Raw genomic sequence first — 55,798 nt, 5'->3', positions numbered from 1 at the left:
CATCCCCAGTATGATCGGGATATAGGCCAGAACCGGGATTTTCAGATCTCCGGCACGCGGTGTTAGCAAGGTGGCCATGATGATGCCAAGGATGATCAGCGACCAGAAAATCGCAGGGTGGTCGAAAATCAACTCTGCATTGCTGGCCGGGTGGGTCAAAAACAGGGCGATATAGGCCAGATGGCCTGCTGCAAACGCTCCGATACCTGCCATGAACGTATCATCGGTTTCTCGCGACAGCAGGGCGTCACCAATCGCACAAAGCGCCAACGCAAGGATTAGCAACCATGGGGCCGCGCTCAGCAGGGCAAGAAGCGCGAGCACCGCAACAGATGCGGTTTTTAGCAAGGTTCGCAAACTGCTGGCAGGTTGCACGGTCATCGGCAGGTAGGCCAATGCGCATAGAGCCGCCACCAAAATCAGGATCATTGTCATGTCTTGCCCCCGGAACGTGTCTTTCTTGGGTTTATCTCTCAGTGTCGCCCCGAAGATAAAAATTACTCAATAGTGACGTGGAGTTACCTTGATAAACCTGAAGATCGGTAAAGGGTGAATGGCACATGCGGATCGCTTCTGACAGTATGCGGACATGCTCAAGCGTTTCGTGATTCTTCTGACTTTTTCCGCGCAGGCAGTCTCTGCGCAAGCGCCACTGTCCGGGGCCGAGTTCGATGCCTATACGCAGGGAAAAACTCTGTTTTATGGGTTCGATGGCGTGACCTATGGGGTGGAGCGGTATTTGCCAAACCGCAGGGTGATCTGGTCATTTCTGGACGGCGACTGCAAGGAAGGTGTCTGGTACGAGCGCGAGGAACAGATTTGCTTTGTCTACGAAGACCGGCTGGACCCGCAATGCTGGGTGTTTACCAAGTCGGGGGGCGGCCTGATCGCTCAGTTCGAAGGCGATCCGAATGCGACAGAGCTGTACGAAGCCGATGACATAGGCGAAGAGATGGTCTGCTATGGGCCCGACGTCGGCGTCTGAGCGATAACATCGGGTGGCATGTGACAGATCCGGGCCATGAAAGGTGTATCTGGCCCGGATCGTCGGCAAACATCAAAATAAGGAACCCTGATCAGGTGCGTCTGGTTTGGCCTTCTTCGAGGGGGATTTTGTTGCCCCGCCGGTTTTGAGACGACCATCGGCAAACTCGATTTCCAGTACCGCATGTTTCGATGCCTGAGACTTGGTCGTGACGACATCACCCTCGGCCCGTACGACCGCATATCCACGGTCCAGCGTTGCCTTGTAGCTGAGCGTTTCCCGCAGGCGGTCTGTCGCGTCGAGTTGCTGGCGCAACCGATCCAGCCGCGTTGCCTGTGCCGTATTCAACCTCTCTGTCAGCCGGTTCAGAGAGTCTCGCCGGGTCTCAAGCTCTCGCTGGATCGGGCGCAATGAGAGGCGGGAAGACAGGTTATGCCAGCGGTCGCGGCGCGTTTCGACCAATCCGCGTAGGGTCGAAGGGCGCAGGTGTGCGGATGTATCCAGTAGTTTGACGCGGCGGTTTTGTACCCCGCGTATCAGGGCATTCGGTAAACGCTCCGAAACCTGATCAAGCCGTTGCCGGGGCGTGTCCAGCAGCGTTTCTGCTCTTGGCAACGCACGCGACAGGTCACGCAGGCGCTGTGACCGGCGTTGAACAGCGTCAGTTGCCGCGCGGGACAGGCGTGCGCCCTGTTCTCCGGTCCATGCCAGCAATTCCATGCGGACAGGAACCGCCAGTTCCGCCGCTGCGGTTGGGGTAGGTGCGCGGCGGTCGGAGACAAAGTCGATCAGCGTCGTATCCGTCTCATGCCCCACAGCCGAAATGAGCGGGATTTCTGAGGTGGCTGTCGCCCGGGCCACGACTTCTTCGTTGAAACCCCATAGGTCTTCGATCGAACCGCCGCCACGGGCAACGATGATCAGATCGGGACGGGGCAGGGCGCCCCCGGGTGTGAGTTTGTTGAACCCCTCGATAGCTCGCGCAACTTCGGGGGCACAGTTGGCACCCTGAACAGCGACCGGCCAGATCAGAACTTTTCGCGGGAAACGGTCCCGCAGGCGATGCAGGATGTCGCGGATCACCGCGCCTGAAGGTGAAGTCACCACACCGATGATCTGGGGAAGGTATGGCAGTTGTTTCTTACGCTCGGGCGCGAACAGGCCTTCGGCCTCCAGCTGTTTCTTGCGTTTTTCCAGCAGAGCCATCAGCGCGCCCTGTCCGGCGACGGCAACCTCGTCGACGTTGAGGTTGTATTTCGACTGTGCGCCAAAGGCGGTGAGGCGACCGGTGACGACAACCTCAAGCCCCTCTTCGGGAACAACTGACAGTCCGGCAATCTGGCCTTTCCATGTGGTGCAGGCCAGAACGCTGCGGTCATCTTTGACGTCGTAGTACAGATGCCCGGACCGGGCTTTGAACACGCGGCCGACCTCGCCGCGTACACGGATTCGCCCAAACGAACCTTCGAGGGTCTTTTTTACTTCGCCCGAGATTTCCGAGACGGTATATTCAGGGGTGTTTTGACCCGGAATGGGGTCATCAAGCAGGTCGGACATTTCAGCGCCTTGTTTCGTCAGCCCTCCCAGCTTAGAACGCCGCGCAGGCGAGGCCAAGCAGATCGGAGACGACCCCAATGAATATCCTCATTCTCGGCAGCGGCGGACGCGAGCACAGTCTGGCCTGGGCGGTGATGCAGAACCCCAAATGTGACCGTCTTATCGTGGCACCGGGAAATGCCGGAATAGCTCAGATCGCGGACTGCGCGGCGCTGGATATCGAAAACGGCGGAGCGGTCGTTAGCTTTGCTGAAGAAAATGCGATTGATTTCGTGATTGTCGGCCCCGAGGCCCCGCTGGCAACAGGCGTCGCCGACCGGCTGCGCGAAGCGGGCGTGCTGGTCTTTGGCCCCTCGGCAGAAGCAGCACGGCTGGAGGCCTCGAAAAGTTTCACCAAGGAAATTTGTGACGCATCAGGTGCCCCGACTGCAGCTTATGCGCGCTTCACCGAAGCCGAGCCGGCAAAGGCCTATATTCGCGAGCAGGGCGCACCGATTGTGGTCAAGGCGGATGGTCTTGCCGCCGGCAAAGGCGTGATCGTCGCCATGGATGAACAAACTGCAGTGGACGCCATTGATGACATGTTTGGCGGCGCTTTCGGAGGCGCTGGTGCCGAGGTTGTCATCGAGGAATTCATGGAGGGTGAAGAGGCCTCACTATTCGTTTTGTGTGACGGCGAGGATATCCTGTCGATCGGTACAGCGCAGGACCACAAGCGCGTTGGAGAAGGCGACACCGGTTTGAATACTGGTGGAATGGGTGCCTATTCCCCTGCGCCTGTTCTGAGCGCTGAGATCGAAGCCAAAGCAATGGATCAGATCGTGCGTCCGACCATCGCAGAAATGAAACGTCGTGGAACACCGTTTCAGGGCGTCCTGTACGCAGGGCTGATGATCAAAGACGGACAGCCGAAACTGGTAGAATACAATGTCCGCTTTGGGGATCCGGAATGCCAGGTCCTTATGATGCGTCTGGGGGCGCAGGTGATGGACCTGATGCAGGCTGCTGCGGAAGGTCGTCTGAGCGAGACACAGGTGAATTGGGCAGACGACCATGCCATGACGATCGTGGTGGCGGCAAAGGGATACCCGGGCTCATACGAAAAAGGGACCGTTATCAACGGTCTGGATGCAATGCCTGAAGACAGCAGCAACATGGTGTTCCACGCCGGAACGAAATCTGCCGAGGGCCAGATTCTGGCCTCTGGCGGGCGCGTTCTGAACGTTACAGCGCGTGGAGATACCCTGCAGGAAGCGCGGGATCGGGCTTATGCGATGGTCGATGGGATTGACTGGCCACAAGGGTTCTTCCGTCGCGATATCGGTTGGCGAGCTCTCTGATCTGAGCGCTCCCGCGCCCTGACCTTGCATCAAAGATGCAAGATCAAGGGCCTTGGGCTTAGCAATCCGCTATTGCGGGTTGCTTCAGCGCCCTGACGAACAGCTCAGGACCTGCTTCATGGCCGAGGATGAAAATGGTGCGAGGGTTCTCTGCACCCAACCCTTGTCGAAGCGGACACCGACGATGTTGCGCCAGTCGGAGTCGACAACGACAAGCTCTGGCCCCGCATCACAGTTTCGCAAACCGCCGGTGATGAAGTCTTCGCCAATGCGGTGATTGGTGAGACCCGTCAGGGACGTGACCTCATGCAGATCACCGTCAGCGTAGCGCCAGATGCGAAGGGTTTTGGCCAGGTGCGGGCGGTCTATATAGGCAATCTCAACATGACCATCCCCGTCCAAGTCGGCGGCCCCGATCGGAGCAAGCCAGCGGAACCGGGTGCCGATATGGGGGGTGGCGGCGATCTTATTCCCGTATGAGTCATAGACTGCAAGTTGTGCGCCAGTGTGGACGCTGGATTCGACGACGATAACCTCAGCTAAGCCATCAAAGTTCACATCAGCGATGCGCGGTTCGAGGTCTTCGAAGACGCGATCAAGCGGCAATTTTATGGTTATAACCGAGCGTTTGTAGACTGGCTGGATCAAGAGCCCTTGTGGTGCTGAATTTGTCACCGTGATTTCAAGCGCGCCATACTCGATGTCGTCGCCTAGAACCGCGTGCGCATAGCGTGTAGTTGGCTCGATAAAACGGGCTGAGGTTATTGAGGTTATGGTGTCAGCGGCGGTGGCGAAGCTCGCCCCCGCCAGACACAGATAAAACACCAATAAAGCGCCGCGGACCTGCCGTAGCCTCAGGTGTACGGGCAGGCGCGGCACTTTGGAATGCATCAGATCTGCTTTTCAGGCATCTGTACGACGAGGCCGTCCAGCGCGTCAGTGACCTTGATCTGGCAGGTCAGGCGCGAGCGGGCCGGGTCGGGCTCATAGGCAAAGTCCAGCATGTCTTCTTCCATGTCGTCCTTGGCCGGGATTTTTTCGACCCAGTCGGGGTGGATGTAGACATGGCAGGTCGAGCACGCGCAGGCGCCGCCGCAATCGGCCTCGATGCCGGGGATGTTATTGTCACGGGCACCTTCCATAACGGTCAGGCCGTTGGCGACGTCGACTGTATGTTCGGTACCGCCATGCTCGACATAGGTGATCTTTGCCATTGCGTGCGTCTTCCTCTTTCGCTTGTCGCATTCTTCCTTAGTGAAGGCATTTAGGTCTTTCCAGCCTCATTTGCGACTCGGCATGCCGCGAGTGGACTTTATTGATGCATATTTGCCTTTGTTCATATGCTGATCGCTGGGTTCACGCGGTATCAACGCATGACAAGTCGGGTCGCGCGGGTCTGCTGACCAACCAGTTTGTTTCTATTTGAAGTGTACGTAACGCCGTCGCACAGAGATCTTTGAATGGCCTATGAATACTACGGGTCAGATGCAGCAGGCGCAGTTAGTACCCCATGTGGTCGCGGAAGAGATTGGGAATATCTCAGACAGGCTGGACCTTCTGGTACAAAGGGGTGTGGCGCGAACACCGATCTGCAGCAACTAATCCAGTCGCAACGGTCCCCCGCCCGACGTCAGATTTTCCATGTCCTGCTCGCAGGGAACCCGCGTGGCCTCTACGTATCGGATCAGCAGGTTGAACCATGACACCAGCAAGATGATCTCGCTGGTTTGCTCACGGCCGAAATGCGCGAGCAGCGCGCGCAGCGTTTCATCCCTGGTTCTAAGGTTTTCGGTGATTTCCTCGGCCGCAGCACATACGAGGTTGCCTATCTCATCAAGCCCATCAACCTTCCCGTCCACATGCAGGGCGTCGATTTCAACCTTGCTCATTCCAAGCTGCCTCGCAAAGCCGAGGTTATGGCGGTATTCGTAATAAAGGCCGTATTTTATGGCGATACGCAGATACATGTATTCGCGCAGCGTTGGGTCTATGGTTCCCTGATTGAAAAGCGCGTTAATCAGATCAGTGATGTGTTCGAAACACTGGGGAACATTCGCGAACATTCTCAGATTGTTCAGCGGTGGCAGTTTTTCCAGCCGCTGCAGCACTTCTGAAGGAAGGTCCGCGTCTTTTGGGAGCGGAACCGAGACACTGTCGATTCTGGGTTCAATGGGGCCGGTCATCTGGTGCTCCTGACGGTAAAACGCTGAGGTCAGGCACATTTTAACGCAGATCATCAAGGATCAGGCAACATTGGTGAGACATCGCCGTGATCCGGCAACCCCTACAGTTCCCTGATGCGGGCGTGCTGAGAGGTCGTGACGCACGGAATGATCTATCGCTTGAACAAAACCCCCTGCGATTGTTTGTCCCGATGATCGCCACGCAGATCGGCGTGGAGTGCACGGCCGGCCTGTACTCCGGGGCGGGCGCTTACTGTTTCCAGCCAGCGGGTGAAATGCGGTTTGTCCTCTAGCACCTGCTGCTGGCCCTCCCAAAGGCTGGCCCAGCCCCAGATCGACATGTCGGCAATCGAATAGAAATCTCCGGCGACATATTCGTTTTCGGCCAGTCGGCGATCCAGCACCCCATAGAGTCGGGCAACCTCGGAACGGTAGCGGTCTTTGGGGTAGGGCAGGTCCTGTGGCGGATCCAGCTGAGGTGCGTATTTCAGAAAATGATGTGCCTGACCGGCCATCGGGCCAACGCCGCCCATCTGCCACATCAGCCATTCCTCGACCGCGATGCGGTCGCGTTCGGTCTTGCCGTAAAAACGCCCTGTCTTGCGGGCGAGATACATCAGAATTGCGCCGCTTTCGAACACCGAAACCGGTGCCCCGTCAGGGCCATCCGGATCAACAATGGCGGGCATTCGGTTGTTTGGTGCGATTTTAAGAAAGTCGGGGTCGAACTGATCGCCCTTGCCGATGTTGATCAGATGCGTGGTGTAGGCAAGCTCCATCTCTTCCAATGCGATGGATACTTTCCAGCCATTCGGCGTGGGCCAGAAATACAGATCGATCATGGTGTCTCCTCAGATTGAAAGGATCATGCGGTTTTCTCTGCAATCGGCAAGGGGGAGTTACGAAAGCGTGACAGGGTTGCGGCCGGGCTTGACTGCTAAGGACGCCCGGCGTATTTGCGTCGCAGAAGCTTCGTGGCGATTTGTTACCGGATTGCGGGCCACGCTAAACAACACCGCTAAAAGGTCAGGATGAAAGACCCCTTTCGCTTGGCCGCGTCTGGGGTTTTTTGTTTGCCTCTGCCGGAGGCTGAAAGGAATGAGATGAGCGAGAACTGGAACAAACGCACCCAAGCCGTCCATGGAGGCGTTCGCCGCAGCCAGTACAACGAGGTGAGCGAGGCGATTTTCCTGACGCAGGGTTTTGTCTACGACAATGCTGAACAGGCCGAGGCACGGTTTCTGGAATGTGGCCCGGACGAGTTCATCTATGCCCGTTACGGCAACCCCACTGTTTCAATGTTCGAACAACGCATTGCCGCGCTGGAAGGCGGAGAGGATGCGTTCGCCACGGCATCTGGTATGGCGGCGGTCAATGGTGCACTGACTTCCATGCTGAAGGCGGGCGATCATGTTGTTTCGGCCAAGGCCTTGTTCGGTTCTTGCCTTTATATTCTCGAAAACATCCTGGCCCGCTATGGGGTTGAGGTCACCTTTGTAGATGGCACTGATCTTGAGCAGTGGCAGGCAGCCATTCGTCCGGATACCAAAGCTGTTTTCTTCGAGTCGATGTCGAACCCCACTTTGGAAGTGATTGATATCGCAGCCGTATCCAAGTTGGCGCATGCGGTTGGTGCAACAGTTGTTGTGGACAATGTATTCTCGACGCCCGTGTTCTCCCGCGCGATTGAGCAGGGCGCAGATGTGGTGGTTTATTCCGCAACCAAGCATATTGATGGTCAGGGACGAGCGCTGGGCGGTGTCATTATCGGAACTAAGGAGTTTATCCGCGGAACTGTTGAGCCGTATCTGAAGCATACAGGTGGCGCGCTGAGCCCGTTTAATGCATGGATCATGCTCAAGGGGCTGGAAACCATCGCATTGCGTGTCAACGCCCAGGCTGAGACCGCGCAGCAGATCGCCGAAGCATTGGAAGGCCATCCCGCGCTGGAGCGTACCCTGTACCCGGGGCTCAAGACGCATGCGCAAAATGCTCTGGTCCAGTCGCAGTTGGGCGGTAAGGGCGGCACGGTTTTGTCGCTGGATATCAAGGGCGGAAAATCTGCGGCCTTTGCGTTCCTGAATGCGATGAACATTCCGGTGATTTCGAACAACCTGGGGGATGCCAAATCAATCGCGACGCATCCTGCCACAACCACGCATCAGCGGCTGAGTGATGAGCAGAAAGACGAACTGGGGATCACACCCGGTCTGATCCGTCTTTCGATTGGTCTGGAAGATGCTGGGGATCTTCTGGCTGATATCCAACAAGCGCTGGAAGCTTCTCAGCACTAAATGACAACCCTGCAGCGCTTACCCGCTGCAGGGGGAATTTGCCTCAGGCGCGTCCGTAAAAACCGATCCGCTCGGCTTCGGTAAAGGTGACGCCGGGGTTTTCGTAATAGGAAAAGACAGCGATCACGCGGGCTTTGTCGCCACCAACCGGGGTTACCCGGTGGGCGGTGTTCTTTCCCTTAAACACGTTCAACGTGCCCGGGCTAAGCGTTATGACCTTGCTTTGATCGTCACCACCGCTCAGCAGTTGTGCAACACCGTCATAGTTTGGGTCAGTATCACTGCGCAAATCTGTGCGGTACTCAAAGCCTCCGCCCTGATCCGGGGCTTGCAGCAACATCGTCGTGGTAAATTCCGAGCGGTCGAAATGCCAGTTCAGTGCTTGCCCTTCCTGATACGACATGACGTTCACACGCGCCAGCGGGTCGTCCATCACATGCAGGGCGGGTTTCCCCATCGTCGCGGCCAGAAACTGCGCAAATTCGGGCCATTCATACAAACGCAACAAGGCGGAACCGTCGATCTGATCTGCGCAAAGCGTCCGGTTGGAAGTTTGAAATTCCTGCAGGGCAGGATGGCCCTCGGGCAGATCGGCGATCTTTTTGAAATAGATATTGTGACGACGCTCATGCAGAAACGCTTCGCTCTCGAACCGGGGTGCCATATCGGAAACGGCCTGCGCCGCGATCTGTCTGCGCATCAAGCCGTCAAGATTGAACATACCATCTTGCTCAAGGTCATTGCGGCAGTTTTCGACAAGATTGTTCCACTCAGCACTACCTGGGCGGTCGATGGGAAATCGGTCGAGGTCGAGAATATCGCGCATTGTTATCCCCTTGTTGACAGCGATGCTTATGTTTTCAGAAATGCTAGAATCTGAGCGCGTTCGATACTGTTCCGTTTGCGACAAGGTTAAGTTGCCAGACTTTGGGTATCCACCGATCCTGTCCTTGACTGTTAGTTACGTGGCGCATTCGCTCGGAAAGTGACGATTTTGCTCTACTCTTTATTGATCCGGCCTGCTAATCCGCGCGTACAAGGCTAGACTGGAAAAACAACTGCAGTCGTATATATTCCGGCGACCAACCGAGGAACCGCAGCCTATGAATATTCACTCGCGCGACATTGACGAGACACCTGATCGTGACGAAGCAGCCGCTGCACTTAAGGTGCTGCGCCAATGGGCGCAGTCTGCATCTGCCGCTGAGATCAGTCAGCTTGATCCGGCCGTGTCGCGTCTGGTGCCCGGCTTGGCGCCGGTGAACTATCCTTCGCTATCGCGTGAATATCCCGAGGGCTTTCAAATCTCCGAAGCTTACCGGGATACACTGCCGGACCTGCAGAATGGTCCGTCCAGCTTGATCCGTGGGGCCAAGCAGCAGATTCAGCATGTCGGTATTTCCAACTTCCGACTGCCGATCCGTTTTCACCGTAAGCATGGTGAAGATCTGACGCTTGAGACCTCGATTACCGGCACTGTGAGTCTGGAGGCTGAGAAGAAGGGCATCAACATGTCCCGGATCATGCGTTCATTCTACAAACATGCCGAACGCACTTTCAGCTTTGAGGTTATGGAAGCGGCGCTGAGCGACTACATGACTGATCTGGACAGTTTTGATGCTCGGATTCAGATGCGCTTTTCCTATCCTGACCGGGTGAAAAGCCTGCGATCCGGGCTGGAAGGCTATCAGTATTACGATATCGCGCTGGAACTGGTTGAACAGAACGGTGTGCGCCAGAAGATCATGCATCTGGACTATGTTTATTCGTCAACCTGCCCATGTTCGTTGGAACTTAGTGAGCATGCACGTTCGATGCGCGGCCAATTGGCGACGCCGCATTCGCAGCGATCGGTTGCACGTATATCGGTTGTGGTAGATTGCGACGCTGATTGTCTATGGTTTGAAGACCTGATCGCATTGTGCCGTCGTGCCGTACCAACCGAAACTCAGGTCATGGTCAAGCGTGAGGACGAGCAGGCCTTTGCCGAGCTGAACGCCGCCAATCCGATCTTTGTCGAAGATGCCGCGCGTCTTTTCTGTGCCGAACTGCTAGCCGATCATCATGTCGGGGATTTCCGGGTAATCGCAAGCCATCAGGAAAGTCTGCATAGCCACGACGCTGTTTCGATCCTGACAGAGGGTCCAACTTTTGCCTCTGCAAGTCTGGACCCAAGGCTGTTCACCACCCTGTTCCATGTTGGGTGATTGCGCGTACCAGCGGATCAATTGGGCACCATATCTCCAAATCGGCGCTTTATTGCCGCATTGCAGCGAATAATGCTGCAATTGCGATGTGCTTCGGGTTAGGCTGCTGCTGAATGCAGCTGCGGCATGCCAGCGCCTGATATGGTGTGCTGCCCCGAAAGGAAGCCGAGACGTGCGACGCCTTGGACTGCAATACCAAAGTCACCGCCCGAGAAATCGGAGCGGGCAGGGCGCCTCACACTCTTTTCCTGGCTGCATGGCATTCACAGGAGAAATAAGTAATGAACCCGATTACCCAGCAGCTTGAGTTTCAAGCCGCAGCCTTTCGGTTGGCCGGATATGCAATGGCCAACCAGATGAAAATCATGCAGATCATGGCTCACTCGGCCTTTGAAATCCCGATGGCTCCGATTAATGCCCTGCACGAAGCAGCTTCGGCACCGACGCCTGCGCCAAAGCGTGCCAAGCCAGCAGCAAGGAAAGCGGTTAAACCGGTTGCCACTGCCAATCCCGCGAAACCAGTCGTACCCAAGGCGAAAGCTGCTGAGGTCACTGTTACGGAAGCAGGAACGATCGCTAAGCCGCAACCTAAACCGCGCGTACGGACGAAACCGCCAGCAAAACCACGCGCAACGGGCGGACGTGCTGCAGCAAGGCCCGCTGCCAGAGCAAACACAGCATCCAAAGCTGCTTCGGTCCAAGAGAAACCCGCTGCCAACGCGCCGAAACCTGCGGTGGTTCAGGCAACGAGCGCTCCGAAACCCGAGGTCACGCCAAAGCCTGTCACAGAAACACCTGCGGTCGAGCCAAAACCAAAGGTCGCCAAACCAGCCGCTAGAACGCGCAGAACCCCAACTACCACACCCAAACAAGCCGCAAAGGCGCCTGCCGTGGCGACAACGTCTACGGTCAAGACTGCTACCCGAAAGACCCGTGCGCCTTCAAAACCGCCGGTGATGCCGGGGACATCTGACAAAAGCGACGAGTAATCCCCGATCATCTGCTTGACATGATCGGGAAGGCGGGCCAACGCTGCCCGTCATGATGGACCTTCGCCCGGTTGGATATGTGATTGGCCTGCTGGTCGCCATTCTTGGGGCGACCATGCTGCTACCTATGCTCGCGGACCTGATCGAGGGCCGTGGCGAATGGCATGTATTCTTTGAAAGTGCGGTTATTACCCTGCTGACAGGTACTGTGCTTGCCATCAGTTGTTCCAACGGCGTGGGCGAAGGTCTGACGATCCGTCAGACCTTTTTGCTGACCTCGGGCGTTTGGGTGGCATTGCCAGTGTTCGGCTCGATCCCTTTCATATTCGGCGAAACTGAGCTGAGGTTCGTTGACGCCTATTTTGAGGCAATGTCGGGTCTGACCACAACCGGCTCAACCGTCATTTCCGGGCTGGATAGCCTACCGCGCGGATTGTTGTTGTGGCGCGGAATCCTGCAGTGGTTGGGCGGTATCGGGATCATCGTTGTCGCCATGGTTTTTCTGCCCGAGCTTCGGGTGGGTGGAATGCAGATCTTCCGCTCGGAAGGGTTCGAAACCATGGGGAAAATCCTGCCACGTGCGCAGGAGATCGCTGGTCAGATATCGATGATCTACGTTTTTCTGACCTTTGTTTGCGTGCTGGTTTATGCCGGTCTGGGGATGAGCTTTTTCGATGCACTGGTGCACGCGTTCACAACCGTTTCGACGGGTGGGTTTTCCAATTACGATGCCTCGTTCGGGACTTTTTCTGGCCCCGCTGAATACGCTGCTTCGATCTTTATGATCCTGGCTGCATTGCCTTTTGTTCGCTATGTGCAATTCGCTAATGGCAACACCAACTCCCTCTGGCAGGACAGCCAGATACGTGCCTTTCTGGCGACGATTGTCGTTCTCGTCGTGATCATGTCAGTGTTCCTGACATCGGTCTTCCCGCACCATTGGGAACAGGCTTTCCGAGAATCCTTGTTCAATATCACCTCGATCATCTCGGGGACCGGATATGCCAGTGTCGATTATATGGGATGGGGCAGCTTTCCGATCATGCTGTTCTTTCTGATCGGATTGATCGGTGGATGTGCGGGATCGACCGCCTGTTCCATCAAGGTCTTCCGGTATCAGTTGCTGTTTGCTTCGATCAAAACGCAGATCCGCAGAATCCGTTCGCCACATGGTGTTTTTCTGCCCCAGTATGATGGTCGTACAATCGGGCCTGACGTTCTGACCTCAGTCATGAGCTTCTTTATGTTCTTCGCGCTATCGATGGGCATCCTGTCCTGGGCATTGGCGCTGACGGGACTGGATTTCATTACATCGGTATCTGGCGCTGCGACTGCTTTGGCCAATGTGGGGCCGGGTCTGGGTGATCAGATTGGTCCGGCAGGCAACTTTGCCAATCTCAATGACACTGCAAAGTGGCTGCTGACAATCGGAATGCTGGTAGGCCGTCTTGAGCTGCTGGCCGTTTATGCAATCTTTACCGTTCAATTCTGGAGAGGCTGATGAAAAGACCCCTTGGTGCGCAAATCTCGCACATGCTGAAGGATCGCGGCGTTGATGTGATCTTTGGCATTCCCGGTGTGCACAATCAGGAAATGTATCGCGGTATCGAGGAGGCTGGGATTACGCATGTTCTTGCGCGGCACGAACAGGGTGCGGGGTTCATGGCAGATGGATATGCCCGGGCGACAGGCAAGCCCGGCGTGGCTTATGTGATCACCGGACCCGGATTGTGCAACACGATGACACCGATGGGGCAGGCCTATACTGACTCTGTTCCTGTGTTGGTCCTGTCTTCATGTCTGGACGAAACGCAGGCGCAGCGCGGGCAGTTGCACCAGATGAAGGATCAGCGCGCGGCTGCGGAAACCGTAACTGACTGGTCCGTTCAGGCGAACGATGCCCAATCCGCCTATGGTCTGATCGAACGCGCCTTTGAAGAGTTCGAACTTTGTCGCCCTCGGCCCAAACACATTCAGGTGCCTATTGTGCAGTTGGAAGCAAGCGCTGATCCTGCCCCATTCCCGAACCAACCCGCGCTGCGCACCAAGGCGTCACCACCGGACATCTCGTCTGTCATGTCGCTGCTGAACATCGCAAAGCGACCATTGTTTATTCTGGGCGGTGGCTGTCGTTCCAACCTGTGGCGTCAGATCTTGAACCAGCTTGGCGCTGCATGTTTCACCACCTATGCCGGGCGGGGTCTGGTGGGCACCGGCTATGCGTTGGATTTTGGTGCAATGCTGCCGCGCCCGGGGAGCGCTGACGTGATTGCGTCGGCAGATCTTGTGATCGCTGTCGGTGCAGAACTGGGTGAAGTCGACTTGTGGCGTCGTGACCTTGGCCACACTGCTAATCTGGTACGTGTCGATCTGGATCCCGAGGTGTTGTCGGATCATCACCGTGCATCTGTCAAATTGCAGGTCGATGGTGAAACCTTTGCTCACGCATTGTGGGCAGCTACCGAAAACGCGAAACCTGCCACAGGCTGGACCCACGAGGAAGTGGCTGTGGCCCGCGCGCGGTGGCGGTCAGAGGTTGATGCCGAACGGCCCGGCATTGTGCCGGTCGCAGATGCGCTGCGCGAGGCGATGCCTGCCGAGACCATGATCTATTCGGACATGACCCAGTTTGCCTATGTTGCCAAAGAGATTTGGGATGTATCACTTCCCTATCACTGGCATCACCCAACCGGGTTTGGGACGCTGGGCTATGCGCTGCCCGCTGGTATTGGCGGAGCGGTGGCCCGCCGTGGCAAACCGACAGCCGTAATCGCGGGTGACTATGGGTTCCAGTACACCATGCAGGAACTGGGTGCCGCAGTTGAGTTGGGCTTATCTTTGCCCATCATCCTTTGGGACAATGGCAAGCTGAAAGAGATCGAAGACAGCATGGTGCGGGGTCAGATCGCCCCGAATGCGGTCGTCGCGCGCAATCCTGACTTCTGCCGACTGGCCGAGGCATATGGCGCACGATCTGCCAATCCTAATAGTCTTGAAGAAATGCAAGCAGCTGTCCGCGCGGCTTTTGAGGCGCCGGTGCCCACCCTTATTCGGGTGACGCCAGACGTGCTTTGAACATCTCCGAAAAAGAAACGGCGCCGCAATCACTTGCGGCGCCGTTTTTTGTTGGGAGTCGCTAACTGCTTAATCCCAGCAGTGAACCAGTACGGTCATACCAGTGGCGCGACGGCTCAGTTCGTTCGGCGAAATCTGTGCTGTTTCCTGTCCTGACTGACCCGAGACACCTGCCTTGGTCAGAACCTCGTTCAGACGATCTGCTCCGGCCGCCAGGCTAACCGTGTCGGGCAGGGTACGACCTTCCGAAGCGGTAGGCAGTAGCATGCCGACAACATTGCCGCTGCCGTCAAACACTGGCCCGCCAGCATCGCCGGGCTGAGCAACCAGAGACAGGCGTTTCACGCCTTCCTCACCATTCAGGCCCCGGATATCGGCAACCTGTCCGTATGTCAGCGTCGGGGCGCCCAGCGCACCTTCGTACGAATACCCTGAAACAGCGACCTCGGACTGAATGCGAGGCTGGCTGGCACTGAATTCTGCGACACTCATCGGGGCGAGTGCCCGAATGGGGCGCAGAACCGAAATGCCAAGATCGGCATCTGTCCAGGCCACCTGCAGCTCCTGATCGCCGTCCAGTGTTACACGGGTGCAGCTGTTGGCAGCTTCGGCAACGGTCAGAACGGCACCATTCGCGTCAGCAAAAAAGCCCGAGCGGGACAGGCGAGGCTTGCGAATTTGCAAACCTGAAACAAGATCGATGCGCTGCTCGGCATCCGCTCCGGCGCTGGCATCCAACACGGCATCGGTGGTGCTCAGGCTGGACCTCATGGCTGCCAGAACGCGTGCACGGCGGGCTTCGTCCCCCTCGGGCCAAACCAGTGTAAAGCCTTTGATTTTACCGTCTTTCAGTGCGGCCTGAGTGTACGAGACAATACCGTTTCCGCGCCCTTCCAGGGTGAAGCTGTCACCACGCAGCTCGCGAGGGCCATCCAGCGGCACGATCTTCAGGGACTGCATAACCTCATAAAGCGCGCGCAATGTCGATTTGCTGCCTTCCTGGCTGATCAACAGTGCCTGTGCGTTGAAATCGCTGGTTGGTTTGAAGTGAACAAAAGGTGCTTCATACCGATCGAAGGCAACCAAGCCCAATGGCAGATCCAATTCGATGCCTGCTTGAGTATCAGAGTGGCGCTCCATACCAGCGCTGATCAACGGAGCGTTGTAATCATCCATCAGCGTCTTGCGCTGCAATGTCGTCAGAACGCCAGTCGGCTCATAGCCGTTGAAGCGCTGCCAATCCCCCATGGAGCGGCGCGTTCCTTGTCCAAATGCACCGTCGATTGTGGAGTTGTAGAAGCCTGCAGCCTGCAGGGCGGTCTGAAGATCCTTGCGTTCTTGCGCAGTCAGCAGCCGCTCACCCTGCAGAGCCTCAGATCGGGTTTCGTCTGATTCCTGTGACAATGCGGCCTGAGGTTGCTCAGGCTGAGTTTCAGGTTGAACGGGTGCCGTAATCGCCCCTCGGTCCAGGATGTTGGCACCGATCGGCCAGAACTGTTGTCCCAGCGAATTGGAAAATGCGATGAAGCTGTCAGCAGGGATCTGACCTTCGGCCCGGTAAACGCGCAAAACCTGTTCGGCGTCGTCACGCAGATAGGGCCCGATTACAATCGCATACCAGCCACTGTTCAGGCGAAAGCCGTTCACGTCGGGCAGGGTGCTGGAATACGCTTGTGCGCGATCCTGCGCCTCGCGCAGCGAGGGTTGCGCCTCGACCTGGACCCAGACGCCCTGATCCTGTTGCGCGAAAGCAGCCCGAAGGCCGAAGAGAAAAAGAAATAGAAATGCCGTTAATGCGCGTGTCATTTTCTGCCCGTGTTATGCAGTGTTTTATCTTTGGCGCAGATTACGCGATTTAATGTGCCGAACGCCATGGTTGGAATACGGGGAATTTCTGGTGTGGCCGCGCAGTGACAGCATCGTGCCATTGGCCCGTTGACGCCCCTTGGCCCCTTGCATAGGAAGGGCAAAACCGACCGGAACCGGGCGCCGACGCGTCCAAAGGGAATGTCATGACCGATACGTCCAGCGCACCACGTTCATTTCAGGAGATTATCCTGCGGCTTCAGACCTATTGGGCGTCGAAGGGTTGCGCGATCCTGCAGCCTTATGACATGGAAGTTGGTGCTGGTACGTTCCACCCGGCGACGACACTGCGTGCTTTGGGCTCAAAAGCATGGGCAGCAGCCTATGTTCAGCCATCACGCCGCCCGACGGATGGGCGCTATGGCGAAAACCCGAACCGGTTGCAGCACTACTACCAGTATCAGGTGCTGATCAAACCCAGCCCGCCAGACCTTCAGGAATTGTATCTGGGTTCGTTGCAGGCCATCGGCATCGATATGGAGCTGCACGATATCCGCTTTGTCGAGGATGACTGGGAAAGCCCGACATTGGGTGCCTGGGGCCTGGGCTGGGAGGTTTGGTGTGACGGGATGGAAGTCAGCCAGTTTACCTATTTCCAGCAGGTTGGCGGCCATGATTGTGCACCTGTTTCCGGTGAACTGACCTATGGTCTCGAGCGTCTGGCGATGTATGTGCTGGGTATCGATCATGTAATGGACATGCCATTCAATGATCCGCAATCGCCCAGCCCGCTGACCTATGGCGACATCTTCAAGCAGACCGAAGAGGAATACGCCCGCTGGAACTTTGACGTGGCCAACACCGAGGTTCTGTTGCGTCACTTCGAAGAAGCTGAAGCCGAGTGTGCGGCCATCCTGGCGCAAGAGCATGACGATCCCAAGACCGGCAAACGCATCATCATGGCGCATCCCGCCTATGACCAGTGCATCAAGGCGAGCCATATCTTCAACCTGCTGGACGCGCGCGGAGTGATCTCGGTGACCGAGCGGCAGGCTTATATCGGGCGCGTCCGCGCACTGGCCAAGCAATGCGCGGATGCGTTTGTTCAGACAGAGGCCGCTGGGCACGTGGCCTGATGGGCCATTCAGGCAAGCCCCGGAAGCAATGCCTTGAGGCCGTCCGCGATCATGCTGATTGCGATGGCCGACAGGATCATGCCCATGAAGCGGCTCATGATCACACGTGCGTTCTCGGACAAGCGTTGCGCAATCGTGGAGGCGTTCCAGAAGGTTGCCAGCAACAAGAACACTACACCCAGAAAAACGACGGCAAAGGCAATCGCATCAGCCGCCCCGGATATATGATGGGCATAAAGGATCAGAGTTGTGATCGTGCCCGGACCCACGAGGATCGGAAAGGCCAGCGGGTAGAAGGCGACGGTTTCGGGGGCGGGGTAGGATTGCTTTTCGCTTTCAGTGCCGTGATGCGAACTGCTTTCGCCACCGTTCAGCATGTTCAACCCGATCATGAGAACCACAAGGCCACCCGCAACACGCAGATCGTCAACGCTGATACCAAACAGGCCAAGAGCCTGACTGCCGATGGCCGCGAAGGCACTGCCGAGGATCAGGCAGTAAAGCGATGTTTTTACAGCGACCTTTCTTTGGTCCGAAACCGAAAGACCATCTGTCACGCTCAGAAACACCGGCAGATTTGTAATCGGGTTCATGATCGCGAACAGCGCGCCAAAAAATCCCACGGCAAGGGTCGTATCCATTCAAAGAGCCTCGTAACCAACTGTATTGGCTTTAAACCTGTCCTATTTTCAACGATCTTGAAAGAGGCGGCATGAGCAGGAGAGCAGACTGATGACAGGAAAACTGTTGGCAATCATTCTTGTGGTGTGCGCCGTCACCGCTGGTGTTGGCATGTATTACCTGCAGGTTTACGGGTTTTACTATGAGGTCGAATCCAAGCCTGGTGAGGACGTGGTGTTGCTGTCTGCGACGACCGAGCAGGCAGAACCCATCGAATACAGCCGGTTTCAAGCGATTGATGCCGACAGCTCTCCGATCCGGTTCCGTGCATGTTTCGAAACCGATCTGAGACCGGATCAGTTGGCCGAAGCATTCATGCCCGCAGAGAAGCCGGAACCACTGACTGCGCCGGGTTGGTTTGATTGTTATGATGCCGTTTCGCTAGCAGATGCGCTGAAATCCGGAAAGGCGAGCGCCTTTATCGGCACCAAGAACATCCACTACGGTGTTGATCGGATCGTAGCAGTGACAGAGGATGGCAAAGGGTACATCTGGCATTCACTGAACAATTGCGGCGAGAAAGCCTATGATGGCACTGTCGTTGGCGAAGAATGTCCGCCCAGACCGCAGAATTGAGGGAGCAACATGGGATACACGCTTGAGATCCCAGACTTTCTGACCGCAACGCTGGGCTTCGCCGTCTATCTTCTGGGCGCCGAGATCAATGCCCGCGTCGCGACCCTGCGCAGTTTCAATATCCCCGAGCCGGTCACTGGCGGGCTGTTGGCATCGCTTGTGGTGCTGTTGCTGTATCTTCTATTTGGCGTAGAGCTTTCGTTTGAACTGAATACCCGGGATTTTCTGCTGGTGCTGTTCTTTGCCGGGATCGGTCTCAACGCCCGGCTGTCAGACCTGATCGCGGGTGGTAAGCCTTTGCTGATCCTCCTGCTTCTGACTTTAGTCACGATTGTGTTCCAGAACCTGATTGGTGCGGCGGGGGCATTGTTCTTTGGATATCCGGCCCAGTCTGGCGTTCTGTTCGGCTCGGCCGCACTGATTGGCGGGCACGGTACGGCGATTGCCTGGGCCCCCGATGTTGCACAAGCCACTGGTCTTGATGGCGCAACCGAGCTTGGTGTGGCGGTCGCCACGCTAGGCCTCGTGCTGGCCGCTCTGGTTGGTGGTCCGATTGGTCGCTTGCTGATCGAGGGTCGTGACCTGAGCCCGGAACGCCCGGATGAGGAACATACCGTCGGTTTGCCAAAGGAAACCACTGAACAACCCAACGATATTGATCATTTAGCCATCATGCGGGTTCTGCTGTATCTGAACCTTGCGATCATATCAGGCTATGTTTTGGGCGAAGCAGTTCAGGCTGCGGGCCTGAAACTGCCATTGTTTGTCCCTTGCCTGATCATGGGGATCGTGATCTCGAACCTGCGAAGTGCGATTGCGCCCTCGGCCCCCCCGGTGTCGCGCACCCCGTCTTTGGCGCTGATCTCTGAATTTGCGCTGGGCGCTTTTCTGGCGATGTCGCTGATGAGCCTGCAATTGTGGACGATTGCCGAGCTTGGCATGGCGATCGTGGTCATCATGGCCGCGCAAACGCTATTTGCGGTTGCCTTTGTAATCTGGGTTCTGTTCCCGCTAATGGGCGGAAATTACCGTGCCGCGGTGCTGGCTGCCGGATTCGGGGGCTTTGCGCTGGGCGCCACACCCACGGCAATTGCCAATATGACCGCCGTAACCAAGCGATATGGTCCGTCGCCTATTGCCTTTATCGTGCTCCCCCTTGTATCCGCATTCTTTGTGGATATCGCCAATGCCATCGTCATTCAGACGATTGTAAATTTCTAAGGACCGAAAATGCCCGACCTGCTGATCGAACTGTTTTCCGAGGAAATCCCCGCGCGCATGCAAAGCCGTGCGGGTGAGGATCTGAAAAAGCGGATAACCGATGGTCTGGTCGAGGCCGGTCTGACCTATGCTGGGGCTGCAGCACTGACCACACCGCGCCGTCTGACGCTGGCGGTCGAAGGGTTGCTGGCGGAAAGCCCGACAATCCGAGAAGAGCGCAAAGGTCCCAAGGTTGGCGCGCCGGATAAGGCCATCGAAGGGTTCCTGCGCGGCGCAGGTCTGACCCGCGACCAGCTGGAAGAACGCGACACGCCCAAAGGCGCGGTCTATTTCGCCACCATCGAAAAGCCCGGCCGTCCGGCGGCAGACATCGTGGCCGAGGTGCTTGAGGCCACGATCCGCAACTTTCCGTGGCCCAAATCCATGCGTTGGGGCAGTGGTGGGATGCGCTGGGTCCGTCCGTTGCACTCGATCTTATGTATTCTGTCCGATGAGGCTGGCGCCCAGGTAGTGCCGATGGCGGTCGAAGGGATCAAATCAGGTGATACGACCGAGGGCCATCGCTTTATGGCTCCGGGTCGGTTTTCTGTGACCTCGTTTGAGGATTATTCCGCCAAGCTGAAACGCGCCTTTGTTGTTTTGTCACCCGAAGAGCGGGCCGAGCATATCTGGAACGATGCCCAGAACATGGCCTTTGCTGCCGGTCTGGAAGTGGTCGAGGACAAAGGGTTGCTGGCCGAGGTTGCCGGGCTAGTCGAGTGGCCGGTGGTCCTGATGGGGCAGATCGACGACGAATTCCTCGAATTGCCGCCCGAGGTTCTGCAGACCTCAATGAAAGAGCATCAGAAGTTCTTTTCGGTCCGCAATCCGAAAACCGGCCGGATCGAGCGTTTCGTCACCGTCGCCAACCGCGAAACCACCGACAATGGCGCGACCATTCTGGCGGGGAACCAGAAGGTGCTTTCGGCCCGTCTGGCGGATGCCAAGTTCTTTTGGGAGAACGACCTGCGTGTCGCCAAAACGGACATCGCCCAATGGACCCGCGCGCTGGAGAATGTGACGTTCCACAACAAGCTGGGTACTCAAGCCGAGCGGATTGAACGTATTGCAGCACTGGCACGCGAACTGGCCTCGGTAACAGGTGCAGACGCCGATCAGGCCGAGAAGGCCGCGCGTCTGGCCAAGGCTGACCTGAATTCCGAGATGGTCTATGAATTCCCCGAACTTCAGGGGCTTATGGGGCGCTACTATATCAAAGCCGCAGGCGAGGACGCCGCCGTGGCCGCCGTAGCGCAGGAACATTACTCGCCTCTTGGTCCCTCGGATGACGTGCCGACCGCGCCACTGTCTGTAACCGTAGCTCTGGCCGATAAGCTGGACACGCTGACCGGTTTCTGGGCGATTGATGAAAAGCCGACAGGTTCGAAAGACCCGTTTGCCCTGCGCCGTGCGGCGTTGGGGGTAATTCGCTTGGTTCTGGAAAATGAACTTGCGGTTAGTTTGGAAAGGTTGCTCGTTGAATTGGTTTTGGAACGCGCGCGCTTTAGTCGGGTGTACCTAGCAAACGTTCGTGAAAATGCCTTTGAGTCGGCGGGTAGTCCTGTGTTGAAGACCAGTTCGATTATTCTGAATGAAGACGAGGTGTTAGAGAAAACTGAAATGGCTCTCGACCTCCTCTCCTTCTTCCACGACCGCCTCAAGGTCTTCCTCCGCGATGAGGGCATCCGCCACGACATCATTGACGCCTGCATCGCGATGGAGGGGAATGACGACCTCAACCTGCTGGTCAAACGCGCCCGCGCCCTGAATGCAGTGATCGCGACTGAAGATGGCGAGAACCTCGTGCAGGGCTTCAAGCGCGCCAACAATATCCTCACCCAAGCCGAGGAAAAGGACGGGGTCGAGTACTCCTATGGCGCGGATATCAAGTTTGCGGAAACCGATAGCGAGAAGGCTCTGTTTGCAGCGCTGGATGCGGCGCAGGCCAAGATCGATCCGGCCCTCAAGGCCGAGGATTTCCCGGCTGCAATGTCCGCAATGGCAAGCTTGCGCGGCCCGGTGGATGCGTTCTTTGAGGATGTTCAGGTCAACACCGACAATGACATCCTGCGCCGTAACCGCCTGAACCTGCTGAGCCAGATCCGTCAGGTCTGTTCCAGCGTTGCGGATCTGACCAAGATCGAAGGTTAAACATGTGGGCGCGCATGATAGCGCGCCCATAACGCCCTTGCGCGAGGGGCAAAGGCGCTTATGCTGCGGTGAAACCAAAAGGTGCCGCAGTGCAGAATAATCCGCATACCACGCTTATCACTCCCGACGCGCCCGTCGCCGCCAACACCCATGGTGGCCGGGCGAAATGCCTGCAACGCTTGGTTCGGCTGGATTTGCCGGTGCCACGAACCGTGGCGCTATCCTTCGATGCGGTGCATCGGCTGGCCGAGGGGGAAATGCCTGACATTGATGCGGTGCTTGAGCAGTTCGATGCAGCGGCTCTGCTATGTGTCCGGCCCAGCTCGGAAGATCCGGATTGGGGCGGCCCCGGAGCCGTTCTTAACATCGGTATGAACGACGCCCGCTATGTCGATCTGTCTGACAAGATGGGGGCCGAGGCTGCGGCGGCGCTCTATCTGCGGTTTGTTCAGAGCTATGCCATTCACGTGGCGCGGCTGGATGCGGATGTGTTCGACGATATCGAAGCAGACGGCCGCGAAGGATTGCGTCAGTCGCTGCGCGCCTATGAGGATGAGACAGACGAAGCCTTTCCACAGGACCGCGGCGAGCAGCTGATCGGTGTCCTGCGGTCGATGGCGCGTGCATGGGACGGAACCTCGGCCCGGTTGTTGCGTCAGGCTAAGGGCGCGCCCGCTGATGCTGGGCTGGGATTGGTCATTCAGGAAATGATCCCGGGCGTCGGACAGGGCGAGTGCGGATCGGGCGTTTTGCAACTGGTGGATTCGACGACTGGCACCCAGCAGATTACCGGCCGCTATCTGAGCCAAAGCCAGGGCCGAGATGCCTTAGGTGAGGGGGTTGCCGCGCTCTATCTTGAGAAAGACCCGCGTGGACGGTCGCTGGAAGAGGTCGCGCCCGAAGGTTTTGCGCATCTAAAGGCCCATGCGGCATTGATGCGAGAGAAGCTGCGCGAGGAAATGCAGGTCGAATTTGTCATCGACAATGGCGACATCCACATTCTGGATGGTGTACGCGTGCAGCGTAGTGCACGGGCTGCCATGCGGATCGCCGTGCGTCTGGCCGAAGACGGCATCATCCCGCCGCAAGAAGCGGTTATGCGCATCGACCCGCATTCGCTGAATGAACTACTGCACCGACAGGTCCATCCCGAAACAACGCGGGATGTGTTGACCACCGGGATTGCCGCAAGCCCGGGGGCTGCGACAGGGCGTATCGTTTTCACCGCCGCCGAAGCTCAGGCTAGTGCATCGCGTGGGGAGCCTTGTGTACTTGTGCGTCGCGAGACGTCGCCGGAAGATGTGCGTGGCATGCATGCGGCCGTAGCTGTTCTGACGGAAAAGGGTGGCATGACCAGCCATGCGGCCGTGATCGGGCGCGGCTTGGGGTTGCCATGCATCGTCGGTGCCTCGGACATGAGGTTCCAGACCAAGAAGAAATTGCTGACCGCACCGGATGGGCGCGTATTCAAGACCGGTGACATCCTGACAATCGACGGAAGCTCGGGGCAGGTGCTGGCTGGACAACCAGCAATGCTGGAAGCCGCTCTGGATGATTGCTTTCAGACCCTGATGGCTTGGGCAGATGCCGAGCGCGACATTGCGATCCGCGCCAATGCAGATACGCCAGCCGATGCGCAAACCGCGCGAAATTTTCAGGCCCAGGGGATCGGGCTGTGTCGGACCGAGCATATGTTCTTTGATCCCGGTCGCCTGATCGTGATGCGCGAGATGATCTTTGCGCAGACTTCGTCAGGACGTGCAGCTGTGTTGGAGCGTTTGTTGCCGATGCAGCGTGATGACTTTGTTCAGCTGTTTCGGATCATGGAAGGGCAGCCCGTCTGCATCCGTCTGTTCGACCCACCCCTTCACGAATTCCTGCCCACAACACGCGGCGGCCAACGTGAACTGGCCGAAGCGCTTGATCTACCGGTCTCGGATGTTGAGCGACGCGTTGCGGCGATGACCGAGTACAACCCGATGCTTGGCTTGCGCGGCGTTCGGCTTGGGGTCACCGTGCCCGAAATTTATGACATGCAGGCGCGCGCGATCTTCGAGGCAACGCTAGAAGCCAGCAAGAATGGCGCTCCTGTAGTGCCCGAAGTCATGATCCCGCTGGTTTCAGCCAAACGCGAGGTTGAACTGGTGAAATCCCGCATCGATTCCGTAGCTGCCGCGGTGGCCGCTGAGCAGGGGCAGGAGTTCGAGTACCGGCTGGGTGTGATGGTCGAGACACCACGCGCGTGTTTGCGCGCTGAAGAGATATCACCCAATACAGCGTTCTTAAGCTTTGGCACCAATGACCTGACACAGATGACCTATGGACTGTCCCGTGATGATGCGGGCCGTTTCATGTCGGCTTATGTGCAGCAGGGTGTGTTCACAGAGGATCCGTTCCATGTTCTGGACCCTGATGGGGTCGGCGAATTGCTGAAATTGGGGTCCGAGCGCGGACGTGCGGCACAGCCGGATGTTACACTTTCAGTCTGTGGCGAGCATGGCGGTAACCCCGAATCAATCGCCATTTGCCGCGATCTGGGGTTTGACTATGTGTCGTGTTCTCCGTTCCGTGTACCCGTCGCTCGGCTGGCTGCCGCTCAACTGGCGATTTCGTCCAAACTTGGGGGTTGACAGAGGCCGAAAGCCCAAGGATTAGTGGGTTTGGGATGGACCTGTGGTCAAATTTATTTGGCCCTGCGGGCAAGATTTTTCTTGCTTTTTCATCAGAACTAGACGTTTGCCCCTGTCTGGGGTATTAGCCTCGTCGCGCCCGCCGGGGGAGGGTATGGCGCGTGAAGTGCCTGTGCGAGGTTATCTGATGCTACGTTACATAATGGCTGTTGCCGTATCGGCAGCAACCGTGCTGCCGAGTGCGTCCTTCGCTGAGAGGGAAGCAACGAATAGTGCGAAGCGAGAACTGGTTTCCCGAAGCGAATTGCCGGGACAGAGCTTCCGTGACTACCTGAACTTGTTCAAGCCACGAAAGGTGGTTGAGCCCGTTCAGATATCGTATTCCAACGACTGGCTGGACAATCAGCCAAAGGCCACCGGCGATGAAAACTGGAAATGCCTGGCCGAGGCCCTGTACTTCGAAGCGCGCGGTGAGAGCGTTCGTGGTCAGTTTGCCGTCGCCGAAGTAATCCTGAACCGGGTTGAAAGCGGTCGCTTTCCGAATTCACTCTGCGGTGTCATCCGTCAGGGAACCGGCAAGAAATACCAGTGCCAGTTCACCTATACCTGTGATGGGCACAAGGAAGTGATTCACGAAAAGAAGGCGTATGAACGCGTAGCCAAGGTTGCCCGCGCTGCCATCGACGGTGTTGCCAAAGAGCTGACCGAAGGGGCGACGCACTACCATACCAAGGCAGTGCGCCCGTCCTGGTCGCGTGTCTACAAGGAAACTGCTCGGATCGGCGTTCACATCTTCTATCGCCACAACTACCGGACAGCGAGCAACTGATTGACGCACCCGCGCTGGAACCTTGATGGCGCGGGGTAATCTAAGTCCTATATTGCGGGCCAGGAGGCCCGTAATGAAATTCACCCGCAGACAAATCCTGCAATCGGCGGCGGCTCTTTCGCTAATGCCCTTTGCCGCCCGCGCCACTCCACAAGTTCTGGAGGCGCGCGAAGCAATACAGCGTATCGCCCCTCAAGGCTTCCCAGAGACTAAGGTCTGGAGTTTTGGTGGTACAGTTCCCGGTGCCCCGATCCGGGTCCCACAGGGTTCGCGGGTACAGCGCAGATTGCTAAATCAGCTACCGCAGCCAACGTCGGTTCATTGGCATGGCATCCGTATCGATAACGCAATGGATGGGGTGCCGGGCCTGACGCAGGACGTTGTTCCGACGGGTGGTTCGTTTGACTATGACTTCGTTGTCCCGGATGCCGGAACCTATTGGTATCACGCGCATAACCAATCAATGGAGCAAGTTGCCCGCGGTCTTAGTGGTCCGTTGATCGTAGACGAAGCAAACAAGCCCGATGTGGATCAGGACCTGACGCTGATGCTGGACGACTGGCGTCTGGATCCTGAGACGGCCTTGATTGTCGGTGATTTTGACAACGGTCATGATCTGAGCCACGCCGGGCGTCTCGGCAATCTTGTATCGGTCAACGGACAGTTTGACCCGATGTTTGAGGTGAAGCGCCATGAACGCCTGAGGTTGCGTCTGATCAACAGCTCTAACGCGCGGATTTTCGATGTCGGGCTAGAGGGTTTGTCCGGCTGGATCGTAGCTTTGGACGGAATGCCTCTTGAGGCGCCACTACCTGTAAACGAGGCGTTTCCGCTGGCCCCGGCGCAGCGTGCTGACCTGATTGTTGATGTCGTCGCGGAACCTCAGGGCACAGCAAGTTTGGTCAGCTTTGAGCGGGACGGTGCGTTTGGTCTGGCTCGGTTCACCATTGGAGAACAAAACAGAGATCAGGTCAGACAGGGGATCGACCCGCTCCCTCTGAACCCGCTGCCTGAGTTGAAGGACATAGATCAGGCACCAGTGCATCGAATGGTGCTGCAGGGTGGGGCGATGCGATGGCTGGAGAGTGCCAGGATCGGAGATGCAGAGCTGTCCGGGCGGGAACTGGCGCAACTCGGGCGGTTCTGGGCGCTGAACGGATATGCAGAACGTCCCTCTGACCCGTTTCTTGATGCGCGGCTGGGCGGCGTCCACAGAATTGAATTCGTCAATGAAACGGTGTTTCCGCATGCAATGCACCTGCACGGTCATCACTTCCGGCTGGTGTTGGGGGACGGATCGTTGGGGCCGTGGCGCGACACAGTGCTGGTCGACCGAGCGCAAACCCGACAAATCGCGCTGGTTGCGGATAATCCGGGCGATTGGCTGCTGCATTGCCATATGCTGGGGCACGCTGCATCTGGTATGATGAGCTGGTACAAGGTGAGCTGACGCCGCATTCGACGGCTGGAATGGCGTTTGTTTGGGTGCTATAGGCGCGCGCATCGTATAATTTGGGCAAACTTGTCCACTGAGCCCGAAAAGGCGCGCACCATGAGTTCTGAAATCCGCCTAGCCTTTGCGCACCCGTCTGAACGGTCCGAAGCGACAGCGCCACGCGGTCCGCTGGATCGCATCTCGCTGCGTGATCATATCGTTGAGGTTGAGATCGGCGCATTTCAGGCCGAGCGCGGAACAACGCAGCGCATCTGCTTCAATATCGTGGTTGAAGTACGGCCAATAACCGATCCGATTGACGATGATGTGGATCGCATCCTGTCCTACGACCGCGTGACCGAAGCGATTGCCTATGAGCTGTCGGCGGAGCGTCTCAATCTGCTGGAAACTTTGGCCGACCGCGTGGCTGAGCGCATTCTGCTAGAGCCTCAGGCTGTAAGAGCATTTGTTCGCATCGAAAAACTCGATCGTGGTCCCGGTGCGCTGGGGGTTGAAATAGTACGTGGTAAAGACGCGGTTCATCACGACGTTGTGGAAGAAGAACGTCCCCATCCACGCCTTGCATTCCTGTCGAACGAAGCGATTGCATCGGACAATCTGACCGGTTGGATCGATCAGCTTGAGAACCGCCAACGCCCGTTGATCCTGTGCGTTGGGGCCGCTGATCTAACTGTGTCTCAAACCGGACATGCGATGACCCAGCGGCGGATCGATCTGCTGGCAATCGAACAGAACGCATGGGTTCTGGCGGCACGGGACCATCGCTGCGTGGTGGTTTCCACCCGGACCGAACTGGATTGGGCGATGAAGAATGGACAGATTTGTGTCTGGGCACCTTCCAAGATTGTTCTGGATGCCGTTGACGGTCCGTCGGCCGCGCCATCTGATGCAGTTGCGCTTGCTGCATGGTTCGCAGCAACGTTTGAAGCCAGTGAAATGCTGGTAATCGGCGGCGAATTGCCCGAAGCACCAAAAACTCCGCTACGATCTGTTTCAATCGAGCAGAAGCAACTGTGACCGAGTATTTTCGACCACTGGTTCAGCACGGTCCGACAAAGCCTGTCGAAGCAAAGCACCTTGCCGGACAAGCGCTTTGGTTTACCCACGCCGAAAAGCTGACGCGCGGTGGACCCGCCGAGATCGTCGAGGCTGCAGATATCCCTGCAGATATTCTGGAGCGTCTCACCCGATCTCGTCCAGCCATAGCGGGGCTGGATATGGCGCAGCCGCAGATCATGGGTATCCTGAATGCGACGCCTGACAGTTTCTCGGATGGCGGGGTGCATAACTCCGTGGACGCTGCACGCTCGGCCGCCGTGAAGATGGTGTCACATGGGGCGACGATCCTTGATATTGGCGGTGAATCAACGCGGCCGGGGGCGGATTTTATCCCCGAGGATGAAGAAATCGAGCGTACGCGCCCACTTATTCAGGCGATAAAGGCGGAAACCAGCGCGTTGATTTCCATTGATACCCGTAAATCCAAGGTCGCCGAGGCCGCTTGGCAAGCAGGTGCGGGGCTGGTCAATGATGTTTCTGGGTTCACTTTCGATGCTGAACTTGCACCTCTCTGCGCGCGTATCGGTGCCCCTGTCTGTGTCATGCACATGCAGGGTGATCCGGCTACGATGCAGGATGATCCACAATACGATAACGTCTTGTTGGATGTGTATGATTTCCTTGAAGGTCAAATCGCTCATCTGGAAAATCTCGGCCTCAGCCGTGAGCTGATCGTGGCCGATCCTGGTATCGGTTTTGGCAAGACAGAAGAGCACAACCTGACATTGCTACGAAGCCTGAGCCTGTTTCATGGGCTGGGTTGCCCGATACTGTTGGGCGTCTCGCGCAAAGGGTTCATTGGCAACATCGGGCGGGAACCACGCAAGGATGCGCGCGCTCCGGGATCAATCGCCGTAGCATTGGCCGGATTGTCGCAAGGTGTGCAGATCATTCGGGTCCATGACGTGGCCGAAACCTCTCAGGCCTTGCGCCTGTGGGCCGCCGTCCGGTAATTCGGTCGCAGGCAGGAATATTTGGAGTACAGGTATGCGCAAGCTGTTCGGAACTGACGGGGTGCGAGGCACCGCCAACACCTATCCGATGACGGCAGAAATGGCGTTGCGCATCGGGGCCGCGGTCGGGCGGTATTTTCGCCGGGATTCACGCGGCGTGCACCGGGTCGTGATCGGAAAGGATACGCGACTATCCGGCTATATGCTTGAAAACGCTCTGACTGCAGGATTGACGTCGACAGGGATGAACGTGCTGCTTCTTGGTCCTGTTCCCACGCCAGCCGTTGGATTGATGACCCGCTCAATGCGGGCAGATCTTGGGGTGATGATCTCAGCCAGTCACAATCCCGCCGAAGATAACGGTATCAAGTTCTTTGGGCCTGATGGGTTTAAGCTTTCTGATCAGGCGGAGCTTGAAATTGAGAAACTGATTGAGGAGGGGGTCAGCCCTGCTCAGGCGCAGAACATTGGCCGCGCGCGCCGGGTTGATGATGCCCGGTTCCGTTATGGCGAGCGGGTCAAATCCTCGCTTCCCCGTAATCTGCGGCTGGATGGGCTGAAAGTGGTAATCGACTGTGCCAATGGTGCAGCGCACCGAACAGCCCCTGAAGTGCTGTGGGAACTTGGTGCCGATGTCATACCGATTGGCACGTCGCCCGACGGTAAAAACATCAATCTTGGCTGTGGTTCGACCCAACCACGTATTGCCGCAGAAACGGTTGTCGCGCATGGCGCAGACGTTGGCATCTGCCTGGATGGCGATGCAGACCGTGTTGTTGTGGTCGATGAAACCGGGCAGGTCGCCGATGGCGATCAGTTGATGGCGCTGCTTGCCTCAGCCTGGTCAAAGGAAGGCACGCTGAAAGGTGGTGCTTTGGTTGCTACGGTCATGTCGAACCTTGGTCTGGAACGACATCTGGAAGCGCAGGGCCTACGCCTGGAACGCACTGCTGTTGGCGACCGGTATGTTGTCGAGCGGATGCGTGAAGGCGGCTTTAATCTGGGTGGTGAGCAATCCGGGCATATCGTCATGTCAGATTACGCAACCACAGGTGACGGGTTGATGGCGGGTCTGCATTTTCTTGCCGAAATGGTGCATTCCGGGCGCAAAGCATCTGAATTGGCGCAACAATTCGAGACCGTTCCACAGCTTCTGAAGAACGTGCGCTATGGCGAAGGGCAAACCCCGCTGGAGGACGCCAGCGTTAAGGCTGCAATTGCCGATGCCGAGAAGCGTTTGAACGGACAGGGCCGGTTGCTGATCCGGAAATCGGGTACAGAACCGTTGATCCGTGTTATGGCAGAGTGCGAAGACGATGCGCTGTTGCAGCAGGTCGTCGACGGAATCGTTTCCGAGGTCGAAGCGGTCGCAGGCTAACGCCCGATCAGCATTTTTCTGAGGCTAAACCACTGGCTGATCGCCATTCCGGTCAGGATCAGAGCAAGCGCGATGTAGAAGCGCAAAGGCAGGGCCTCAGACAGGATCCATGCTCCGAACACCATTGACCAGATTGGCACCTGATAGTTCACGAGCGTCAGAAATACTGAACCGGCACTGCGGATGATGGATACGCGCAGAAGTGTGGCAAATGCTGTCGGCACTAGCCCGAGTACGATGATCGCAAAACCGGAACGCGTTCCCTGCCAATCCGGAATACCTTCGGTCACCAACATGATGGGGAGCAGAATGAGCGCTCCGACGACCAGCGTAAGTGCTGCCAGAACGATTGGGTCAATCGGTGGACAGCGCCGTGTGAAGATGGAGGCCAACGAGTAGCAGAAAGCAGCGCTGATACAGGCAAGTTGCGCCAGGGGCTCGGCTCCATCGCCAAGTTGTGCAAGACCGGGACCGATCAGGACGAGGGCACCGGAAAACCCAAGTGTCACACCAAAGAGCCTGCGGGCATTCAGGGGTTCGTCTGAAAAGAAATGTGCAAGCGGGAGAACCATAAGCGGAATAGCGGCCATCGATAGGCCGGCAAAGGCCGATGGTACATATTGTTGACCCCAGCTCAGCAGCACAAAGGGCAGGGCGGTAGACAATATACCAATCACCACAATGGCACCCCATAACGCGGGGCTGGGGGCTGGGAGCTTGCGGCCCGTGAGCATCATCAGCACAAGCAGCGTCAACGCCCCCAAAGTGGTCCGCGCGGTTGCCACCGTTATTGGCCCATAACCTTCCAGAGCAATCGCGACGACCATGAAGGTTCCGCCCCAGATGAGGCCAAGGGCTGCGACGCCACTCCAGTCACGAGAATCCGGCTGTTTTACCATTCGTTCCTCTGCTCAATCGGCCTGCGTTGATCACGTGGGTGCCCAAAGGTTTGCTATACTTGAGCTGTGATGCAGCCAATTTACCGATAAAGGCATGTTTGTAATGTGTTGCGGTTCGTAGCTCACTTAGCTGAACCTGACAAAAAGGGCGGCCAGTTAGGCCGCCCGATGCTGAGAAATATCAGACTTAGTTCTTTTCTTTGTCGACCATTTTACCGGCCGAGATCCAGGGCATCATGCCACGCAGTTTCGCTCCGGTTTCTTCGATCATGTGCTCGTCATTGGCACGGCGCGACGCTTTGATAGTCGGCTGGCCAACAGCGTTTTCCAGCATGAAGTCACGAACGAATTTACCCTGCTGGATGTCGTTCAGAACCTCTTTCATACGCGCTTTGGTCTCGTCGTATTTCAGGATGCGCGGGCCGGTGACGTACTGGCCGTACTCGGCGGTGTTCGAGATCGAGTAATCCATGTTGGCAATGCCGCCTTCGTAGATCAGGTCAACGATCAGCTTCACTTCGTGCAGGCACTCGAAATAGGCCATTTCAGGCGCGTAGCCTGCTTCGACCAGAGTCTCAAAGCCGCAGCGGATCAGTTCGACCAGACCACCACACAGAACGGCCTGCTCACCGAACAGGTCGGTTTCACACTCTTCACGGAAGTTGGTTTCAATGATGCCTGAGCGTCCGCCACCGATGGCCGAGCAATAGGACAGGCCGATTTCCAGCGCTTTGCCGGTTGCGTCATTGTCGACAGCTACCAGGCAGGGCACGCCGCCGCCTTTGGTGTATTCGCCGCGCACGGTGTGGCCGGGGCCCTTGGGTGCCATCATGATGACATCGACGCCTTCTTTCGGCTCGATCAGGCCGAAGTGGACGTTCAGGCCGTGGGCGAATGCAATTGCGGCACCGGGCTTGATGTTGTCGTGGACGTATTTTTTGTAGGTTTCGGCCTGAAGTTCGTCGGGCATGGTGAACATGATCACGTCACACCATGCTGCGGCTTCGGCGATACCCATAACTTGCAGACCTTCGGCTTCGGCTTTCTTGGCCGAAGGGGAACCTTCACGCAGAGCGATGACAAGGTTCTTGGCGCCTGAGTCGCGCAGGTTCAGCGCATGCGCGTGGCCTTGCGAACCATAGCCCAGAATGGCAACTTTTTTGTCTTTGATCAGGTTGATGTCGCAATCGCGATCGTAATAGACGCGCATTTCGCTGGTCCTTTCTGTTTCGATTGCTGTGCTTTTAACCAGCCAATTTGGTATTGGCGATAGCCACGAAGGTGGCTATGCATATAAATTCAAAATCATCATTCTTGAAATGAGAGAAAGTCGTAAAAATCATGCTTGATGATATCGACCGTCGAATCCTGCGCCATTTTCAGGCTGATCCAAGCCTGTCGACGGCTGAACTGGCTGAGCGATGCCGGATCAGTCCAGGGGTATGCTGGCGCCGTATCGAAAAAATGCAGGCAAGTGGTGTGATCGAGGGGCAGGAGGCTGTGATCGACTGGTCGGCATTGGGTTACGCAGTAGAGGTTTCACTGCGGGTTACGCTGGACAAAACTCAGCCTCGTGCCTTTGACGAGTTTACCGCAGCCGCCCGAGAAGTATCTGAAGTGATCGAGATACAGACGTTTCTGGGGCGCGTGGATGTTCGGCTGTCGGTTCTGGCCCGGGATATGTCTCATTATCAGCAGGTTTATCGGGATCGTATTCTGACCCTGCCGCATATCGCGGATATCGAGGCGTTGATGCACATCGCGCGGGTCAAAAGGGATGAGGTTTTGCCGGTATGATCGAACTGGATGAAACCGACCGCGAGCTTTTGCGTGCATTGGTACAGGATGCAACGCTCAGCGCAGGTGCCTTGGGGCGCAAGCTGGGAATGTCACAACCAGCAACCTGGCGACGTATCAAGCGCCTGCAGGAGGCGGGGGTGATCAAGGGGCGCAGGCTGCGGCTGAATGCTGAAGCGCTGGGATTTGGTGTCACTGTTTTTCTGGGGGTCAAACTCGCTCGGAAAGGGCAGGTTAGTCTTGAGGATTTTGAACGCGCCGTAAGCGCGATCCCCGAGGTACAAACCGTTGAGCATGTCTTGGGTTTGTATGACTATAGATTACGGGTCGTTGCGCGTGATCTGTCGGATTTCGAACGTGTATTACGTAGGCGCATCATGACCCTACCGGGTGCGGGTGATGTCGAGGCAAACGTTCTGTTAAGTGAAGAGCGTTTGCCGGGACCGATCGGTTGACTGGATCAGTACTTTGTACGGATGCAAAAGCCAGGGTGGTGCGTCATGCGCGCAAACGTCATCGGCTGACCATCTTTCCATGTCGTCCGCTCAAGCTGAATCATGGACGTACCAGCGGTCGTGCCCATGTATTCAGCCAGTCGGCTATCCGCCGAGATCGCACAGAAGGCAATTTCGGCTTCGGTAAACGGTGCCGCATCCAACAGCCATTCATGTGGACCGGTTTCCTGCAGGTCTGCATGTTCCACATCCGGGACGGCGTCGATGTTGATCCAACGCTCTTCAAGCTGGAAGGGACGATTGTCGGCATAATGCATACAGATGACGTGCAGTACGCGCGAATCGGGGGAAACGCTGAGCTGTGAACTCAGCCAGCCAGGGCTCGCGACCACGTTCCGCTCAACCAGCGAATAGCGATATGTAGCGTTCTGATTCTCGACCGTTTGGCGGGTCAGAGTAATCTCGAGCTTTGCCTGCTTGCTGGGGGCTTTTTTGACGCGCGTCCCGCTTTTACGCTTACGCTCTACGAACCCTTGTTCGGCCAGTTCCCGCAGGGCGCGATTGACAGTCGCGCGGGCGCAATTGAACTCTTCTGCCAGTTGAGTTTCGGTGGGCAACAAAGAGCCCTGAGGCCAGATCCGGGTTTCAATCCGCCGTTTAACTTCGTCGCGAACGACCTGGAAACTAATCCGTTTTTGTGCAGGCACGGGCGAGCACGTCCTTTCTTGTTCAAAGTGTGCGTATCTGTTCAGAATCGCGCCATGGTGTAAAGAGAGGGTGACACTAATTGGCGTCATTTCTTCAGATTTCCCCATTGATGGTGAACAGGATCGTCAATCTTTGCACGGTTTCCGTCACGTCAGCACATGAGGTCGCATTGGTGCTTTACCAAAGCGACTCAAGCGTCCAGAAATTGCACAAAGCTTAGGAAAGGACGCACAATGCCCGCACTTTTGAGTACTGTTGACCCTGATGGTCTCGAGGAGTTTTCGGTCGTTTTCACGGATCGCTCGCTCAATCACATGTCTTCAGCTTTTCAGCAGGTGATGCGTGATATCTCCTCGATGCTGAAGGATGTTTACAACGCAGATGGTATCGCAGTGATTCCCGGGGGTGGCACCTACGGTATGGAAGCAGTGGCCCGTCAGTTTGCCCGCGGAGCGAATGTTCTGGTGGTTCGTAATGGCTGGTTTTCATATCGATGGAGTCAGATTATCGAGTCGGGTTCATTGACCGCCTCCACAACCGTCCTCAAGGCTCGCGAGACCGGTAATGCAAGCCCTTCTCCCTTTGCGCCCGCGCCGATCGAGGAGGTAGTTGCCACTATCCGCGATCAGCGCCCGGATATCGTTTTTGCCCCGCATGTCGAGACCGCAGCCGGTGTGATCCTACCGGACGAATATGTGACGGCCATGGCCGAAGCCGCGCATGAGGTTGGCGCACTGATGGTACTGGATTGCATTGCGTCAGGTTGTGCCTGGATCGATATGAAAGCCACGGGCGTCGATGTTCTGATTTCGGCACCCCAGAAAGGCTGGAGCGCTTCGCCTTGCGCTGGGCTAGTGATGCTGTCCGAGCGTGCCGAGGCACGGCTGGATGAAACCACGTCTGACAGCTTTGCCATTGATCTGAAAAAATGGCGTCAGATCATGCAGGCTTATGAGAATGGTGGCCACGCCTACCATGCGACGATGCCCACGGATGCACTGCGTGCGTTCCGAGACACCATGGCCGAAACCCGCGAGTACGGATTTGAAAAACTGCGTGAAGCGCAATGGGCCTTAGGCAATGGCGTGCGGCAAATGCTGCGGGACAGGGGCATCATGTCAGTCGCGGCAGATGGATTTGGCGCGCCCGGTGTGGTTGTCAGCTATACATCCGATCCTGAAATTCAGAACGGTAAGAAGTTTGCCGCACTGGGGATGCAGATCGCAGCTGGCGTGCCGCTTCAGTGTGATGAGCCCGAAGGGTTCAGTACCTTCCGGCTCGGGCTGTTCGGACTTGATAAACTCTATGATGTTGATGCCACAATTGCTCGCCTGAGACGGGTGCTGGATCAGGTTCTTTGAACTGAAATTGGGCCTTAGCGAACGCCAAGACCCATTTGCATCAGCGTCTTGCGAACCGGCGCAAGAGAGTAAAGCGCATTCAGACCCATCGCACGCGCGTCCCGCAGGGCGCGCGTTTCCATCATGGACGCCCGGTTCAGCAGGTCGATACCTTTCACACGCAATTCGATCTCGGTGTGGCGCGCCTTGTGATAAGCTTCCAGCATCTGCACGTCGCCCAACCCATCAGGTCTGCTCTGAGCCAGATCCAGCAAGCAGCGCAGATCGCCCAGCGACATGTTCAATCCCTGCGCACCGATCGGGGGCACGACATGAGCCGCTTCGGCCATCAGTGCGATACGCTCTCCGGACAGACGTTCAGCCGACTGGCTGATGATCGGCCAGATCGTGCGGCGTGAAGCGAGCTTGAGTGGCCCGAACAAACCGCAGGATCGTTCTGTCATTGCCGCTTCGAATGCGTCGGTGTCCAGATTCAGCAACTCTACCGCGCGCGGTCCCCGCTCCATCCAGACAATCGCCGAAGAAGGCTGACCCTGCCAATCGGGCAGGGGAACTAGCGTGAAAGGCCCGCCGGACCGATGGATCTCGGTCGAGACATTCTCATGCGCGATTGGGTGGGTGACCGCAAAGGCCAGCGCCTTTTGGCCATATCGCGTGGTATGGACATCGATACCGGCAGCCTCACGCATCGGAGAGGTTCGACCATCCGCAGCAATCACCAGCTTGCAACGAACACGACTGCCATCGCTCAGGCCCACGCGCGCTTCGGCGGTGCGGGTAAACAAGCTGGTTGTACCGGTGCCCGGGCGGAAATCGACATTGGGCAGCTCTGCCAGCCGCGCCACCATTTCGCGTCGTAGTAGCCAATTGGGGAGGTTCCAGCCAAATGGCTGGTCCGAGATGTCTGCTGCGTTGAAATCCCTTACGACACGCGGTTCCGGCTCGTCACCGCCCGCATCGACGATACGCATGATTTGCAGAGGGGCCGCATATTCATCCAACCGGCTCCACAATCCGCACTGTTCTAGCAAGCCATGAGCGGGCTGCAGAAAAGCCGTTGTTCGCAGGTCCGAACCGTCGACATCGCGTTCGGTAATCGGAGGAGCCGGATCAACACAGATTACGTCAAAACCTGTTGCGCCAAAGGCCGCCGCTGCGGTCAAACCGGCGATTCCGCCACCAGAAATCAGGATGTCACAGCTGTCAGTCATGGCACATTACTCCGTTCTGAGCTGAACCTAGTGCTGATCTGTGCCAGAGGCCAAGTGACATCCTGTCCCGTTTATCAGCCGCGTGAAATCAGGATGAGGATCAGGAACATGACCGGGACCATCGCGAGCGCCGGAATGTAGAGGCCAGGCAGGCCAAACAGAAGCGCAGAGCAGCCCCACATGCTGAAGATCGCAGCAGCGGTATAGCCCAGGTCTTCGGGTTCTCCGTCGGCGACATCACGCGCCATCCAGCCAAACAGAGGAATTGCATAAAGCAGGCGCTGCCAGACGGGCAGGCGGCGGGGCATTTCGATCGCGCTCATCGGGGTCTCCGTTCTGTTCACATCTGCGGCGCATATAGGTGCGATGCTGCACCTGCGTAATGAGCAGATCGTCGCAGTTTGCGAAGCTCAGACCAGACGCGCGAGGAACCCTGTCAGGTCGTCCGTATGGTGATGAATATGCTCAGCCTCGTGCGGGTCAGGCGCGACATGAACGGTGCGCATTCCCATAGCGTGAGGTGCCGCCAGATTGCGCGGATCATCCTCGAACATGGCTGCATTTTCGGCCTTGATCCCATCTTTTGCAAAGATCGTTTCAAACGCCGCTTGCTCGGGCTTTGGCCTGTATCCGGCATGTTCCACCCCATAGATCGCATCGAACAATCCGGTCAGCCCGCGCGCGGCGAGCACCCGTTCGGCATATGGCGCGCTGCCATTGGTATAGACAATGCGGCGACCCGGGAGGGATCGGATATGCGCAGCAAGCTCATGGTCGGGGTCCATGTGGCTCATGTCGACCTGATGAACGGCATGAAGATAGGGGTCCGGATCCAGATCGTGCTCGGCCATCAGACCGGCCAATGTCGTTCCGTATTGCCGCCAATAGTGAGACCGCAATCTGTCCGCCTCGGCCCGTTCAACACCTATGGCTTGAACGACATAATCGGTCATTAGCACCTCGATCTGATCGAACAGGCGCATATGTGGCGGGTAGAGGGTGTTGTCGAGGTCGAACACCCATTGCGTGACATGAGAAAAGGCAGGTTTGACCATGGCTTGGGTTTAGGGCGTGCCGGCGGAGTTTTCAATGGCGCACTTGATTGCGAGGCCATCAGACGGATAGACATGTCCGAACGAGGAGAAACAAATCAAATGAGCCAGTCCCGACAATCTCATACAGATGCGTACAGTCTGATTCTGGAGGCCATTGACGTTGGCGTCTACAAACCGGGTGATCGGCTTGTGGAAAGCGAGCTTGCCGAACGATTTGGCGTGTCGCGTACCCCGATCCGCGAGGCGTTGCAGCGGTTGGAGACACAGTCGTTGCTTGAGCGGGACGGACGCTCTCTGATCGTGGCTTCGTTGGATCATAATCAGATGGCAGAACTGTATGTGGTTCGGCGTGAGCTGGAGGGTTTGGCTGCCCGCCTAGCTGCCCGTCATGCGACCGAAGAAGAGGTCAAGGTTTTGCGGGACATGGTTGCTGCAGATGATGCCCTGGTCGATGATCCCACCGCATTGTCTCGAGCCAATCGCCGGTTCCACGAGCAGATTCACTTGGCATCGCATAACCGCTATCTGGTCCAGCAACTTGATCTGGTGCATCGGACGATGGCGTTGATGGCCACTACATCATTGGCAGTGCAGGGGCGTGGTGAGATCGCGCAAAGTGAGCACAAGGGCATCGTTGAGGCCATTGTGGCGCGGGATGAAGACGCCGCGGAACGCGCGTTGAAAGACCATATCTCAATCGCTTTCATGACACGCCTGAAACAGGATGCAGTGCGTCGCGAGAAATAGTCTGCGTCAGGTCATGGCCGCCTCTTCGTGGGCCTGACCATGTTGGGTCTTGTCCCAGAAAAAAGGCTTGGCCGCGAGTTCCCACAGGGCCTTGTAGGCAGCCAGAACACCGAGCGGATAATAGAGAATCAATGTCGGAACCCACGGGAGCAGAAAGCGCCTGCCACCGGCATTAACGCCTAATGCACCAACTATGAAGTTGGCGGCTTCTGCTGCCAGAAAGAGATAGATGCAGGCCTTCAGAATCTCTGGCGTTACAACGTTGAGAAAGGGATGAGGCAGACCCATCGATGTCAGCCAAAACATCCATAAAACCGGTGCAAGCAGAAATTGTCCTACAGTGCCCAGAAAGAATGCTTGTACGCCCATGAATCTCAGCGGCCCAAGCTCGTTCAGGAAACGTAACGGTGCGCGCATGTGCACCAGATAGGTGACCATGAACCCTTTCAGCCAGCGCGAGCGCTGTTTAACCCAGGGCCAGGCGCGAAAGTTAGCCTCTTCGTAGGTTGTGGTCTCGACGATTTCGGTTCTGTAACCCGCACGGCTCAGGCGAACGCCCAGATCTGCGTCTTCCGTTACATTGTGGGCGTCCCAACCGCCCAGCTCCAGCAGTTTGTCGCGACGGAAAAAGAATGTTGTTCCGCCCAATGGGACGACCAGACCCAGTTTCGCAATTCCCGGCAGGATAACGCGAAACCAGCCACTGTATTCAATTGTAAAACAACGGGATCGCCAGTTAGTTCGGGGGTTGTAGTAGTCCAGAGCACCTTGCAGACACACCACGTCATCTGCCGCTCGCTCAAAATGTCGAACGACGGTTTCAATTTGATCGGGTTGTGGCGCATCTTCGGCGTCCCAAACCCCGATAATATCGCCTCGGCAGAAGTCCAAAGCATAGTTCATTGCTCGGGGTTTCGTGGTTAGATTCCCCAACTCAGGCACTTCCAAGACACGAATCCACGAAGGCAGATCTACGTTTTTCAAAGCTGCCCGGGTAACATCATCATGTTCTTCTAGCACCAGAATGACGTCCAGAAGAGCTTTGGGATAAGTCAGGCGCCCAAGTCGGACAATCAGTGCATCTGCGATTTCCCGCTCTTTGTACAAAGGTACCATCATCGAAACGACCGGCATTCGGGTCTGTGTCGCTTCTTGACAAGCGGAAAGGGTTTTGGGGCTGAGCAGATAGGCACCCAATCCGAATATCCTGAGTGTCAGAAACAAGATCAGCGTTGAAACAGCCGACCAAAAGAAAAAGGCCAGCCCAATTGGTGGATAGGCGAGAAACACCACCAATGCAGCAAGCAGCAGTGCAATGGGCCCGACTCGTGAACGGGCAGTCCAATTGCGGCAGCTGTGCACGGCATCGACGCGGTTCTCTGCTGCCTCGGCGAGTGTCGAAGAGAATTGTGCAGCGATAACAGTATTGATTTGCTCAGCGGACGCCAGAACCGGGACCACGGTGTGTCCGCAATCGCTAAGTTCATTTGCGACTTGTTCGAATTGATCAGGACGGGCAGTCGCGATCTGAAGGATTGGTCCGATCCGCATCCACGGTGCAACGCCGTGAGACACCCAGAATTCTGCAGGCCGGATGGCGAACAGATCGGCAGATGGCGGTGAAGCTTTGAGATCTGCAATCTGCAACCCATTTTGATCGGACAAAGCTTGCAGTACGTTCTGGCGGTCTATCCAGCCCTCGCTCAACAATATTTCGCCCAGACGCGCGTTCTGGTTTGTTTGCTGGTTCAATGCCCACTGCAACTGCGTTTGATTGATAACGCCACGGCCGACCAAACATGCACCCAGCGGTTTACGCGGTCTTGTGCCGGGGACGGGTGTTGCGGGTGCAAGACCCTGAAGATTCAGTTCAACCATTTCAAACCCCGTCGCCAATAGTGACGTCAGGGTTGCTAAATCACGGTTAATTTGCAGTTAACGGTCGCCCGTAGGAAACCACAAGCAATCAGGCTTGTGCCTTGCGATCTGCCATGGCTGCTGCAAAACGCTCGAACAGATAGAAACTGTCCTGAGGGCCGGGCGACGCTTCGGGGTGATACTGGACCGAATACACAGGGCGGTCGGTCATGCGGATACCACAGTTTGAACCATCAAACAGCGAGCGGTGAGTTTCGATCACACCTTCGGGCAGGGATTCGGCATCAACGGCAAAGCCGTGGTTCATCGAGGTGATCTCAACCTTGCCGGTGTCCAGATCCTTGACCGGGTGGTTCGCACCGTGGTGTCCGTGGTTCATCTTGATGGTCTGACCACCAAGGGCGAGGGCCAGCATCTGGTGGCCCAGACAAATGCCGAAGACCGGAAGGTCTGTCGAATCCAGAACCTCTTTGATCATTGGCACTGCATATTCACCTGTGGCTGCTGGATCGCCAGGGCCGTTGGAGAGGAAAACCCCGTCAGGCTCATGAGCCAGAACTTCGGCCGCGGTTGCCGAGGCGGGCAACACAGTCACATCACATCCGGCTGAGGCGAGACAGCGCAGAATATTGCGCTTGGCCCCGAAGTCCAGCGCGACAACTTTGTGCACCGGTGCTTCCTGACGCTGGTATCCATCAGGCCATGCCCAACGCATTTCATCCCAGCGGTAGCTTTGGGCGCAGGTTACATCCTTGGCCAGGTCCATTCCTTCAAGACCGGCAAAGCCGCGCGCAGCTGCAACCAAGGCTTCAATATCGAAGTTGCCGTCAGGATCGTGGGCCAGTGCAACATGCGGAGCACCCTGCTGACGAATGGCCCGCGTGAGGCGGCGGGTGTCAACACCGCCGATGGCGATGCGGCCACGCCGCGCCAACCATCCCTTGAGTTCTTCGGCGGAGCGCCAGTTCGATGGTTCGGTTGGATCCCATTTGACGACCATCCCGGCTGCCACAGGGTCACCGGTCTCGTCATCTTCGGGGTTCACACCAACGTTGCCAATGTGCGGGAAGGTAAAGGTCACGATCTGCCCGGCGTAAGACGGATCAGTCATGATTTCCTGATACCCGGTCATCGCAGTGTTGAAGCAGAGTTCAGCCACCGTCTGGCCGGTTGCCCCAAAGCCGATGCCATAAAACAGGGTTCCGTCGGCCAGTGCCAGACATGCGGTGGGCTTGGGCGTGGCGGTATGTGCCATGGCGCGACTCTCCTGCTGGGTAAATCGGCGCATTCCTAAGGGGGTTAGGCCGCTGGGTCAAGTCTGATCAATTTTTGGGCTATTGTTACTTTTCAATAACTTAGCCATATTGCTCTGCTGTTGTATCACGCTTTTTGTTTAGATATGTTCAGGGTTCCTTTGCCATGGGGATGGACAAACCATATGGATATGCGATCACGGGTGAACACCGCCCTGAAGCAAGCAATGAAAGACAAAGCAGCCGAGCGTCTGTCGACGCTGCGGTTGATCAATGCGGCAATCAAGGACCGCGACATCGCTACGCGCGGGTCGGACAATGAAGAAGCCAAGGGGTGCGGGGACTCGGATGTTCTTGAAATTCTTGGCAAAATGATCAAGCAGAGAAAAGAAAGCGCACGCACCTACGAAGAAGGCGGGCGCCTGGATTTGGCCGAGCGTGAATTGCGCGAGGTTGAGGTCATCGAAGAATTCCTGCCCAAGCAGCTGGACGATGATGAGGTCGCGCAGGCCATCCAAACAGCAATCATGGCCACTGGTGCGGGGTCGATCCGTGACATGGGTAAGGTAATGGGCGAGCTTAAATCGCGCTACACCGGCCAGATGGATTTCGGCAAAGTTGGCCCGATGGTCAAAGACCATCTTTGCGCTTCTGCCAACGGAAACTGTTAAGTTTCAGAACCTGCCGTGGCTAAGCTGCGGCAGGTCCCTTCAATCGATTCACCAGATCATCATATAGCGCGATACGCTCTTCCTCTGACAGGAAGGCGCCGATTTCGACTTCTCGCCCGTCGCCGACCAGCGTGACATAGTTTGGTACCGGCCCACCTTTTTTGTGCATCTCGGGGCGTGCCCAATACCTGTTACAGCTCCATTCCTTCTGACCTGAGCGCGGGCTGTGATGCACAAGGTGGGCCTGTGTGCCGGTCAAGGTCAGCACCTCGAACATACTTCGCGCCCGATAATTCATTTCGAAGGCCAGCCACAGTCCCAAAACCGTCAGAAGCAGAAACGGAAGCAGACCCCAAAGTAGGACGGAACCCAGAACCGCCAGCAACGGGATGAGCCCGAACAGAAACACTGCCAGGACAACGATCATGGCACCACGCGGGGGCAGCGAATTATGCGGCCATAGGCGCAGTTCCTGTTCGGTGTCAGAGGTTTGGTTCCATCTGTAGGGCATGGGTAAGAAATAACGCAATGAAAGCCGGAGTCGATGGGGATTCGCTAAACAACATGGCCCACACGCGACCACGAGAATGCGTCGTCGAGGCGGTCGTCACCCCAGAAAACTTCACCACGCACAACGAAACTGGGTGCACCAAATACGCCCAGATCTGTTGCTTTCGCCGTTTCAGATTCCAGTGCTTCCTCGATCTCGGGGCTACGCGCGCGCGACAACATCAGACGGGGATCCTGTTGGCAACGGAACAGGGCCTCGGACACAGCGTTCTCACCGCCAGCTTCCATCCCTTCTTCGAACCAGATGCGATAGAGCGTTTGGGTAAAGTCCTTACCCCAGCCTTCACGCATGCCAAGCAGCGCGACCTGATTGGACAGCGCCAGATCGGAGATCGGGTAGGGGGCCGGCAGATTGGCATGGATGTGATACTTGGCTGCTCTGCGTTCGATGTCGCGCCACATATATGCTGATTTAATAGGCTTTCCCGCAAAAGGGGTGTTTTGCTGGTCAGCCATCACCGTACGCACATTGAATGGACGCCAGTTGACGGTAGTCTCATGCTCGCGGCACCACTCATCCAGACGCATCACGGTCAGGAAACTGTAAGTACTGCCAATGGAAAACCAAAAGTCGATTTCAGGCATCAGAACGCTCCGGATTCAGAGTTTCATGACACAGGATACCCTAAATCGACTGATTTTTCGATCATCCCTTTGTTTTGAGCAGTAAAACCTGAATCAGAACAGCGCTTTGTCTATTGGCGTCAGCGGGGCTGGAGCTTCGTCCGTGGCCATCATCTGGCGCAGGTCGATCTCGATATTCCGGCAGATTGTCGAAATCGGAACATCTGTTACATCGCCTTCAAACGGGTCCTCCATCGAGGCACTTACCCGCTCGGTTACAAAGAAAATCCAGCACACCAACGCTCCGACCGGGGCGAAAGTCAGCCAGTCGGAAATCACCGTTTGAAGAAGGGGGGCATCCGCACTGGCAAAAAACGAGCGTTCGTCGTTGAACGCCAGAGGGAGCAGGAAAATGAATATCCAGCTGAAGATACGGCCAACCTCGGCAACTTGTCTGGGGAATGGTGTATTCTTGATGCGTTCACTGCGGCCCTGCGACGTGGAAAACTGTGCGATCCGGTCGAGCAGGGCGATGTGCCAATAGGAGTCGATTTTCTTCTCGCTCGCCAACGCTGCCAACTGTTGGCTTTGTAAGAACAAGAGATAAGCAGCTTTGTTGTTCTTCCCTTCAAGCAGCGGCAGGTCAGTTGCGATTTGATAATCGCGCCAACTGTCCTGATTCTGATGTAGGTCAGCACGGTCTGAGATGGGTTTATGTCCGAACAGCCAGGGACGACGTGTCCGGCCGCTGGGTGATGATTGCCGAAGCTGATATGCGAGCATGTTCAGCCATGCGATATGCCGATCAATCAGATCTTGTCGGATGTTTGCATCGAGAGGGGTGCCGTCAGACTGGACAAGATTGCCTATGGTGTACCCCCAATCGCGACTTCCGTTTACGATGTCGCCCCAGACGCTTCGGGCTTCGATCCAGCGGGCGTAGGCAGATGTGTTTTTGAAACCCAGAAAGAATGCTACCGCGAGGCCCAGCATGGTGACCGGCGGACTTGGGTTGTTGATGACTTCGATGGGGGTCAGTTCGTCAACCAGCACGACGAGAAATATCCAGACCAAAACGAGGCAGATAAAGCCAATGGATCCCTTGACCATTTGCTGAAACTTGATGCCGTCGTGCAAAAGCATTGCGTACTATCCTCTGCTAAAATGGCTCGGGACGTGTCAGACAAGGTCTGGATATTCACCAGTCGCCTGACAATCGAAAGGTAATTGATTTACTGAGGAAAATTAGTCGAGCACTGTTTTGTTGTCACGGAAATTCCCCGATTGCCCGTTCGTTGCGCACAAAAAAAGCCCCGCACTGAGCGGGGCTTTCTGATTTCTTCTGACCGGATCAGTGCGCGTGGCCTTTGTCCCAGTCTTCCTGCTTTGGCAGCTGCTCGAACGTGTGTTCGGGCGGCGGCGAGGGCAGGGTCCATTCCAGCGTATCCGCGTACTCGTTCCAGTAGTTGTTCTGGGTGATCCGTGCGCCACGCAGCAGGGCGTAGATCACGATACCAAAGAACAGCAGGAACGAAGCGAACGAGACGAATGCACCGATCGACGACACGAAGTTCCACTGAGCGAACGCTTCGGGGTAGTCGATATAGCGGCGGGGCATGCCCTGACGACCTAGGAAGTGTTGCGGGAAAAAGGTCAGGTTGGCGCCGATGAAGAACAGCCAGAAGTGAACCTTGCCCCAGAATTCCGAATATTGACGACCCGTCATCTTGCCGAAGTAGAAGTAGATACCCGCAAAGATCGCAAATACTGCACCCAGTGACATCACGTAGTGGAAGTGAGCAACCACGTAGTAGGTGTCGTGATAGGCACGGTCGATACCTGCCTGCGACAGGACCACACCGGTCACACCGCCAACGGTAAACAGGAAGAGGAAGCCGAAGGCAAACAACATCGGTGTCTTGAATTCGATCGATCCGCCCCACATGGTCGCGATCCACGAGAAGACCTTAACGCCTGTCGGAACCGCGATGACCATCGTGGCCAGCATGAAGTAGGCCTGCTGACGCAGCGACATGCCAACGGTGTACATGTGGTGCGCCCAAACGACGAAGCCCAGAACACCAATCGCGATGATCGCCCAAACCATCGGCAGGTAACCGAAGATCGGCTTACGTGCGAAGGTCGCGATTACGTGGCTGATGATGCCGAAGCCGGGCAGGATCACGATGTACACTTCCGGGTGGCCGAAGAACCACAGGATGTGCTGATACAGGATCGGGTCACCGCCACCGGCCGGATCAAAGAAGGTAAAGCCAAAGTTGCGATCCATCAGCAACATGGTGATTGCGCCCGCCAGAACCGGCAGCGACAGCAGAATCAGCCACGAGGTGACGAAGATCGACCAGCTGAACAGCGGCACCTTGAACAGGGTCATGCCCGGGGCACGCATGTTCAGGAAGGTGGTGATCATGTTGATCGCGCCGAGGATCGAGGAGGCGCCCGATACGTGTACGGCGAAGATCGCAAGGTCCATGGACATGCCGCCTTCGGTCGTCGACAGCGGCGGGTAGAGAACCCAACCAACGCCCGAACCGAGCTGGTCGTTACCACCGGGGCTCAGCAGCGAAGCCACGCCCAGCGAGGTACCAGCGACGTACAGCCAGAAGGACAGGTTGTTCATTCGCGGGAACGCCATGTCCGGCGCGCCGATCTGCAACGGCATGAAATAGTTGCCAAATCCGCCGAACAGGGCTGGAATGACAACGAAGAACATCATCAGAACACCGTGATAGGTGATCATAACGTTCCACAGGTGTCCGTTAGGGGTACATGGGTCGGCCATAAAGCCTTCCAGACACATGTACTGAACGCCCGGGTGCATCAGCTCGAGCCGCATGTAGACGGTCATCAGAACCGAGATCAGACCGGCCAGTGCCGAAAAGATCAGGTAGAGAATCCCGATGTCCTTGTGGTTGGTCGACATGAACCAGCGGGTAAAGAAACCGCGATTGTCTTCATGCTCGTGACCATGAATGGCTGCGTCTGCCATTTAGGTGCCTCCTGTTGCAACTGCACCGCGCAGCCAGACCTCTCCAGCGCGCGGGATTCCTGCTGGTTTTAGAATGCGAAGGGGTGACCTTCAATGGCCGAGTTTGATCTGGATCAAGATAAATAGCCGCACCCTCTTGAAGGGGACGGGCTGAATCCCGTGTTATTGAAGGTCGGCGAGGGTGTTCTTGAGCTGTCGGAGCGGAACCCAGATCTGGCTTGCGCAGATCGGTCCGGCGCATCCTCTGAGGCGCAGCCGACCATCGGCCAACTGATGGATATTGCCGCGAAAGGTCAATCCCGTTTCAGGATGCTGCAAGCGCCCTTGGGACCATCCGGCTGTGTCTGGTTTGAGGCCCGTAATCATCAGATCACCGGGTTGGATATGTCGCCAGATGGTCACATCCCATCCCCAGAGCAGCCGACCACAAGTTAGTGTGGAGTCATTTGGGCAGGATTCGAAGCGGACAACAGCCCCGAGGTAAGGCGCTGAATACGTTCCTCGCAACTCGGCTGCCTTGGTTGAGGTGCTTGCCAGGACGAAAATGCAAGACAACAGGAGGACTGGCATAAGGTCACCGGATCGTACGCTGGGGCGAGGGGCGATCCTTGCGAACTCCTGATGGTAGCGCGGGTGTTCAGTACCCATCAACCGATCCCACCATGTGAAATACAGGCCCATGTTATAGCGCCCGTTGGCATGATGCAGATCGTGATGGGTCACGCTGGTCAGCCAGTCGAACAGGGGCTTGCCGTCAGAGCGCGCTGGAAAGATTTCGTATCCGCAATGACCCAGCGCATTGCGTAGCATCATGTGAAAGACAAAGGCGAGCAAAGCCAGCGGATGCATTGGGATCAGCACGACAAAGATCGGCAGAAAGGCTGCATTGATGACAGCTTCCGAGGTGTCGAAAGTATAAGAGGTGAATGGCGTGGGATTATGTGACCGATGATGCGTGCGATGCATGAGCCTGAACAGGCGCCGGTGGTGAAGCAGGCGATGCGTCCAATAGAACCACGCGTCATGGGCGATGATGATCAGGAGCAATGAACCTATAAGATAGGCCACACCATAGTCGTCGATTTGATCGTAAATGGGTGCAAAACCTGCTGCGTGGGCCAATCCGATGAGAATGCCGGTCGTGGCAAAGATCAGAATTGTTCGGGCGCTGATCACAAGCTCTCGTCTGATCTGAGGCCATCTGGGGATTTGCTCGCGAATTTTCCGATTTCGCAAACGACGTGCCAGCCACGTGTTGATGATCAGATATGTCCCTCCGGCACCAAAAGCATAACGCAATGTGTCATGGGTTAGGGTGCCGATGATCAGGTCGGTCAGGTGGAACTCGGCCATTTTCGCTCTCCTTGGTTGTCAGGATGCTGAAAATGGTGCGGTCAGGATTGCCACAGGTCTCATCGATTGCGAAATCGGCGAGAGATTTTCGAAATGAACCTGTTTTTTCAGAAACGATCAGCCGCGGTTGCGATACTCGCGGGGGCTGGAGCCTGTCTGCGCGCGAAACGCTTTGTTGAAGGGACCGAGCGAGGCAAAGCCCACTTCGTGAGCAATCTCAAGAATCGTTGTTCGGCCCCGAGAGGGATCGTCCATAAGGGCCTTCGCAGCTTTTATCCGAGCAACGTTTATGAAGGTCGAGAAATTGCGATGTCCCATTTCGCCGTTGATCGTGGCACGCAATTGATGCTCGGGAACACCAAGTTCTTCAGCGAAAGCACCAATGGTCAGTCCTTCGCGCTGCCAGATACCGCGGCGCATGGCCTGTTCAACTCGCTCGGTGAGGTCGGCCCTTGATTTGAACCCTGTTCGTTTGATGGGTTCATCTGCAACGGGCTCAAGCGCCCAAATTGCGAATAGCAGGGCCAGTACAAGGATGGCCGAGGCTTGCAGCGGATAGATCCAATTGGGCAGGTTGGCGTCCAATCCGCTGGCTTCGACCACCGAGACGATCAGGCCCAGTGCGCCCATTGCCGCTAGAAAGCCGCGCCGGAACCGTCTGCGATCGATGACCAGATCGTCACTGTCAGTTGCCAAGGCCAAGATGATGAGGCCCAAGTACAAGGCGATAGCCAAAATTCCGCGGATGAGTGTCATCGCGGGCCAAAACGGGATGAGTGCGGCTGTGACGACGGTCAGCAGGGCCAGAACTAACACGGGCCTACGCTGAGATGCGTCGTCTGTCAGCTGGACCGTCGCCATCCAGGTCAGCGCCAGCGGCAAAAGCGTAGCGCCTGCGACCATTAAGGGTTGCAAAGCGTTTGGCATGATCGTGGGAGCTGAAATCAACAGATAGCAAACGGTGCACAATCCCAACGCTGCCACCGAAGATGTGCCGCGCGAACGCGAGCGCGAAATCAGGACCAATGCGGTCGCGACCATCGCGCCGATCGCCATACCACGAAGTATGAGGTCAGAAATTATGATCCAGTTGGCCTCCATTGCAGGCTAGATTGCCAGCCAGCGCGCGGTAAGTCTTGTCGATTCTGAATTTCAGTTGTCAGAAATCAATCGGTTGAACATGTTTGCTTGACCTCTGCCGCATGGATCGCAAGAACATGAACAGCGGCAACGAAGAAGGTGCGACATGAGCTACGATCCCGAAAACATCTTTGCAAAAATCCTGCGTGGGGAAATTCCGTCGACCCGTGTTTACGAGGATGACGAGACGCTGGCCTTCATGGATATCATGCCTCGTTCTGATGGACATTTGCTGGTGATCCCCAAAACCCCGTGTCGCAATGTCCTGGATGCATCGCCCGAGCAACTGGCGTCGGTTATGAAGACGGTTCAAAAGCTGTCGCAGGCCGTAATGAAGGCCTTTGAAGCTGATGGCGTCACTATCCAGCAGTTCAACGAGGCCGCCGGAGGGCAGGAAGTGTTTCACCTGCATTTCCACGTTCTGCCGCGCTACGAAGGTGTATCTATGCGCCCGCCCGGAAACATGGGCGATTTCGAGGTCATCGCCGCACAAGCCGATAAGATCAAAGCAGCGCTGGGTTGATCAGAGCAGCAGTTCAGTGCGACCCCGAGCAGGTTTCGTGGTCGCCGAACGCATGCATTACCTCGCAGACATGATCGTGTCTGCCATCACAGGCGGCGGTGATACGGGCCAACTCAGCTTCAAGTCGGCTGAGACGAGCGATCCGATCACGCAGATCAGCCAGTTGCCTTTCAGCAATATCATGGGCGCGGTTCAGATCTGCGCCCTTTGCTCCTTCGAGCGAAAGCAGCGCTTCGATATCTGTCAGCGGTAGACCCAGATCGCGTGTATGTTTGATGAACTGCAACCGCTTCAGGGCAGTTTCGTCATAGCGCCTTTGATTGCCCGCAGTTCTCTCGGGTCGTTGTAGCAAACCCTTGTCTTCATAGAACCGGATCGTTGGCACTTTCACTCCGGTCTTGCGCGACAAGTCACCAATTGAGAACATTTTTTCCAAGCCCTCTTGAACCTCTAGTGACTAGAGGAATTACATTGTGTGTCGAACCAGAACAAGGGACGCACAAAACATGGCTCATCAACACTCGCATTCCGGGCATGGCCATCATTCGCACAATCACATCGATCCGTCGGCAGGGGATGCGCGAGTTGCATGGGCCATTGCTGTGAACATGTTTCTGACCCTTGCCCAGATTGTCGGGGGGGTCCTGTCCGGCTCATTGGCGCTGATTGCAGATGCGTTGCACAACCTTTCCGATGCGATCGCGCTGGTCATTGCGTTCTTTGCTCGCAAAATCGCACGTCGCCCTGCAGACCCGCGAATGAGTTTCGGCTATGGCCGTGCCGAAGTGGTTGCGGCATTGGTCAACTACACAACACTTGTCGTTTTGTCGGTCTATCTGATGTACGAAGGCGTAATGCGGTTCTTTGAACCTGAGCCCGTCAATGGCTGGATCGTTGTTTGGATCGCCGCTATAGCGCTCATCGTCGATGTGATCACCGCTGTTCTGACCTACACGATGGCCAAGGAGAGCATGAACATACGCGCTGCTTTCCTGCATAATGTGGCTGATGCTTTGGGCTCGGTTGCGGTCATCATCGCGGGCACTGCTGTCATTCTGTTCAACTGGACCTGGGTTGATCCCGCGGTGACCATCATGATTTCGGTCTACATCCTCTGGCACGTCAAAGCTGAAATTGGTGAAACTGTCAGAGTGCTGATGTTGGGTGCACCACCTGAGCTAGAGCCCGAACAGGTCGCAAGCTCAATCGAAGAAACAGATGGGGTAAGCGAAGTGCATCATGTGCACCTGTGGAGCATGCAGGAACGGCAGCCCGCGCTGACTGCACATCTGGTTATCGCTGATGAGGCCTGGCATCGGGCAGAGGCAATCCGTAGCGAGGTAAAACGCTCACTGAATGAAGATTTCGCCATCGCACATGTCACACTCGAAATCGAACGCTCAGAAAGCGCCTGTGTTGGCTCGCTACGGTTCGGGCATCAGGAAGATTAAGGGGCCCTAAAAAGGAATTGCCGTTCCGATTATGGGGTCGGAACGGCAGACTCGTAACCAAACACTTATCGGATTTCGCGGGCAAGCCCGGGATCACCGGTTTAACACACCACTCACTCTAGAACGGTAGGTTCATGTTACTCGTAACAGAGACAGATGTATTGAGGGCAGATGAAGTTTCTCTAAATTTTACACTAAATCGTGTAAATTTTCGGAAAACTTCGGGCATTTTGGGAAACAGAGCCTCGTCAGATTTGGCACTGTTGCTTACCTAGCGTCAAAATTCGATTCGTTGACGTCAGACTCTCAGGCCGTCGCCGGGTCGAAAACCTCTGAAAACGTCTTTCTCAATGCCACGTCCAGATCCGGCATGGTCACTGGTAGCCCAAGATCGACGAGTGATGTGACACCGTACTCCCGGATGCCACACGGTACGATACCTGTGAAATGATCAAGTTCGGGTTCAACGTTAATTGAGATACCATGAAAGCTGACCCACTTGCGCAGGCGGATACCAATTGCGGCTATCTTGTCTTCTGCGGGTTGGCCGGTAACCGTCAGTGGTTTGTCTTTGCGCTGAACCCAGACGCCAACGCGCCCTTCGCGTATTTCACCTTGGACATTGAATTCCGCCAGAGCTGAGATCACCCAGGTTTCCAGTTGCTTCACGAACCGGCGCACGTCGTGCCCCCGTTTGCCGACGTCAAGCATGACATAGACGACGCGCTGTCCCGGGCCGTGATAGGTATATTCACCACCGCGCTTGCTTTCATACACGGGGAAGCGATCCGGATCGGTTAAGTCTTCCCGGCGCGCCGAAGTGCCCGCAGTGTACAGCGGGGGATGTTCAAGCAGCCAGATGCATTCGTCAGCCTCACCCGCAGAAATCGCAGCCACCCGCGCCTCCATGAAGGCGACGGCCTCTTGATAATCGGTCAGCCCGTCAGAGATCTTCCATTCCATAGGCGGCTCATATCGCGCATGCGATGGTTGCGAAAGGGGTCAAGCGGCCTCGGCAAGGCATCGCTGCAGAACTTGGGTGTAGGTCTCAGTGCCCTGAGCACCTGTCAGCAGGTACTTTCCGCCAAAAACCATTGAAGGTACGCCTGAAATACCGCGACTGGTCCAAAACTGTTGCTTCTCTCTGACCGAGGCCGCATGGGCCTGCGACTCAAGCACTGTTCTGGCGGCAGCCTCGTCCAAACCAACGGAGGCAACAACGCTTGCCAGTACGTCCACGTCCGACACATCCTTTTGGTCGCTGAAATACGCTTTGAACAAGGCCAGTTTCAACGGATGCTGTCGCCCCTGCGTTTCCGCCCAGTCTAACAATTGGTGGGCGGCAAAGGTATTCACCATGCGGCTTTCGTCGGTGAAATTGAAATCGAATCCGAGTTCCGAGCCGAGCGAGGTCAGGCGATCACGCGCTTGCTGGCTCTGTTCTTCTGTCGAACCGTACTTCTCCATAATATGTTCGCGCAGGTTCTGGCCTTCGGGTCCCATGGAGGGGTTGAGCTCGAACGGGTGCCATCTGAGCTGAGCCAGTACATTTTGCTGCTGTAACGCCTGATCCAACTGGCGAAATCCAACGATACACCACGGGCACACGACGTCCGAGACGATGTCGATCTGAACTACGGGACGGGAATCGGGCGATGTCATCTGGAACTCCTGAAGGGGTAGGTGTGGCAGTGTATTGAGGCTAGAGATATGGGTTGTGTCGGGGATTTCAAACCTGTGTGTTTTTGCCTCTTCACATCCCCGCGTTCAACGTCTATACGCCGCTCTACCAAGTCACAGACAGTGCGGTCGTGGCGGAATTGGTAGACGCGCAGCGTTGAGGTCGCTGTGGGGTAACTCCCGTGGAAGTTCGAGTCTTCTCGACCGCACCAGAATTCAGACGTGATTGCGTCGTGATGAACGCAAACCCCTGCAAAACATAGATTTGTGTAACACAATGCGTAGCTTTTGCTTGCCGTTGTGCGTCGTTTTGCGCGATGATTTACGCATATTTTCCGCACGGTGCGTAATTCATGGCGTCAATTCGTAAGCTGAAAACAGGTTATAGAGCAGAGATCGCACGCAGGGGAGTGCGCAAATCCATGGTATGGCCTACGCGGCAAGAGGCCAAAGATTGGGCCGCGAGACAAGAATATTTGATCCTCAACGGAGAAAAGGTTGCTGCCAAGATGACGATAGGAGACCTTTTCGATCGCTACGCACGTGAAGTGTCTCCCAAGAAGCGAGGTGCACGATGGGAGACAATTCGCCTGGAAAAACTAGGCAGAGATAGGATTGCCCGCCTGCAGCTTGGAGAGGTTGCAGCAAAGGACTTCGCTGATTGGCGTGACCGCAGACTGCTCGAAGTTGCACCTGCCAGCGTCATTCGCGAGATGCAACTGGTGACCAGCGTGCTGAATACTGCCCGAAAGGAATGGGGATTGCTGCCTGACAATCCGCTGGCTGATGTGCGAAAGCCCAAGAAACCACCACCGCGTGACAGACTGCCGACCAAAAATGAGATCGAAATGCTGCGCCATTGTGCAGGCGAGGATTTGAGCAAGGCAACCGCGCGGGCCTTTCACGCCTTCCTGTTTGCCCTAGAAACTGGGATGCGGGCAGGCGAGATCACGGGGCTGCAATGGGAAAACGTTGATCTCGACCGCCGAGTGGCGCGGCTTGAATACACCAAAAACGGCAGGCCAAGGGATGTACCGCTGTCGTCTGAGGCTGTTCGACTGCTAGAAGCTTTGCCAGAGCTAAACCCAGTTTTTGGTCTGTCCAGCCGTCAGTTGGATGTGCTGTACAGAAAGTCGCGGGACAAGGCAGGTATCAAGGGGCTGACCTTCCACGATACACGGCATGCGGCCATTACATCGCTTTCAAAGAAACTGGAAGTATTGGCATTGGCAAAGATGGTTGGCCACACCGATATTAAGATGCTGATGGTCTACTATGATGAAAGTGCAGAGGAGTTGGCACGTCGGCTGGACTAGCCCATAGCTGCTAGATTTGTGTGATCCCACTGTGAAGTAGAGCCCATTGCTGCCGTCGATCCAATTTCAACCTTTCGCACATGCAGTGGACCGCAAACGGACGGAAGCAGACGTTCACAGTCCGGCGTCGGTCAGCTGGTGAGCGGGACACTGCTGCCGTTCCCACCTCTGAACTCAATGGCTGGACTCAGCTTGAAAGGGAGCCTTTAAAATGCCGTTTAGAGTTTCCTAAACAGGTTGCAATCCACAGAGGCAAAGCACTTGAAAAGCGGTTTAACCTCTTGGTTTTTCGGCGAATGTGCTACTCCGAAATCAATAAGTGAATGCTTCAACTATATGCGCGTTGAGTTGATAAACGGATTCCACGTTTGTAGCGCCATCGTAGAATGTAACATCGCTGATTTTGCGTTCATCTGACAGTTCACCTTCGATCCAAAAGGCATCGAAAATCGATTTGAATTCGACGCCTTTTGGGTAATCAACATGAATGATCTGGTTGGGTGGCGGCGAAGGTGTATGAACGCAAGAACCTGCGACTGGCACAAACAGGAATTCGGTTACAACTCCTCCATCGATTGTCAGTGGTACTATGTACCCGGGTAGCCTGATTGTTGTACCCAGTTTTTCAAGATTTGGACCGCGTCCGATTGCGTTGTTTTGCGCAATGATTTTTCGGCGGTCTAGCATTAGCTTTTCTACGTCGACATCATTTGCGGCCAGAACACCATTGGCCGCCCTGTATTCTTTAATCAGATCAGGATCAGAGCGCTCACTGGCACTGGATGTTCGCCAACGAACTTGCGTTCGCATAGCGTTCAACAACGGATCTGGCAGTGTTTCAAATGGGGTTTCCAGAGACTTTAGGGTTGGCTTCAAATCACGCCAGCTAACCGCAACATGCTCCTGAATAGGATCATCTAGCGCTGTGGAGCTTGCGGCAATGGCCAAATCAAGTATGCGCTTAGACATGTCAAAACGCTTTGCCCCTGAAGGAGAAGTTTGGGCAGCAGATTTTTGCGGGACTTGGACAACATCTGCCTGAGCATCTTGAGTGTATGCGAACGCAAAAGCAGAAATTATCAGAGCAATCAGGTTACTTGTCATTTCAGAGCTCCAGTTTTCACTCCAAGTTGCGACGGGTCAAATTTTTCGGCCAAGTTTCAATATGCAAGGGATCTTTCACTCTCGTGTTTTTTGTTCCCAGTCGTTGAAAGCAGTCTCTTGAATCATTCTTCCAAAGCGCCAGTCAAAAAAAGAACGACAGACCCAGCTTAAGTTGTCTGTCCGGCCCGCCGTCAGGTTTGCGCTCCAAAGTGTAGTATCCGACACTGACATCCATAGCGGTGCCTTTAGCTTCATTGATGATCGACGTTTTGCCAGCGGTCAAACCCAAAGGAATTGCCCACGCTTCATCATTGCTGGCCGAATTCCAGTTGTACGAAACCACGTTGTTGTACCCAACGTACCAACCCTCTCCCAAACCGTAGGTGAGAATAGGTTGAAGGATGGTCACACTGAAATCGTTCTCGCCCCACATATGGGCAACGACACCACCCCAAGACAAATCACCTGTTTGCCCAAACATGACAAAGGCAGGACCAGCCCCCCAAC

The 55,798-nt window shown here is 56.3% G+C and carries 55 protein-coding genes, 1 tRNA gene, 1 pseudogene and 1 riboswitch (2 of these 58 cut by a window edge); of the genes and pseudogenes, 26 read left to right on the top strand and 31 right to left on the bottom strand.

Annotated features, from left to right (window positions below; all coding sequences use genetic code 11):
- Nucleotides 1–435: the 5' portion of a lysoplasmalogenase gene (locus GOX61_RS15345; protein WP_170335126.1), read on the bottom strand. 204 nt of this gene lie to the left of the window's left edge; only the first 435 of its 639 coding nucleotides appear in the window; the start codon lies at nt 433–435; its stop codon lies off the left edge, out of view.
- Between the two features lie 154 nt (nt 436–589).
- Between GOX61_RS15345 and GOX61_RS15340 the strand changes: the two genes are divergently transcribed.
- Nucleotides 590–985 (top strand): hypothetical protein, encoded by a 396-nt coding sequence (locus GOX61_RS15340; RefSeq protein ID WP_170335123.1) that lies wholly within the window; start codon nt 590–592, stop codon nt 983–985.
- 72 nt (nt 986–1,057) lie between these two features.
- Here the strand turns inward: GOX61_RS15340 and xseA are convergent, their stop codons facing one another.
- On the bottom strand, nt 1,058–2,542 hold the full coding sequence (gene xseA, locus GOX61_RS15335) for an exodeoxyribonuclease VII large subunit (protein WP_170335121.1): 1,485 nt from the start codon (nt 2,540–2,542) through the stop codon (nt 1,058–1,060).
- A gap of 77 nt (nt 2,543–2,619) precedes the next feature.
- Here xseA and purD point away from each other — a divergent pair, with 77 nt between their 5' ends.
- Nucleotides 2,620–3,882 (top strand): phosphoribosylamine--glycine ligase, encoded by a 1,263-nt coding sequence (gene purD, locus GOX61_RS15330; RefSeq protein WP_170335120.1) that lies wholly within the window; start codon nt 2,620–2,622, stop codon nt 3,880–3,882.
- 84 nt (nt 3,883–3,966) lie between these two features.
- Here the strand turns inward: purD and GOX61_RS15325 are convergent, their stop codons facing one another.
- A complete protein-coding gene (locus tag GOX61_RS15325; RefSeq protein WP_254436892.1) occupies nt 3,967–4,773 on the bottom strand; it encodes an FG-GAP repeat domain-containing protein in 807 nt (268 codons plus the stop codon).
- On the bottom strand, nt 4,773–5,096 hold the full coding sequence (locus GOX61_RS15320) for a 2Fe-2S iron-sulfur cluster-binding protein (protein WP_155151432.1): 324 nt from the start codon (nt 5,094–5,096) through the stop codon (nt 4,773–4,775). The genes GOX61_RS15325 and GOX61_RS15320 overlap by 1 nt, the downstream gene beginning before the upstream one ends.
- Nucleotides 5,097–5,349: 253 nt before the next feature.
- Between GOX61_RS15320 and GOX61_RS22555 the strand changes: the two genes are divergently transcribed.
- Nucleotides 5,350–5,484 (top strand): hypothetical protein, encoded by a 135-nt coding sequence (locus GOX61_RS22555; RefSeq protein ID WP_302478302.1) that lies wholly within the window; start codon nt 5,350–5,352, stop codon nt 5,482–5,484.
- On the opposite strand, the gene GOX61_RS15315 is transcribed toward GOX61_RS22555, so the two are convergent.
- Together GOX61_RS15315 and GOX61_RS15310 are read right to left on the bottom strand one after the other, a co-directional pair.
- A complete protein-coding gene (locus GOX61_RS15315) occupies nt 5,481–6,065 on the bottom strand; it encodes a carboxymuconolactone decarboxylase family protein (RefSeq protein ID WP_170335118.1) in 585 nt (194 codons plus the stop codon). The two genes, GOX61_RS22555 and GOX61_RS15315, sit on opposite strands and share 4 nt — an antisense overlap.
- A gap of 152 nt (nt 6,066–6,217) precedes the next feature.
- Nucleotides 6,218–6,907: a glutathione S-transferase N-terminal domain-containing protein gene (locus GOX61_RS15310; RefSeq protein WP_170335116.1), complete on the bottom strand. Its 690-nt coding sequence runs from the start codon at nt 6,905–6,907 to the stop codon at nt 6,218–6,220.
- 122 nt (nt 6,908–7,029) lie between these two features.
- Nucleotides 7,030–7,107: riboswitch (SAM riboswitch) on the top strand.
- A gap of 61 nt (nt 7,108–7,168) precedes the next feature.
- Between GOX61_RS15310 and metZ the strand changes: the two genes are divergently transcribed.
- Nucleotides 7,169–8,359: an O-succinylhomoserine sulfhydrylase gene (gene metZ, locus GOX61_RS15305; protein WP_170335114.1), complete on the top strand. Its 1,191-nt coding sequence runs from the start codon at nt 7,169–7,171 to the stop codon at nt 8,357–8,359.
- Between the two features lie 43 nt (nt 8,360–8,402).
- Here metZ and GOX61_RS15300 read toward each other — a convergent pair whose 3' ends face one another.
- Nucleotides 8,403–9,185, bottom strand: coding sequence for a HalD/BesD family halogenase (locus GOX61_RS15300; protein ID WP_170335112.1), 783 nt, complete (start codon nt 9,183–9,185; stop codon nt 8,403–8,405).
- Between the two features lie 277 nt (nt 9,186–9,462).
- Between GOX61_RS15300 and folE2 the strand changes: the two genes are divergently transcribed.
- A complete protein-coding gene (gene folE2 / locus GOX61_RS15295; RefSeq protein ID WP_170335110.1) occupies nt 9,463–10,566 on the top strand; it encodes a GTP cyclohydrolase FolE2 in 1,104 nt (367 codons plus the stop codon).
- A 98-nt stretch (nt 10,567–10,664) separates the two neighbouring features.
- Here the strand turns inward: folE2 and GOX61_RS15290 are convergent, their stop codons facing one another.
- From GOX61_RS15290 to GOX61_RS15280, 3 genes are all read right to left on the bottom strand, one after another.
- On the bottom strand, nt 10,665–10,805 hold the full coding sequence (locus GOX61_RS15290; RefSeq protein ID WP_170335108.1) for a hypothetical protein: 141 nt from the start codon (nt 10,803–10,805) through the stop codon (nt 10,665–10,667).
- Between the two features lie 140 nt (nt 10,806–10,945).
- On the bottom strand, nt 10,946–11,284 hold the full coding sequence (locus GOX61_RS15285; protein WP_170335107.1) for a hypothetical protein: 339 nt from the start codon (nt 11,282–11,284) through the stop codon (nt 10,946–10,948).
- 21 nt (nt 11,285–11,305) lie between these two features.
- Nucleotides 11,306–11,596, bottom strand: coding sequence for a hypothetical protein (locus GOX61_RS15280; RefSeq protein WP_170335105.1), 291 nt, complete (start codon nt 11,594–11,596; stop codon nt 11,306–11,308).
- Nucleotides 11,597–11,607: 11 nt separating this feature from the next.
- Here GOX61_RS15280 and GOX61_RS15275 point away from each other — a divergent pair, with 11 nt between their 5' ends.
- On the top strand, nt 11,608–13,056 hold the full coding sequence (locus GOX61_RS15275; RefSeq protein WP_170335103.1) for a TrkH family potassium uptake protein: 1,449 nt from the start codon (nt 11,608–11,610) through the stop codon (nt 13,054–13,056).
- Nucleotides 13,056–14,630, top strand: coding sequence for a thiamine pyrophosphate-binding protein (locus GOX61_RS15270; protein WP_170335100.1), 1,575 nt, complete (start codon nt 13,056–13,058; stop codon nt 14,628–14,630). The genes GOX61_RS15275 and GOX61_RS15270 overlap by 1 nt, the downstream gene beginning before the upstream one ends.
- A gap of 69 nt (nt 14,631–14,699) precedes the next feature.
- On the opposite strand, the gene GOX61_RS15265 is transcribed toward GOX61_RS15270, so the two are convergent.
- Nucleotides 14,700–16,436 carry a serine protease gene (locus tag GOX61_RS15265; protein WP_170335099.1) on the bottom strand — a complete coding sequence of 579 codons (1,737 nt, stop codon included), beginning with the start codon at nt 16,434–16,436 and terminating at the stop codon, nt 14,700–14,702.
- Between the two features lie 206 nt (nt 16,437–16,642).
- On the opposite strand from GOX61_RS15265, the gene GOX61_RS15260 reads away from it, so the two are divergent.
- Entirely contained in the window at nt 16,643–17,572 is a 930-nt protein-coding gene (locus GOX61_RS15260; RefSeq protein WP_155151404.1) for a glycine--tRNA ligase subunit alpha, read from the top strand.
- 8 nt (nt 17,573–17,580) lie between these two features.
- On the opposite strand, the gene GOX61_RS15255 is transcribed toward GOX61_RS15260, so the two are convergent.
- Nucleotides 17,581–18,213 carry a MarC family protein gene (locus tag GOX61_RS15255; protein WP_155151401.1) on the bottom strand — a complete coding sequence of 211 codons (633 nt, stop codon included), beginning with the start codon at nt 18,211–18,213 and terminating at the stop codon, nt 17,581–17,583.
- Between the two features lie 91 nt (nt 18,214–18,304).
- Here GOX61_RS15255 and GOX61_RS15250 point away from each other — a divergent pair, with 91 nt between their 5' ends.
- The 9 genes from GOX61_RS15250 to glmM all read left to right on the top strand — a co-directional run bounded on the left by GOX61_RS15250 (nt 18,305) and on the right by glmM (nt 30,545).
- Nucleotides 18,305–18,829: a DUF6446 family protein gene (locus GOX61_RS15250; RefSeq protein ID WP_170335097.1), complete on the top strand. Its 525-nt coding sequence runs from the start codon at nt 18,305–18,307 to the stop codon at nt 18,827–18,829.
- 9 nt (nt 18,830–18,838) lie between these two features.
- Nucleotides 18,839–20,050 (top strand): sodium/glutamate symporter, encoded by a 1,212-nt coding sequence (gene gltS, locus GOX61_RS15245; protein WP_170335095.1) that lies wholly within the window; start codon nt 18,839–18,841, stop codon nt 20,048–20,050.
- Nucleotides 20,051–20,059: 9 nt separating this feature from the next.
- On the top strand, nt 20,060–22,240 hold the full coding sequence (gene glyS / locus GOX61_RS15240; protein WP_170335093.1) for a glycine--tRNA ligase subunit beta: 2,181 nt from the start codon (nt 20,060–20,062) through the stop codon (nt 22,238–22,240).
- A gap of 68 nt (nt 22,241–22,308) precedes the next feature.
- The gene (locus GOX61_RS15235) at nt 22,309–24,870 is read left to right on the top strand and encodes a putative PEP-binding protein (protein ID WP_170335091.1); all 2,562 of its coding nucleotides are present in this window, start codon (nt 22,309–22,311) and stop codon (nt 24,868–24,870) included.
- A 154-nt stretch (nt 24,871–25,024) separates the two neighbouring features.
- Nucleotides 25,025–25,699, top strand: a complete 675-nt coding sequence (locus tag GOX61_RS15230; RefSeq protein ID WP_254436891.1) for a cell wall hydrolase — start codon at nt 25,025–25,027, stop codon at nt 25,697–25,699.
- 73 nt (nt 25,700–25,772) lie between these two features.
- A complete protein-coding gene (locus GOX61_RS15225; RefSeq protein ID WP_170335089.1) occupies nt 25,773–27,149 on the top strand; it encodes a multicopper oxidase family protein in 1,377 nt (458 codons plus the stop codon).
- A gap of 102 nt (nt 27,150–27,251) precedes the next feature.
- Entirely contained in the window at nt 27,252–28,172 is a 921-nt protein-coding gene (locus tag GOX61_RS15220) for a dihydroneopterin aldolase (protein ID WP_170335087.1), read from the top strand.
- The gene (folP, locus tag GOX61_RS15215; protein WP_170335085.1) at nt 28,169–29,167 is read left to right on the top strand and encodes a dihydropteroate synthase; all 999 of its coding nucleotides are present in this window, start codon (nt 28,169–28,171) and stop codon (nt 29,165–29,167) included. The genes GOX61_RS15220 and folP overlap by 4 nt, the downstream gene beginning before the upstream one ends.
- A gap of 34 nt (nt 29,168–29,201) precedes the next feature.
- Nucleotides 29,202–30,545 carry a phosphoglucosamine mutase gene (gene glmM / locus GOX61_RS15210; protein ID WP_170335083.1) on the top strand — a complete coding sequence of 448 codons (1,344 nt, stop codon included), beginning with the start codon at nt 29,202–29,204 and terminating at the stop codon, nt 30,543–30,545.
- Here the strand turns inward: glmM and GOX61_RS15205 are convergent.
- Nucleotides 30,542–31,444, bottom strand: coding sequence for a DMT family transporter (locus GOX61_RS15205; RefSeq protein ID WP_170335081.1), 903 nt, complete (start codon nt 31,442–31,444; stop codon nt 30,542–30,544). The genes glmM and GOX61_RS15205 overlap by 4 nt on opposite strands.
- Nucleotides 31,445–31,631: 187 nt before the next feature.
- Nucleotides 31,632–32,654 carry a ketol-acid reductoisomerase gene (gene ilvC / locus GOX61_RS15200; protein WP_155151382.1) on the bottom strand — a complete coding sequence of 341 codons (1,023 nt, stop codon included), beginning with the start codon at nt 32,652–32,654 and terminating at the stop codon, nt 31,632–31,634.
- Between the two features lie 131 nt (nt 32,655–32,785).
- Between ilvC and GOX61_RS15195 the strand changes: the two genes are divergently transcribed.
- Together GOX61_RS15195 and GOX61_RS15190 are read left to right on the top strand one after the other, a co-directional pair.
- Nucleotides 32,786–33,241, top strand: a complete 456-nt coding sequence (locus GOX61_RS15195) for an Lrp/AsnC family transcriptional regulator (RefSeq protein ID WP_170335079.1) — start codon at nt 32,786–32,788, stop codon at nt 33,239–33,241.
- On the top strand, nt 33,238–33,696 hold the full coding sequence (locus GOX61_RS15190; protein WP_155151377.1) for an Lrp/AsnC family transcriptional regulator: 459 nt from the start codon (nt 33,238–33,240) through the stop codon (nt 33,694–33,696). Before GOX61_RS15195 ends, GOX61_RS15190 begins: the two co-directional genes overlap by 4 nt.
- A gap of 5 nt (nt 33,697–33,701) precedes the next feature.
- Here GOX61_RS15190 and GOX61_RS15185 read toward each other — a convergent pair whose 3' ends face one another.
- Nucleotides 33,702–34,403 (bottom strand): GntR family transcriptional regulator, encoded by a 702-nt coding sequence (locus GOX61_RS15185; protein WP_367646971.1) that lies wholly within the window; start codon nt 34,401–34,403, stop codon nt 33,702–33,704.
- 234 nt (nt 34,404–34,637) lie between these two features.
- Between GOX61_RS15185 and GOX61_RS15180 the strand changes: the two genes are divergently transcribed.
- Nucleotides 34,638–35,765: an aminotransferase class V-fold PLP-dependent enzyme gene (locus GOX61_RS15180; protein ID WP_170335077.1), complete on the top strand. Its 1,128-nt coding sequence runs from the start codon at nt 34,638–34,640 to the stop codon at nt 35,763–35,765.
- Between the two features lie 14 nt (nt 35,766–35,779).
- On the opposite strand, the gene GOX61_RS15175 is transcribed toward GOX61_RS15180, so the two are convergent.
- The 3 genes from GOX61_RS15175 to GOX61_RS15165 all read right to left on the bottom strand — a co-directional run bounded on the left by GOX61_RS15175 (nt 35,780) and on the right by GOX61_RS15165 (nt 38,031).
- Entirely contained in the window at nt 35,780–36,976 is a 1,197-nt protein-coding gene (locus GOX61_RS15175; RefSeq protein ID WP_170335075.1) for a UbiH/UbiF family hydroxylase, read from the bottom strand.
- A 74-nt stretch (nt 36,977–37,050) separates the two neighbouring features.
- A complete protein-coding gene (locus GOX61_RS15170) occupies nt 37,051–37,299 on the bottom strand; it encodes a hypothetical protein (RefSeq protein WP_155151366.1) in 249 nt (82 codons plus the stop codon).
- Between the two features lie 87 nt (nt 37,300–37,386).
- Nucleotides 37,387–38,031, bottom strand: a complete 645-nt coding sequence (locus GOX61_RS15165; protein ID WP_170335073.1) for a pyrimidine 5'-nucleotidase — start codon at nt 38,029–38,031, stop codon at nt 37,387–37,389.
- A 99-nt stretch (nt 38,032–38,130) separates the two neighbouring features.
- Here GOX61_RS15165 and GOX61_RS15160 point away from each other — a divergent pair, with 99 nt between their 5' ends.
- Nucleotides 38,131–38,778, top strand: coding sequence for a GntR family transcriptional regulator (locus GOX61_RS15160; protein WP_170335071.1), 648 nt, complete (start codon nt 38,131–38,133; stop codon nt 38,776–38,778).
- A gap of 6 nt (nt 38,779–38,784) precedes the next feature.
- Here the strand turns inward: GOX61_RS15160 and GOX61_RS15155 are convergent, their stop codons facing one another.
- Together GOX61_RS15155 and carA are read right to left on the bottom strand one after the other, a co-directional pair.
- The gene (locus tag GOX61_RS15155) at nt 38,785–40,656 is read right to left on the bottom strand and encodes a glycosyltransferase family 2 protein (RefSeq protein ID WP_170335070.1); all 1,872 of its coding nucleotides are present in this window, start codon (nt 40,654–40,656) and stop codon (nt 38,785–38,787) included.
- An 88-nt stretch (nt 40,657–40,744) separates the two neighbouring features.
- Complete coding sequence (carA, locus tag GOX61_RS15150) at nt 40,745–41,911, bottom strand: glutamine-hydrolyzing carbamoyl-phosphate synthase small subunit (protein ID WP_170335068.1); 1,167 nt, start codon at nt 41,909–41,911, stop codon at nt 40,745–40,747.
- A gap of 183 nt (nt 41,912–42,094) precedes the next feature.
- Between carA and GOX61_RS15145 the strand changes: the two genes are divergently transcribed.
- On the top strand, nt 42,095–42,580 hold the full coding sequence (locus GOX61_RS15145; RefSeq protein WP_170335066.1) for a GatB/YqeY domain-containing protein: 486 nt from the start codon (nt 42,095–42,097) through the stop codon (nt 42,578–42,580).
- Between the two features lie 19 nt (nt 42,581–42,599).
- Here GOX61_RS15145 and GOX61_RS15140 read toward each other — a convergent pair whose 3' ends face one another.
- The 6 genes from GOX61_RS15140 to GOX61_RS15115 form a co-directional block, all read right to left on the bottom strand.
- The gene (locus GOX61_RS15140) at nt 42,600–43,091 is read right to left on the bottom strand and encodes a DUF2244 domain-containing protein (RefSeq protein ID WP_170335064.1); all 492 of its coding nucleotides are present in this window, start codon (nt 43,089–43,091) and stop codon (nt 42,600–42,602) included.
- A gap of 44 nt (nt 43,092–43,135) precedes the next feature.
- Entirely contained in the window at nt 43,136–43,735 is a 600-nt protein-coding gene (locus GOX61_RS15135; RefSeq protein WP_170335062.1) for a 2-hydroxychromene-2-carboxylate isomerase, read from the bottom strand.
- A 93-nt stretch (nt 43,736–43,828) separates the two neighbouring features.
- On the bottom strand, nt 43,829–44,857 hold the full coding sequence (locus GOX61_RS15130; RefSeq protein WP_170335060.1) for a bestrophin family protein: 1,029 nt from the start codon (nt 44,855–44,857) through the stop codon (nt 43,829–43,831).
- Nucleotides 44,858–45,065: 208 nt separating this feature from the next.
- Entirely contained in the window at nt 45,066–46,724 is a 1,659-nt protein-coding gene (ctaD, locus tag GOX61_RS15125) for a cytochrome c oxidase subunit I (protein ID WP_155151342.1), read from the bottom strand.
- A gap of 162 nt (nt 46,725–46,886) precedes the next feature.
- A complete protein-coding gene (locus GOX61_RS15120) occupies nt 46,887–48,077 on the bottom strand; it encodes a sterol desaturase family protein (protein WP_170335058.1) in 1,191 nt (396 codons plus the stop codon).
- A 117-nt stretch (nt 48,078–48,194) separates the two neighbouring features.
- Nucleotides 48,195–49,178 (bottom strand): AraC family transcriptional regulator, encoded by a 984-nt coding sequence (locus tag GOX61_RS15115; protein ID WP_170335056.1) that lies wholly within the window; start codon nt 49,176–49,178, stop codon nt 48,195–48,197.
- A gap of 145 nt (nt 49,179–49,323) precedes the next feature.
- Here GOX61_RS15115 and GOX61_RS15110 point away from each other — a divergent pair, with 145 nt between their 5' ends.
- Nucleotides 49,324–49,740 carry an HIT family protein gene (locus tag GOX61_RS15110; protein ID WP_170335054.1) on the top strand — a complete coding sequence of 139 codons (417 nt, stop codon included), beginning with the start codon at nt 49,324–49,326 and terminating at the stop codon, nt 49,738–49,740.
- Nucleotides 49,741–49,753: 13 nt separating this feature from the next.
- On the opposite strand, the gene GOX61_RS15105 is transcribed toward GOX61_RS15110, so the two are convergent.
- Nucleotides 49,754–50,167, bottom strand: coding sequence for a MerR family transcriptional regulator (locus GOX61_RS15105; protein WP_155151333.1), 414 nt, complete (start codon nt 50,165–50,167; stop codon nt 49,754–49,756).
- Between the two features lie 79 nt (nt 50,168–50,246).
- Here GOX61_RS15105 and GOX61_RS15100 point away from each other — a divergent pair, with 79 nt between their 5' ends.
- A complete protein-coding gene (locus GOX61_RS15100) occupies nt 50,247–51,191 on the top strand; it encodes a cation diffusion facilitator family transporter (RefSeq protein WP_170335052.1) in 945 nt (314 codons plus the stop codon).
- A gap of 306 nt (nt 51,192–51,497) precedes the next feature.
- Here the strand turns inward: GOX61_RS15100 and lipB are convergent.
- Nucleotides 51,498–52,157 (bottom strand): annotated as a pseudogene (gene lipB, locus GOX61_RS15095) (lipoyl(octanoyl) transferase LipB); the annotation flags it as partial.
- Nucleotides 52,158–52,193: 36 nt separating this feature from the next.
- The gene (locus GOX61_RS15090; RefSeq protein WP_170335050.1) at nt 52,194–52,853 is read right to left on the bottom strand and encodes a DsbA family oxidoreductase; all 660 of its coding nucleotides are present in this window, start codon (nt 52,851–52,853) and stop codon (nt 52,194–52,196) included.
- A gap of 143 nt (nt 52,854–52,996) precedes the next feature.
- On the opposite strand from GOX61_RS15090, the gene GOX61_RS15085 reads away from it, so the two are divergent.
- Nucleotides 52,997–53,083 (top strand) — tRNA-Leu (locus tag GOX61_RS15085).
- Nucleotides 53,084–53,380: 297 nt separating this feature from the next.
- Nucleotides 53,381–54,187 carry a tyrosine-type recombinase/integrase gene (locus tag GOX61_RS15080; protein WP_254436890.1) on the top strand — a complete coding sequence of 269 codons (807 nt, stop codon included), beginning with the start codon at nt 53,381–53,383 and terminating at the stop codon, nt 54,185–54,187.
- 312 nt (nt 54,188–54,499) lie between these two features.
- Here GOX61_RS15080 and GOX61_RS15075 read toward each other — a convergent pair whose 3' ends face one another.
- Both GOX61_RS15075 and GOX61_RS15070 read right to left on the bottom strand, forming a co-directional pair.
- Nucleotides 54,500–55,291 carry a DUF3299 domain-containing protein gene (locus GOX61_RS15075; protein WP_170335047.1) on the bottom strand — a complete coding sequence of 264 codons (792 nt, stop codon included), beginning with the start codon at nt 55,289–55,291 and terminating at the stop codon, nt 54,500–54,502.
- 142 nt (nt 55,292–55,433) lie between these two features.
- On the bottom strand, nt 55,434–55,798 hold the 3' end of the coding sequence (locus GOX61_RS15070) for a hypothetical protein (protein ID WP_170335045.1). The gene runs 421 nt beyond the window's last position; the window shows 365 of its 786 coding nt (coding positions 422–786); its start codon lies off the right edge, out of view — the gene reads right to left on this strand; it ends in the stop codon at nt 55,434–55,436.

Origin of the sequence: Ruegeria arenilitoris, from assembly GCF_013030265.1 — a bacterium.
GTDB lineage: Bacteria > Pseudomonadota > Alphaproteobacteria > Rhodobacterales > Rhodobacteraceae > Ruegeria > Ruegeria arenilitoris_E.
This window is presented reverse-complemented; position numbering and strand designations above follow the sequence as displayed.

What these genes read in the sequence shown, in the direction of transcription:
- GOX61_RS15275 (WP_170335103.1), top strand. Translation starts at nt 11,608, where the DNA reads ATGATGGACCTTCGCCCGGTTGGATATGTGATTGGCCTGCTGGTCGCC.
- gltS (WP_170335095.1), top strand. Translation starts at nt 18,839, where the DNA reads ATGGGATACACGCTTGAGATCCCAGACTTTCTGACCGCAACGCTGGGC.
- GOX61_RS15100 (WP_170335052.1), top strand. Translation starts at nt 50,247, where the DNA reads ATGGCTCATCAACACTCGCATTCCGGGCATGGCCATCATTCGCACAAT.
- folE2 (WP_170335110.1), top strand. Translation starts at nt 9,463, where the DNA reads ATGAATATTCACTCGCGCGACATTGACGAGACACCTGATCGTGACGAA.
- glmM (WP_170335083.1), top strand. Translation starts at nt 29,202, where the DNA reads ATGCGCAAGCTGTTCGGAACTGACGGGGTGCGAGGCACCGCCAACACC.
- GOX61_RS15115 (WP_170335056.1), bottom strand. Translation starts at nt 49,178, where the DNA reads ATGGAGGCCAACTGGATCATAATTTCTGACCTCATACTTCGTGGTATG.
- GOX61_RS15075 (WP_170335047.1), bottom strand. Translation starts at nt 55,291, where the DNA reads ATGACAAGTAACCTGATTGCTCTGATAATTTCTGCTTTTGCGTTCGCA.
- GOX61_RS15105 (WP_155151333.1), bottom strand. Translation starts at nt 50,167, where the DNA reads ATGTTCTCAATTGGTGACTTGTCGCGCAAGACCGGAGTGAAAGTGCCA.
- GOX61_RS15145 (WP_170335066.1), top strand. Translation starts at nt 42,095, where the DNA reads ATGGATATGCGATCACGGGTGAACACCGCCCTGAAGCAAGCAATGAAA.
- GOX61_RS15165 (WP_170335073.1), bottom strand. Translation starts at nt 38,031, where the DNA reads ATGGTCAAACCTGCCTTTTCTCATGTCACGCAATGGGTGTTCGACCTC.
- GOX61_RS15155 (WP_170335070.1), bottom strand. Translation starts at nt 40,656, where the DNA reads ATGGTTGAACTGAATCTTCAGGGTCTTGCACCCGCAACACCCGTCCCC.
- GOX61_RS15310 (WP_170335116.1), bottom strand. Translation starts at nt 6,907, where the DNA reads ATGATCGATCTGTATTTCTGGCCCACGCCGAATGGCTGGAAAGTATCC.
- GOX61_RS15175 (WP_170335075.1), bottom strand. Translation starts at nt 36,976, where the DNA reads ATGACTGACAGCTGTGACATCCTGATTTCTGGTGGCGGAATCGCCGGT.
- GOX61_RS15190 (WP_155151377.1), top strand. Translation starts at nt 33,238, where the DNA reads ATGATCGAACTGGATGAAACCGACCGCGAGCTTTTGCGTGCATTGGTA.
- GOX61_RS22555 (WP_302478302.1), top strand. Translation starts at nt 5,350, where the DNA reads ATGAATACTACGGGTCAGATGCAGCAGGCGCAGTTAGTACCCCATGTG.
- GOX61_RS15230 (WP_254436891.1), top strand. Translation starts at nt 25,025, where the DNA reads ATGGCGCGTGAAGTGCCTGTGCGAGGTTATCTGATGCTACGTTACATA.
- GOX61_RS15180 (WP_170335077.1), top strand. Translation starts at nt 34,638, where the DNA reads ATGCCCGCACTTTTGAGTACTGTTGACCCTGATGGTCTCGAGGAGTTT.
- GOX61_RS15250 (WP_170335097.1), top strand. Translation starts at nt 18,305, where the DNA reads ATGACAGGAAAACTGTTGGCAATCATTCTTGTGGTGTGCGCCGTCACC.
- ctaD (WP_155151342.1), bottom strand. Translation starts at nt 46,724, where the DNA reads ATGGCAGACGCAGCCATTCATGGTCACGAGCATGAAGACAATCGCGGT.
- GOX61_RS15170 (WP_155151366.1), bottom strand. Translation starts at nt 37,299, where the DNA reads ATGAGCGCGATCGAAATGCCCCGCCGCCTGCCCGTCTGGCAGCGCCTG.
- GOX61_RS15135 (WP_170335062.1), bottom strand. Translation starts at nt 43,735, where the DNA reads ATGCCTGAAATCGACTTTTGGTTTTCCATTGGCAGTACTTACAGTTTC.
- GOX61_RS15265 (WP_170335099.1), bottom strand. Translation starts at nt 16,436, where the DNA reads ATGACACGCGCATTAACGGCATTTCTATTTCTTTTTCTCTTCGGCCTT.
- GOX61_RS15110 (WP_170335054.1), top strand. Translation starts at nt 49,324, where the DNA reads ATGAGCTACGATCCCGAAAACATCTTTGCAAAAATCCTGCGTGGGGAA.
- GOX61_RS15315 (WP_170335118.1), bottom strand. Translation starts at nt 6,065, where the DNA reads ATGACCGGCCCCATTGAACCCAGAATCGACAGTGTCTCGGTTCCGCTC.
- GOX61_RS15220 (WP_170335087.1), top strand. Translation starts at nt 27,252, where the DNA reads ATGAGTTCTGAAATCCGCCTAGCCTTTGCGCACCCGTCTGAACGGTCC.
- xseA (WP_170335121.1), bottom strand. Translation starts at nt 2,542, where the DNA reads ATGTCCGACCTGCTTGATGACCCCATTCCGGGTCAAAACACCCCTGAA.
- GOX61_RS15195 (WP_170335079.1), top strand. Translation starts at nt 32,786, where the DNA reads ATGCTTGATGATATCGACCGTCGAATCCTGCGCCATTTTCAGGCTGAT.
- GOX61_RS15205 (WP_170335081.1), bottom strand. Translation starts at nt 31,444, where the DNA reads ATGGTAAAACAGCCGGATTCTCGTGACTGGAGTGGCGTCGCAGCCCTT.
- glyS (WP_170335093.1), top strand. Translation starts at nt 20,060, where the DNA reads ATGCCCGACCTGCTGATCGAACTGTTTTCCGAGGAAATCCCCGCGCGC.
- GOX61_RS15120 (WP_170335058.1), bottom strand. Translation starts at nt 48,077, where the DNA reads ATGGCCGAGTTCCACCTGACCGACCTGATCATCGGCACCCTAACCCAT.
- metZ (WP_170335114.1), top strand. Translation starts at nt 7,169, where the DNA reads ATGAGCGAGAACTGGAACAAACGCACCCAAGCCGTCCATGGAGGCGTT.
- GOX61_RS15130 (WP_170335060.1), bottom strand. Translation starts at nt 44,857, where the DNA reads ATGCTTTTGCACGACGGCATCAAGTTTCAGCAAATGGTCAAGGGATCC.
- carA (WP_170335068.1), bottom strand. Translation starts at nt 41,911, where the DNA reads ATGGCACATACCGCCACGCCCAAGCCCACCGCATGTCTGGCACTGGCC.
- GOX61_RS15080 (WP_254436890.1), top strand. Translation starts at nt 53,381, where the DNA reads ATGACGATAGGAGACCTTTTCGATCGCTACGCACGTGAAGTGTCTCCC.
- GOX61_RS15140 (WP_170335064.1), bottom strand. Translation starts at nt 43,091, where the DNA reads ATGCCCTACAGATGGAACCAAACCTCTGACACCGAACAGGAACTGCGC.
- GOX61_RS15225 (WP_170335089.1), top strand. Translation starts at nt 25,773, where the DNA reads ATGAAATTCACCCGCAGACAAATCCTGCAATCGGCGGCGGCTCTTTCG.
- GOX61_RS15340 (WP_170335123.1), top strand. Translation starts at nt 590, where the DNA reads ATGCTCAAGCGTTTCGTGATTCTTCTGACTTTTTCCGCGCAGGCAGTC.
- GOX61_RS15270 (WP_170335100.1), top strand. Translation starts at nt 13,056, where the DNA reads ATGAAAAGACCCCTTGGTGCGCAAATCTCGCACATGCTGAAGGATCGC.
- GOX61_RS15300 (WP_170335112.1), bottom strand. Translation starts at nt 9,185, where the DNA reads ATGCGCGATATTCTCGACCTCGACCGATTTCCCATCGACCGCCCAGGT.
- GOX61_RS15090 (WP_170335050.1), bottom strand. Translation starts at nt 52,853, where the DNA reads ATGACATCGCCCGATTCCCGTCCCGTAGTTCAGATCGACATCGTCTCG.
- GOX61_RS15320 (WP_155151432.1), bottom strand. Translation starts at nt 5,096, where the DNA reads ATGGCAAAGATCACCTATGTCGAGCATGGCGGTACCGAACATACAGTC.
- GOX61_RS15260 (WP_155151404.1), top strand. Translation starts at nt 16,643, where the DNA reads ATGACCGATACGTCCAGCGCACCACGTTCATTTCAGGAGATTATCCTG.
- GOX61_RS15160 (WP_170335071.1), top strand. Translation starts at nt 38,131, where the DNA reads ATGAGCCAGTCCCGACAATCTCATACAGATGCGTACAGTCTGATTCTG.
- GOX61_RS15325 (WP_254436892.1), bottom strand. Translation starts at nt 4,773, where the DNA reads ATGCATTCCAAAGTGCCGCGCCTGCCCGTACACCTGAGGCTACGGCAG.
- GOX61_RS15255 (WP_155151401.1), bottom strand. Translation starts at nt 18,213, where the DNA reads ATGGATACGACCCTTGCCGTGGGATTTTTTGGCGCGCTGTTCGCGATC.
- ilvC (WP_155151382.1), bottom strand. Translation starts at nt 32,654, where the DNA reads ATGCGCGTCTATTACGATCGCGATTGCGACATCAACCTGATCAAAGAC.
- purD (WP_170335120.1), top strand. Translation starts at nt 2,620, where the DNA reads ATGAATATCCTCATTCTCGGCAGCGGCGGACGCGAGCACAGTCTGGCC.